General features: G+C 68.0%; 56 protein-coding genes and 1 pseudogene (1 of these 57 running past the window's edge). 29 read left to right on the plus strand and 28 right to left on the minus strand.

The genetic code is table 11. The features are described 5' to 3' along the window. Positions 1-208 precede the first annotated feature (208 nt). The 3 genes from QH276_RS25955 (at position 209) to QH276_RS25965 (ending at position 3286) form a co-directional block, all read left to right on the plus strand. Positions 209-1564 (plus strand): TerD family protein, encoded by a 1356-nt coding sequence (locus tag QH276_RS25955; RefSeq protein WP_280398743.1) that lies wholly within the window; start codon positions 209-211, stop codon positions 1562-1564. Positions 1565-1687: 123 nt separating this feature from the next. Further along, positions 1688-2236 carry a DUF1990 family protein gene (locus QH276_RS25960; RefSeq protein ID WP_280398742.1) on the plus strand — a complete coding sequence of 183 codons (549 nt, stop codon included), beginning with the start codon at positions 1688-1690 and terminating at the stop codon, positions 2234-2236. Between the two features lie 243 nt (positions 2237-2479). Beyond that, on the plus strand, positions 2480-3286 hold the full coding sequence (locus QH276_RS25965; protein WP_280398741.1) for a FadR/GntR family transcriptional regulator: 807 nt from the start codon (positions 2480-2482) through the stop codon (positions 3284-3286). A 1-nt stretch (position 3287) separates the two neighbouring features. Here QH276_RS25965 and QH276_RS25970 read toward each other — a convergent pair whose 3' ends face one another. The 15 genes from QH276_RS25970 to QH276_RS26040 all read right to left on the minus strand — a co-directional run bounded on the left by QH276_RS25970 (position 3288) and on the right by QH276_RS26040 (position 20552). Next, complete coding sequence (locus tag QH276_RS25970; protein ID WP_280398740.1) at positions 3288-4181, minus strand: acyl-CoA thioesterase; 894 nt, start codon at positions 4179-4181, stop codon at positions 3288-3290. A gap of 71 nt (positions 4182-4252) precedes the next feature. Next, a complete protein-coding gene (locus QH276_RS25975; protein WP_280398739.1) occupies positions 4253-4654 on the minus strand; it encodes a DUF427 domain-containing protein in 402 nt (133 codons plus the stop codon). Positions 4655-4760: 106 nt separating this feature from the next. Continuing rightward, a complete protein-coding gene (locus QH276_RS25980) occupies positions 4761-6197 on the minus strand; it encodes an aldehyde dehydrogenase family protein (RefSeq protein WP_280398738.1) in 1437 nt (478 codons plus the stop codon). Then, positions 6197-7903 carry a thiamine pyrophosphate-binding protein gene (locus QH276_RS25985; protein WP_280398737.1) on the minus strand — a complete coding sequence of 569 codons (1707 nt, stop codon included), beginning with the start codon at positions 7901-7903 and terminating at the stop codon, positions 6197-6199. Before QH276_RS25985 ends, QH276_RS25980 begins: the two co-directional genes overlap by 1 nt. A gap of 2 nt (positions 7904-7905) precedes the next feature. After that, positions 7906-8820: an SDR family NAD(P)-dependent oxidoreductase gene (locus QH276_RS25990; RefSeq protein ID WP_280398736.1), complete on the minus strand. Its 915-nt coding sequence runs from the start codon at positions 8818-8820 to the stop codon at positions 7906-7908. Positions 8821-8849: 29 nt separating this feature from the next. After that, the gene (locus QH276_RS25995; RefSeq protein WP_280398735.1) at positions 8850-10673 is read right to left on the minus strand and encodes a flavin-containing monooxygenase; all 1824 of its coding nucleotides are present in this window, start codon (positions 10671-10673) and stop codon (positions 8850-8852) included. A gap of 40 nt (positions 10674-10713) precedes the next feature. Continuing rightward, a complete protein-coding gene (locus tag QH276_RS26000; protein WP_280398734.1) occupies positions 10714-12084 on the minus strand; it encodes an aromatic ring-hydroxylating oxygenase subunit alpha in 1371 nt (456 codons plus the stop codon). A 127-nt stretch (positions 12085-12211) separates the two neighbouring features. Next, complete coding sequence (locus tag QH276_RS26005; protein WP_280398733.1) at positions 12212-13057, minus strand: SDR family NAD(P)-dependent oxidoreductase; 846 nt, start codon at positions 13055-13057, stop codon at positions 12212-12214. 6 nt (positions 13058-13063) lie between these two features. Beyond that, positions 13064-14671, minus strand: coding sequence for an SMP-30/gluconolactonase/LRE family protein (locus QH276_RS26010; protein WP_280398732.1), 1608 nt, complete (start codon positions 14669-14671; stop codon positions 13064-13066). 446 nt (positions 14672-15117) lie between these two features. Further along, positions 15118-16311, minus strand: a complete 1194-nt coding sequence (locus tag QH276_RS26015) for a GNAT family N-acetyltransferase (protein ID WP_280398731.1) — start codon at positions 16309-16311, stop codon at positions 15118-15120. Between the two features lie 379 nt (positions 16312-16690). Then, a complete protein-coding gene (locus QH276_RS26020; protein ID WP_280398730.1) occupies positions 16691-18052 on the minus strand; it encodes an NtaA/DmoA family FMN-dependent monooxygenase in 1362 nt (453 codons plus the stop codon). Positions 18053-18138: 86 nt separating this feature from the next. Beyond that, positions 18139-18918, minus strand: a complete 780-nt coding sequence (locus tag QH276_RS26025) for an ABC transporter permease (protein ID WP_280406931.1) — start codon at positions 18916-18918, stop codon at positions 18139-18141. Beyond that, the gene (locus QH276_RS26030; RefSeq protein WP_280398728.1) at positions 18915-19628 is read right to left on the minus strand and encodes an ABC transporter ATP-binding protein; all 714 of its coding nucleotides are present in this window, start codon (positions 19626-19628) and stop codon (positions 18915-18917) included. The genes QH276_RS26025 and QH276_RS26030 overlap by 4 nt, the downstream gene beginning before the upstream one ends. Then, on the minus strand, positions 19597-20028 hold the full coding sequence (locus QH276_RS26035) for a chromate resistance protein ChrB domain-containing protein (protein WP_280398727.1): 432 nt from the start codon (positions 20026-20028) through the stop codon (positions 19597-19599). Before QH276_RS26035 ends, QH276_RS26030 begins: the two co-directional genes overlap by 32 nt. Continuing rightward, on the minus strand, positions 20025-20552 hold the full coding sequence (locus QH276_RS26040; RefSeq protein WP_280398726.1) for a Chromate resistance protein ChrB: 528 nt from the start codon (positions 20550-20552) through the stop codon (positions 20025-20027). Before QH276_RS26040 ends, QH276_RS26035 begins: the two co-directional genes overlap by 4 nt. Positions 20553-20629: 77 nt before the next feature. Between QH276_RS26040 and chrA the strand changes: the two genes are divergently transcribed. From chrA to QH276_RS26070, 6 genes are all read left to right on the plus strand, one after another. After that, positions 20630-22015, plus strand: coding sequence for a chromate efflux transporter (chrA, locus tag QH276_RS26045; RefSeq protein WP_280398725.1), 1386 nt, complete (start codon positions 20630-20632; stop codon positions 22013-22015). Between the two features lie 191 nt (positions 22016-22206). Further along, positions 22207-23151, plus strand: a complete 945-nt coding sequence (locus QH276_RS26050; RefSeq protein WP_280398724.1) for a TIGR03564 family F420-dependent LLM class oxidoreductase — start codon at positions 22207-22209, stop codon at positions 23149-23151. Positions 23152-23738: 587 nt separating this feature from the next. Next, positions 23739-24614, plus strand: a complete 876-nt coding sequence (locus tag QH276_RS26055) for an ABC transporter permease (RefSeq protein WP_280406932.1) — start codon at positions 23739-23741, stop codon at positions 24612-24614. Next, positions 24611-25654 carry a taurine ABC transporter substrate-binding protein gene (locus QH276_RS26060; RefSeq protein WP_280398722.1) on the plus strand — a complete coding sequence of 348 codons (1044 nt, stop codon included), beginning with the start codon at positions 24611-24613 and terminating at the stop codon, positions 25652-25654. The genes QH276_RS26055 and QH276_RS26060 overlap by 4 nt, the downstream gene beginning before the upstream one ends. After that, positions 25651-26442 carry an ABC transporter ATP-binding protein gene (locus QH276_RS26065; RefSeq protein ID WP_280398721.1) on the plus strand — a complete coding sequence of 264 codons (792 nt, stop codon included), beginning with the start codon at positions 25651-25653 and terminating at the stop codon, positions 26440-26442. The genes QH276_RS26060 and QH276_RS26065 overlap by 4 nt, the downstream gene beginning before the upstream one ends. 47 nt (positions 26443-26489) lie before the next feature. Then, on the plus strand, positions 26490-26648 hold the full coding sequence (locus QH276_RS26070; protein ID WP_280398720.1) for a hypothetical protein: 159 nt from the start codon (positions 26490-26492) through the stop codon (positions 26646-26648). A 143-nt stretch (positions 26649-26791) separates the two neighbouring features. Here the strand turns inward: QH276_RS26070 and QH276_RS26075 are convergent, their stop codons facing one another. Beyond that, a complete protein-coding gene (locus QH276_RS26075; protein WP_280398719.1) occupies positions 26792-27337 on the minus strand; it encodes a YceI family protein in 546 nt (181 codons plus the stop codon). A gap of 100 nt (positions 27338-27437) precedes the next feature. Here QH276_RS26075 and QH276_RS26080 point away from each other — a divergent pair, with 100 nt between their 5' ends. The 4 genes from QH276_RS26080 (at position 27438) to QH276_RS26095 (ending at position 31170) form a co-directional block, all read left to right on the plus strand. Continuing rightward, complete coding sequence (locus QH276_RS26080) at positions 27438-28274, plus strand: helix-turn-helix domain-containing protein (RefSeq protein WP_280398718.1); 837 nt, start codon at positions 27438-27440, stop codon at positions 28272-28274. 353 nt (positions 28275-28627) lie between these two features. Continuing rightward, complete coding sequence (locus tag QH276_RS26085; protein ID WP_280398717.1) at positions 28628-29494, plus strand: MetQ/NlpA family ABC transporter substrate-binding protein; 867 nt, start codon at positions 28628-28630, stop codon at positions 29492-29494. Continuing rightward, a complete protein-coding gene (locus QH276_RS26090; protein WP_280398716.1) occupies positions 29491-30495 on the plus strand; it encodes a methionine ABC transporter ATP-binding protein in 1005 nt (334 codons plus the stop codon). Before QH276_RS26085 ends, QH276_RS26090 begins: the two co-directional genes overlap by 4 nt. A 12-nt stretch (positions 30496-30507) precedes the next feature. Then, a complete protein-coding gene (locus QH276_RS26095; RefSeq protein ID WP_280398715.1) occupies positions 30508-31170 on the plus strand; it encodes a methionine ABC transporter permease in 663 nt (220 codons plus the stop codon). A gap of 56 nt (positions 31171-31226) precedes the next feature. Here QH276_RS26095 and QH276_RS26100 read toward each other — a convergent pair whose 3' ends face one another. After that, positions 31227-31694: an RDD family protein gene (locus QH276_RS26100; RefSeq protein WP_280398714.1), complete on the minus strand. Its 468-nt coding sequence runs from the start codon at positions 31692-31694 to the stop codon at positions 31227-31229. 45 nt (positions 31695-31739) lie between these two features. Then, positions 31740-32315 (minus strand): TerD family protein, encoded by a 576-nt coding sequence (locus QH276_RS26105; RefSeq protein WP_280398713.1) that lies wholly within the window; start codon positions 32313-32315, stop codon positions 31740-31742. Positions 32316-32528: 213 nt separating this feature from the next. On the opposite strand from QH276_RS26105, the gene QH276_RS26110 reads away from it, so the two are divergent. From QH276_RS26110 to QH276_RS35610, 3 genes and pseudogenes are all read left to right on the plus strand, one after another. Next, entirely contained in the window at positions 32529-33203 is a 675-nt protein-coding gene (locus QH276_RS26110; protein WP_280398747.1) for a response regulator transcription factor, read from the plus strand. Then, a complete protein-coding gene (locus tag QH276_RS26115) occupies positions 33196-34536 on the plus strand; it encodes a sensor histidine kinase (protein ID WP_280398712.1) in 1341 nt (446 codons plus the stop codon). The genes QH276_RS26110 and QH276_RS26115 overlap by 8 nt, the downstream gene beginning before the upstream one ends. Positions 34537-35052: 516 nt before the next feature. Further along, positions 35053-35115, plus strand: a pseudogene (locus tag QH276_RS35610) (hypothetical protein); the annotation flags it as partial. Between the two features lie 147 nt (positions 35116-35262). Here QH276_RS35610 and sodC read toward each other — a convergent pair. Further along, entirely contained in the window at positions 35263-35937 is a 675-nt protein-coding gene (sodC, locus tag QH276_RS26120; protein WP_280398711.1) for a superoxide dismutase[Cu-Zn], read from the minus strand. 369 nt (positions 35938-36306) lie between these two features. Here sodC and QH276_RS26125 point away from each other — a divergent pair, with 369 nt between their 5' ends. Next, positions 36307-37704, plus strand: coding sequence for an acyltransferase family protein (locus tag QH276_RS26125; RefSeq protein WP_280398710.1), 1398 nt, complete (start codon positions 36307-36309; stop codon positions 37702-37704). 245 nt (positions 37705-37949) lie between these two features. Here QH276_RS26125 and QH276_RS26130 read toward each other — a convergent pair whose 3' ends face one another. The 4 genes from QH276_RS26130 to QH276_RS26145 form a co-directional block, all read right to left on the minus strand. Beyond that, positions 37950-38747, minus strand: coding sequence for an SDR family NAD(P)-dependent oxidoreductase (locus tag QH276_RS26130; RefSeq protein WP_280398709.1), 798 nt, complete (start codon positions 38745-38747; stop codon positions 37950-37952). A 164-nt stretch (positions 38748-38911) separates the two neighbouring features. Next, on the minus strand, positions 38912-39775 hold the full coding sequence (vph, locus tag QH276_RS26135) for a viomycin phosphotransferase (RefSeq protein WP_280398708.1): 864 nt from the start codon (positions 39773-39775) through the stop codon (positions 38912-38914). A 25-nt stretch (positions 39776-39800) separates the two neighbouring features. Further along, complete coding sequence (locus QH276_RS26140) at positions 39801-40694, minus strand: phosphotransferase family protein (protein ID WP_280398707.1); 894 nt, start codon at positions 40692-40694, stop codon at positions 39801-39803. A gap of 3 nt (positions 40695-40697) precedes the next feature. After that, positions 40698-41822 (minus strand): XRE family transcriptional regulator, encoded by a 1125-nt coding sequence (locus QH276_RS26145; RefSeq protein WP_280398706.1) that lies wholly within the window; start codon positions 41820-41822, stop codon positions 40698-40700. Between the two features lie 142 nt (positions 41823-41964). Between QH276_RS26145 and QH276_RS26150 the strand changes: the two genes are divergently transcribed. The 5 genes from QH276_RS26150 (at position 41965) to QH276_RS26170 (ending at position 44883) form a co-directional block, all read left to right on the plus strand. Beyond that, positions 41965-42510, plus strand: a complete 546-nt coding sequence (locus tag QH276_RS26150) for an Imm15 family immunity protein (protein WP_280398705.1) — start codon at positions 41965-41967, stop codon at positions 42508-42510. Further along, the gene (locus QH276_RS26155) at positions 42507-42641 is read left to right on the plus strand and encodes a hypothetical protein (RefSeq protein ID WP_280398704.1); all 135 of its coding nucleotides are present in this window, start codon (positions 42507-42509) and stop codon (positions 42639-42641) included. The genes QH276_RS26150 and QH276_RS26155 overlap by 4 nt, the downstream gene beginning before the upstream one ends. A gap of 72 nt (positions 42642-42713) precedes the next feature. Next, positions 42714-42974, plus strand: a complete 261-nt coding sequence (locus QH276_RS26160) for a hypothetical protein (protein ID WP_280398703.1) — start codon at positions 42714-42716, stop codon at positions 42972-42974. Positions 42975-43013: 39 nt separating this feature from the next. Beyond that, on the plus strand, positions 43014-43820 hold the full coding sequence (locus tag QH276_RS26165; protein ID WP_280398702.1) for a DUF1684 domain-containing protein: 807 nt from the start codon (positions 43014-43016) through the stop codon (positions 43818-43820). Between the two features lie 4 nt (positions 43821-43824). Next, complete coding sequence (locus tag QH276_RS26170; protein ID WP_280398701.1) at positions 43825-44883, plus strand: LLM class flavin-dependent oxidoreductase; 1059 nt, start codon at positions 43825-43827, stop codon at positions 44881-44883. An 8-nt stretch (positions 44884-44891) separates the two neighbouring features. Here QH276_RS26170 and QH276_RS26175 read toward each other — a convergent pair whose 3' ends face one another. After that, positions 44892-45233: a hypothetical protein gene (locus QH276_RS26175; protein WP_280398700.1), complete on the minus strand. Its 342-nt coding sequence runs from the start codon at positions 45231-45233 to the stop codon at positions 44892-44894. A 345-nt stretch (positions 45234-45578) separates the two neighbouring features. On the opposite strand from QH276_RS26175, the gene QH276_RS26180 reads away from it, so the two are divergent. Further along, positions 45579-46220 (plus strand): pentapeptide repeat-containing protein, encoded by a 642-nt coding sequence (locus QH276_RS26180; protein WP_280398699.1) that lies wholly within the window; start codon positions 45579-45581, stop codon positions 46218-46220. A 52-nt stretch (positions 46221-46272) separates the two neighbouring features. Here QH276_RS26180 and bla read toward each other — a convergent pair whose 3' ends face one another. Next, a complete protein-coding gene (gene bla / locus QH276_RS26185) occupies positions 46273-47217 on the minus strand; it encodes a class A beta-lactamase (protein WP_280398698.1) in 945 nt (314 codons plus the stop codon). A 163-nt stretch (positions 47218-47380) separates the two neighbouring features. Between bla and QH276_RS26190 the strand changes: the two genes are divergently transcribed. Both QH276_RS26190 and QH276_RS26195 read left to right on the plus strand, forming a co-directional pair. Continuing rightward, complete coding sequence (locus QH276_RS26190) at positions 47381-48256, plus strand: LysR family transcriptional regulator (protein ID WP_280398697.1); 876 nt, start codon at positions 47381-47383, stop codon at positions 48254-48256. After that, a complete protein-coding gene (locus QH276_RS26195) occupies positions 48253-49149 on the plus strand; it encodes a class A beta-lactamase-related serine hydrolase (RefSeq protein WP_280398696.1) in 897 nt (298 codons plus the stop codon). Before QH276_RS26190 ends, QH276_RS26195 begins: the two co-directional genes overlap by 4 nt. A 107-nt stretch (positions 49150-49256) precedes the next feature. Here the strand turns inward: QH276_RS26195 and QH276_RS26200 are convergent, their stop codons facing one another. Next, positions 49257-50093: a mycofactocin-coupled SDR family oxidoreductase gene (locus QH276_RS26200; RefSeq protein ID WP_280398695.1), complete on the minus strand. Its 837-nt coding sequence runs from the start codon at positions 50091-50093 to the stop codon at positions 49257-49259. A gap of 60 nt (positions 50094-50153) precedes the next feature. Beyond that, on the minus strand, positions 50154-51422 hold the full coding sequence (locus tag QH276_RS26205; RefSeq protein ID WP_280398694.1) for a cytochrome P450: 1269 nt from the start codon (positions 51420-51422) through the stop codon (positions 50154-50156). Positions 51423-51844: 422 nt separating this feature from the next. On the opposite strand from QH276_RS26205, the gene QH276_RS26210 reads away from it, so the two are divergent. After that, complete coding sequence (locus QH276_RS26210) at positions 51845-52429, plus strand: TetR/AcrR family transcriptional regulator (RefSeq protein ID WP_280398693.1); 585 nt, start codon at positions 51845-51847, stop codon at positions 52427-52429. 143 nt (positions 52430-52572) lie between these two features. Here QH276_RS26210 and QH276_RS26215 read toward each other — a convergent pair whose 3' ends face one another. Beyond that, the gene (locus tag QH276_RS26215) at positions 52573-53289 is read right to left on the minus strand and encodes an enoyl-CoA hydratase/isomerase family protein (RefSeq protein WP_280398692.1); all 717 of its coding nucleotides are present in this window, start codon (positions 53287-53289) and stop codon (positions 52573-52575) included. A gap of 165 nt (positions 53290-53454) precedes the next feature. Between QH276_RS26215 and QH276_RS26220 the strand changes: the two genes are divergently transcribed. The 3 genes in view from QH276_RS26220 to QH276_RS26230 are tightly spaced (at most 35 nt apart) and all read left to right on the plus strand, a layout consistent with a single transcriptional unit that may run on beyond the window. Next, positions 53455-55038 (plus strand): AMP-binding protein, encoded by a 1584-nt coding sequence (locus QH276_RS26220; RefSeq protein WP_280398746.1) that lies wholly within the window; start codon positions 53455-53457, stop codon positions 55036-55038. Positions 55039-55073: 35 nt separating this feature from the next. Continuing rightward, positions 55074-56270 (plus strand): amidohydrolase family protein, encoded by a 1197-nt coding sequence (locus tag QH276_RS26225; protein ID WP_280398691.1) that lies wholly within the window; start codon positions 55074-55076, stop codon positions 56268-56270. Positions 56271-56280: 10 nt separating this feature from the next. Next, positions 56281-57671, plus strand: partial view of a FadD3 family acyl-CoA ligase gene (locus tag QH276_RS26230; RefSeq protein ID WP_280398690.1) — the 5' portion only. It continues 37 nt past the right edge of the window; only the first 1391 of its 1428 coding nucleotides appear in the window; it begins with the start codon at positions 56281-56283; the stop codon falls past the right edge of the window.

The following is a 57671-nucleotide window of genomic DNA, read 5'->3' on the forward strand; positions in this document are numbered from 1 at the left end:
CCCCGCCCCGAGGCCCCCCCCCACCCCCGGGGGGCTCCCCCCTCCCCGCCCCCGGGCCCCTTACGCCGCGTCCCCGGGGGGGCGCCCCCGCCCGCCGGGCCCCCCCCCGCGCCGTGAGCCGGACCTACCCGAGCCACACTCGGTACACCTGCCCGCGCGCCGCGCCGGCCCTACGCTGGTGGCGACGCGACGAACGACAGGGGAGCGGATGTCCGAGACCATCGGCAAAGGCGCGAATACCGCACTGCGCGGGGGCAGGGTGCGAATATCGGCCACCCCGGCCGGAATCGACCTCACCGTCCTGTGCCTGCGGGAGAACGGCAAGGTGGGCAGCGACGACGATTTCGTCTTCTACAACCAGCCGGTCTCCCCGGATTCCGCGGTGCGGCTGGTGGACGGCGCTTTGTCGATGGATCTGTCCGTGGTCGCGGCCGGCACGCACCGGTTGGTGGTCGCCGCATCCGTGGACACGGGGTCGTTCGGCGCGATCCCGCTCGCCGTACGGGTCACCGAGGAGGGCGGCGGCAGCTACGAGCTGCCCATCACCGGCCTGACCTCGGAAACCACGGTGCAGCTCGCGGAGGTGTACCGGCGGGGCGGTGGCTGGAAACTGCGCAATATCGGTCAGGGGTACGCCACCGGTCTGGCCGGCCTGGCCACCGATTTCGGTATCACCGTCGACGATCCGGGCACACCGGCAGCGACGCCGCCCACGCCTGCTCCGGCCGCGGCCGGGTGCCCGTCCGTGCCGGGAGATACGGCCCTTCCTGTCGCCGGCTACCCACCTCCGCCCGGTCCGCCGGGATATCCACCGCCGGGTGGTCTTCCACCGGCAACGGCCGAATATCCCCCGGCCTACCGCCCCGTGCCCGCGGCGGGTGGTAGCGCCGCGGGGGGAGCGTCCGCGCCGGCGGCCCCGCGCGCTGCTTCCGCGCCCGGCGTGAACTTCAGTAAGGGCGCAGTCACGCTCACGAAGGGCGCATCGGCCGTTCTGCTGGAGAAGGCAACGATGGTGCGGCTGCGGGTGGCGTGGGCCAGCGGTACCGATTACGAGGCCTACGCGCTGGTGGTTCTCGGCAGCGGCGAAGTCGTGCACGTGGCCACCTTTCCGGCTGCGGGGATTCCGGCGAACCCCCGGTTCCGCGACCTCGTGCGCCATCTCGGCGACCGCGGCCGCGGCGATGTGCGGCGCGGCGGCGGCCAGACCGAGGAGATCATCGAGGTGCGGTTGGCGCCCGAGATCGTCGCGGTGGTGCCGGTGGCATATTCGGCGATCAACAACGGAACCGGGTCGTTCCACAAATACCGCGTCACCCTGTCGATCGAGAGCGGTGCGGATACCGTCACGATTCCTGCCGACCAGGCCAAGAAATCGAGCTGGATCTTCACTTGTGTGCCGGGCATCGTCTACAACCGGCCCGAGGGTGTGCTCGTCGAACGCCTCGAGCTCTACAGTCGCCGTTTCTCCGAACACCGCCCGGCGGTGACCCTCCAGCCCGACGGCCGGGTGGACATACGGATGGACAAGGGGCCGGTGAACCAGTTCAAGGCCGACCGGACCTGAGCGAGGCGGGCCGTGGCCCCGGGACATCGGGCACGGCCGGAACCGAGTGGTGCGCCGAGGATCAACCGCTTCTTGTAGCACCCTGCGCGCTGTCACGCCGGATAGCGCGGGAAAATCGGGGGCGTGACGAGTTCCGCGGAGCAACCACCCTTCACCTATGCGGAGGTCGGCGCCACCCGCGGTGCGCTGCCGGCCGGCTATCACCACATCCGGGTGCGGCGGCGGCTGGGGCACGGGCGCGCTGAGTTCCAGCGCCTCGGCGATGCCGTCCTCGCCTACCGGATGCAGCGCGGCCTGCACCTGCTGGCCGAGGCGCGGCCGCCCCGGGCCGAGCCGGGAGCGCGAGTCACGGTCCGGCTCGGATTCGGGCCGCTCGGCGTGCTCGCGCCGTGCCGGGTGGTGTACGTCGTGGACGAGGAGAATCGCCGCGGATTCGCCTACGGCACGCTGCCGGGCCATCCCGCGTCGGGTGAGGAACTGTTCGTGGTCGAATACGACCCCGCCACCTCGGCCGTGTACGGCGTGGTCACCGCGTTCTCGCGGCCTGCCGCCTGGTACACCCGCCTCGGCGGACCGATCGCCCGCGGCTTTCAGCGCCTCGCCGCGGAAGGCTATCTGGCGGTTCTGCGCCGCACGCCCCGCAGCCCGGCCCACCCCCCGACAGATTCCTGAGACCCCGGAGAACCGGCAGAGCCGTCGTCGGACCGTGTCTGCCGCCCACCCGGAGCGCGCCCGATGGAGCGACCGGACCAGATGTGCAGGCAGCGATGACGGCCCGACAGCCGAGGCCGCCCCTGAGGCCGGGCGTTGACGAAGTAAAGCCCTGTTCTCTCAAATATTGCAATCATTGATGAATTAGTGGTTTCGCTATAAACTCGCGGGTATGGTGCACTTTTCCGGCCGGAAGCGGCTGTCGTGACGGCCCCGCGGCGGGGGCGGGTCACCCAGCATCGGGTGGCGCAGACGGTCGCGGCGGAACTGCGCACACGAATCCTCAACAGCACCGACGATTACCGCCTCCCCACCCAGGATCAGCTGGTACAGGAATTCGGGGTGTCCTACCCGTCGATCCGCGAGGCCATCCGCATCCTGGAAACCGAGGGCCTCGTCACCGTGCGCCGCGGTAATGTCGGCGGCGCCGAGGTGCACCGGCCCGACGAGACCTCGGCCGCCTACCACCTCGGGCTCGCCCTACAGGGCGGGCGGGTGACCTTGCGGGATCTGGCCTCCGGCCTGCAGATGCTCGAACCGATGTGCGCAGCCGAATGCGCCCGGCGCGAGGATCGTCTCGACGTCGTGGTCCCGGTGCTCACCGAGAACATCGAGAAATCGCGGGATCTGGTGGACGACGGGGTCGCCTTCACCCAGACCGCGCGCGAATTCCACGATCTGGTGGTCTCGTTCACCCCCAATGCGACGGTCCGCTATGTGGTGAGCAGTCTGGTCGCGCTGTGGTCGGCGCAGGAGGAGGCCTGGGCCGAAGCATTGACCGGCCGAGGCGAATACCCCTCGCGGGAGCAGGCACAGGCCGCGGTGCGTACCCACCAGAAGATCGTCGACGATATCGCCTCCGGTCAGGCCTCGGCGGCCGAACATATCGCCTGCGCGCATCTCGCGGCCACCCAGGCGCTGCTGCTGGACCGGTTCGACGACGGCATCGTGAACGCGTCGTCGACCATGTCCCGGCAGGCGATCCGCGGCGCCCAGGGCATCCGCCGCTGACCTACAGCCGCGCCTCGCTCGGAATATCGGTGACCGATCCGCGTTCGAAGGCGCGAATCATCGCCTCCTGCGTGAACGAGGCGATGAGCCGTCCGCTTTCGGTGCTGATCTGACCGCGGATATGCGCGGAACCCGCACCCACGAAGGTCGCCTCATGGTGATAACGCAGCCAGCCGTCCCATTTCACCGGATCGTGGAAGGTGACCGAAATACCCATCGGCGCGGTCGACAAGGAGTGATGCGCCTGCGCCGTGCCCAGCCCCGCATGCGGGCGCAGCGCGGTGGAGATGCCGAGATGCCCGGTGAAATGGGCCAGCACGGCGCGGTGCAGCTCGTCCCGGGCCGGCACCTCGTCGTAACGCAGCCACGCGTCCACCACGGGTGGGCCCACTTCGCCGGGATCATCGATATCGATGCAGCCGACGATCCGGACCTCCCGTCCCGGCAGCGGCAAGCTCTCGGCGAGGATCGCCGAAGCCGGGCCCGGAACCGGCAGACCGGCGAGTTCGTCGCGGCGGACGAGATCGGGTTGCGGAATGTCCAGCAGCACGGTGCAACTCGTCCGGACCTTCAGTTCCTGGCGGGCGGTGATGGTGGCACTGGCGAAACTGCGGCCCGCTTTGATGGTGGTGACCGTGAAATCCAGCGGAATATCCGGATCGGCGGCGGAAACGAACAGGGCGTGCGCGGTACGGACGGTCCGGCCGGGCAGGGCCTTGCTCGCGGCGACGATGCTCTGCCCCAGGATCTGGCTGCCGTCGACAACCCGCCGGCCGCCGCCGTCGCTGTCACCGACATAGCGGGCGGGGACCACCGGATGGGGCCGGACATCGAAAATATCCAGCATCCGCGCCATCGAGGATTCAGCGCCGTCCTCCGGGCCTGACCCGCTCATGCTGTGTCCATGGGGCATGAGCGGGAGCCCTGCGTGGTCACGCTTCGCTACCTCCTCCGGGCCTGACCCGCTCATGCCCGGACCCCCGTGTACCGGCCGGTGCCGATCGTCACCCGGACGGCGGACTGGTCGAAGGCGATATATCCGGCCAGCCGCGCTACCTGTGGATGGGGCCGCGGGTAGGTCCAGGCGATCCAGGGACGGTCGCTGCCGGGGAGGGTCCAATACGATGCCCGGCCCTTGAACGGGCACACCGTGTGCAGGTCCACCGATTCCAGCAGGGACAGGTTCACCGCGTTCGGCGGGAAGTACACGACCAGGCCGTGATCCTGTTCGTCCACCAGCAGGGTTTCGTCGCTGGTGGCCAGCACCGTGCCGTCGACGGCCGCGGTCATCGTATTGGTGCGGGCGAGCAGGTCGACCCGGTAGTCGGGGCGTTGCCGATACCCGGAGGGTACGGTCTCGTCGTTCATCGTAGCTCCGAATCCCGGTCTCGTTGGGCGCGCAGGCGCCGATTGTACTGTGGCGTAGGCAGATACGGATGCGGATCGAGACCCGGCCGGGCCTTCCCGCGGGCGGCTAGGTCTCGGCCGCATCGGGGGCGTAGCCGAGGATGCCCTTGACCTCCAGATATTCCTCGAAACCCGCCTCGCCCCATTCACGGCCGTTTCCGCTCTTCTTGTATCCGCCGAACGGTGCCGCGAAATCGAAACCGCCGTTGATACCGATCGAGCCGGCCCGCAGGCGCCGCGCGACGGCACGAGCCCGGTCCAGATCGCGGCCGGCGACGAACCCGGCCAAGCCGTATTCGGTGTCATTGGCGATCGCGATCGCGTCGTCGATACCGTCGTATCCGATGATCACCAGGACGGGGCCGAAGATTTCCTCCCGGGCGATGGTCATATCGTTGGTGACCTTCGCGAAGACGGTCGGTTTGACGAAGTATCCCTTCTCCAGCCCGTCCGGCCGGCCGGTGCCGCCGGCGACGAGGGTGGCACCTTCGTCGATGCCCTTCTGGATGAGTGCCTGGATCTTCTCGAACTGCGAGGCGGCGACTACGGGTCCGACGGCGACCTCGCCGGTGGGATCACCGACCGTGATACCTTCCACGGCCGCCCGGGCGGCCTCGATCGCCTCGTCCATGCGCGCGCTGGGCACCAGCATCCGGGACGGCGCACTACAGGTCTGACCCGAATTACCCATCATATTGCCGACACCGGCACCGACATTGGTGGCGAAATCCTCGTCGTCGAGGATGATGTTCGGTCCCTTACCGCCCAGTTCCTGGGTCACCCGCTTCACGGTGGGCGCCGCGTTCCGGGCGATCTCGACGCCGGCGCGAGTGGACCCGGTGAACGAGATCATATCCACGTCGGGATGCGACGACAGGGGTACACCGACACCCGGGCCGTCACCCTGCACCAGGTTGAACACACCGGCCGGGACACCGGCGGCCGCGAGGATCTCGGTGAAGATCTGCCCCGTGAACGGTGACCGTTCCGACGGTTTCAGCACCATTGTGCAACCGGTGCCCAAGGCCGGGAAAACCTTCACCGCGATCTGGTTCATCGGCCAGTTCCACGGTGTGATGAGCCCACAGACCCCGATCGGTTCCTTGACGATCAAGGTGGCGCCGCGCTGCTCTTCGAACCGGAAGTTCTCCAGGATCTCGATCGCCTCCTGCAGATGTCCGGCGGCCAGATCCACCTGGAATCCGTTCGCCAGTCCCGACGGTGCACCCATCTCCTCGGTGAGCGCGGCCGCCAGATCGCCGGTGCGTTTCTGATATTCCGCGCCGATGGCACGGAACAGGTCCAGGCGCTCGGCGACGGTACTGGCCGACCATGCGGGAAACGCAGCGCGCGCCGCGGCGACGGCCGCGTCCACATCGGCAGCGGATCCGGCCGCGACCTTCCCGCACACCTCCTCGGTCGCGGGGTTGACCACGTCGAAGGTCTCGTGTCCGGCCGGCTCGACCCAGGAGCCGTCGATATAGAACTTCAGGTATTCGCGCATCACTGCATTCCTTCCGCGTACCAGGTGCGGAACTCGTCGTAGCTCGGCATTTCCTCGGAGTTCGCCTTCGGATCCACCGCGACATGGATAACGCCGGGCTTCCCGCTGGCGAAGGCGCGTTTGATGGCGGGGGCGATTTCGGCGTCGGTGTCGACGTATTCGCCGTAGCAGCCGAACCCCTCGCCCACCTTGTCCAGGCGGGTCTGCTTGCTCCAGTGCACGGCGGTTTCGCGGGAGCCGTGCCCGAAGGTGCGCTTGTACACACCGACCTCGAGCCCCCAGGCGTAGTCCACGGCGACCACGCAGACCAGCGGAAGGTTCAGCCGCGCGGCGGTTTCCAGTTCCGCGATCTGGAACTGGAACGAGGAGTCACCCGTGATCATCAGGACCGGGCGTTTCCCACCGTCGGCCACCGAGGCACCCACCGCGTACGGGAGACCGGTGCCCAGATGCCCGAAGTTCTGGTTCCAGATCACATCGTGCGGTTTGCACTGGGTGTAGGTCCAGCCGAAGATCGTGGTGGCGCCGCCGTCACGGACGAGGATGCCGTCGGCCGGGAAATCCTTGGTGGCCTCCACGACCAGCCGGGCCGGATGGACCGGTGACCGGCCGGATGGCGCGGATTCGGCCAACTCGGCCAGCCGGGTGGCGTCCTGCTCGATCCATCGGGCCAGTTCCGGGGTCGCGGTGCGCGGGGTGTCCTGCAGCGCCGCAGTGAGCTGGGGCACGACGGCCCGCAGATCACCGACCAGTGGTACGTCGATGGGACGGTTGACGCCGATGGCGGTGGGATCTTGTTCGATCAGCACCCACTTGCGGATCGCTTCGTTCTCCAGCCAGTGCCGGCCGCGGCCGTAGTGAACGGGTTCGCCGAGTTCGGTGCCAATGGCCAGGCACAGATCCGAGTGCACGACCGCCTCCACCGCGGACGGTGAGAAGCCGTACGGGAAGGTGCGGTCTTCCAGGCCTTCGATGAAGGAGGTGCCGCCGGAGGTCTGGACGACCGGGCAGGCCATGAGGTCGGCGAGCGCTTTCACCGACGCCCCGGCACGGGAGGTGTGTACCCCGTGCCCCACCAGCAGCACGGGCTGCTTCGCCTGACGGATGAGTTCGGCGGCCTCCTCGATCTTGTCCTGGCCGGCCGTCTGGCCGACCAGCCGGTACCGGTGCGGCGGCAGCGGCGGCGGGACGTCGAGTTCCTCCTGGATCACATGGGAGGGGTACTCGATATACACCGGGCCGGGTACACCGGACAGCGCCTTACGCAGGCCTTCGCGAATGATCTCGTCGGTCTGGTCGGCGTATTCGATACTCGCCGCGTATTTCACCGAGGGTTCCAGCAGGCCGGACTGTTTCACGAACTGGATCCGCCCGCGCCGCACCCGCTGTTCGGTGATCCGCGCGCGCTGCCCGCCCAGGAAGATCACCGGCGAATTCTCCACCTTGGCGCACATCATGGCGCCGGCCATATTCGCCATACCGGGACCCAGGGTGCCGATGCACACCGCGGCCTTACCGGTCATCCGGGAGACGGCCTCGGCCATGAACCCCGCGGATTCCTCGTGGTGCGGGGCGACCACGTTCCAGCCGCGTTCGTCCGCGAGATGGAACAGGTGCACGAAGTTCGGATCGGGGATGCCGAAGATCGTATTGATTCCCTCGGCTTCGAACAGATCCAGGATCCGTTCGTAGACTTTGACCGCCATACTCAGTTTCCTCCCATGGCCATTGCGAAACTCCGGCCGATATGGTCGCTGTGGGCCGACGGAACGACCGGCAGCAGCCAGGAATCCTTGCTGTCACGTATTTCGCCGATCCGGGCGCCGACGTCCTCGATCGACCATTCCGGCTGATACACGCCGGGGGTTTCCGCGATATACGCCCGCGCCACCCGGCCCGCGAGCGCCACCAGCATTTCCCCGCTGACCGAACACGATTCGTGCGCCAGCCAACCCACTGCGGGGGCCACCAGTTCCGGCTCCATCGGCGGATAGTTCGAGGTGTCCAGCCCGTCGGCGAGCCGGGTGACCGCCGCGGGCACGATCACATTGGATTTCACTCCGAATTCGGCGCCCTCCAGCGCCACCACATTCGACAGTCCGATCACACCGGCCTTGGCGACGGCGTAATTCGCGACATTCCGGTTGCCGTAGAGGCCACCGATGGAGGAGGTGAGCACCACCCGCCCGTACCCGGCGTCCTTCATCGCCGGAAAAGCGGCGCGCACCACGTGGAATGCGCCACGCAGATGTACATCGAGGACCGAATCGAAATCGGCGTAGCTCATTTCGGTGAGCGGGGCGTACCGCACATTGCCCGCGTTGTGGATCAGTACATCGATCCGGCCGTAGGCATCGAGCGCCTGCGCCACGATCGCCTGTCCCCCGTCGGGGGTGGCCACCGAATCGGCACTGGCCACCGCCTGCCCGCCGGCCGCGATGATCTCCTCGACCACCGACCCGGCCACACCGATATCACTGTCACCGCCCGGAATACTGCCGCCCACATCGTTGACGACGACCTTCGCGCCCCGGGCCGCCAGCAGCAGGGCATAGGCCCGCCCCAGGCCGCGGCCGGCCCCGGTGATCACCGCGACCCGTTCGTCGAACCGCATCTCGGACAACGCTTCTCCTAACCCTTCGCCGCGGGGCGTCATCCGCCGAGCGCCAAACCCTCCAGGCGGCCGCTGTCCCGCCAGTTCTGCAGTAGCTCCTCGAGGGCGTAGAAACCCGGCCAATACGGTTCGCCGAGATGCGAACGGATGTTCTGCTCGCCCTCGTTGTTGTAGTAACCGGGTGTGCATTCCCGCTGGAAATTGCTGTTGTCCACCGCGGTTTCCTTGATGGTGGTGCACCACTGGTCGACGGCCTCGGGCGTCGGTTCCACCGTCTGCGCGCCCCGGTTCAGCGCCTCGCCGATGATGTAGGCGGCGTGGGTGGCCTGCTGATCGAACATATCGGTGGTACTCGCGGTGACCCCGCCCTGGATGAACCCGGTGAAGAAGATATTCGGGAACTCGTTGCTGGTCAGCCCGTGCAGGGTGCGGTAGCCGTTCTTCCAGTGCTCGTAGAGGGAGAGACCGCCGCGGCCGGCGAAGGGATGGATACCGTAACGGCGGTCCAGCTCGGTGGTGATCTCGAATCCGCTGGCGAAGATGATGCAGTCGACTTCGTGTTCCACCCCGTCGGCGACTATGCCCTTCGCCGTGATGCGTTCGACGCCTTTGGTCGCCGATACGTCCACCAGGGTTACGTTGTCGCGGTTGTAGGTGGGCAGATACTCATCGTTGAAACACGGCCGTTTGCAGAGGAACCGGTAATACGGTTTCAGCGCCGCGGCGGTCACCGGATCCTTCACGATCGCGTCCACCCGCTGCCGGACCCGTTCCATCGCCCGGTAGTCCTGGATCTCCCGGATCTCGACGAACTTCTCCGGCGTTACCTCGGCCCAGAGATTGTTCTCGTCCAGATAGGCCTGGGTGTTGCGGCTGACCTCGGTCCACCCGTCGCACACCAGATCCGGCTGGCCGGGTGCGAATGCCTCGAAGGCCGCGGTGTGGAAATTGCGGCGCCGCTCGAGCTGCCAGCCCGGTTGCAGGGTTTTCACCCATTCCGGATCGGTGGGCACGTTACCGCGCTCGTTGATATAGGACGGCGTGCGCTGGAAGACGTACAGATGCTCGGCCGAGCGGGCGATATGCGGAATGATCTGGATCCCGCTCGCGCCGGTGCCGATCACCGCGACCTTCTTGTCCTCCAGCCCGGTGAGCCCACCCCGCAGATCACCGCCGGTGTACTCGTAATCCCAGCGGGCCGAATGGAAGGTGTGGCCGGTGAAATCGTTGAGACCGGGGATCCCGGGCAGCTTCGGTTTGTTGAACGGCCCCTGTGCCATCACCACGAACCGGGCGCGGATATCGTCGTCGCGGTTGGTGCCGATCCGCCACCGCCGGATGGATTCGTCCCATTCCAGCGATTTCACCATGGTGGAGAAGATCGCCTTCTCGTACAACCCGAAATGTTTGCCGATCCGCTGCGCGTGCTCGAAACATTCGTCGCCGTAGGCGTATTTCTGGGTCGGGATGTAGCCGGTTTCCTCGAGCAGCGGCAGGTAGCAGTAGGCGTCGGAATCGCATTGGATTCCCGGGTACCGGTTCCAGTACCAGGCGCCGCCGAAATCTCCGGCCAGTTCGATGATCCGGAAATCCTCGACCCCCGCCTGGGTGAGGCGCGCGCCCGCGGTGAGACCGGCCCAGCCACCGCCGAGGACCGCGACATCGATATCCTCGTGCAGCGGTTCCCGCGGCGTGAACGGCGTGTAGGGATCACCTTCGAAGAAGTCGGTGAAGCCGTCCTCGGTCACCACATACTGCTGCTGCCCCTCCGGTCGCAGCCGCTTATCGCGTTCGGCCAGATACTTGGCGCGCAGGGCGATATGGTCGACTTCGGGGGTCTGCGTGGGTGCGCAGTTGTTCATTGAAGATTCCTCGGTGGTGATAGGGCCGGCGGCGCCGGGGTCAGGTGAGGTCACGCGGTGCGCCGGTGCCCATGTATTTCGCGAGATTGTGATGCAGATTGACGACGCTGCGCTCGCGGTACGGATTCGGTTTCGGGCCGCTGAATCCCGCGGTTTTCATACCCTGCTGGACGGCCGCCATATTGTCGAAATCCTGTGGCAGCACGGTGCGCCAGCCCGGATCGTCCTGCGGGGTGTGGACCCATTCCGTGTCCGGCGCTTCACCTTCGGGGAACAGTTCGTAGACCGCGGCCTCGAAAATGCATTTGTCCGGGTCGTAGCCGTAGGGTCGCGCGCTGTAGCAGAGCATATTGTTCACCGCGTGCCCGATCTGGAAGTTCGGGAAGATCTGCCACGCGGTACCGGCGGCCGCCACCTGCGCCGGCGATACGGTCGGCCAGATGACCCCGCGCTTCTCGTCGGCGGCCCGTGCCGAGGCCAGCCAGTGCGCCATGACCTCCGGGGCCGGGGTGCCCTCCGGTAGTTCCTCGGTGAGCCGCCGCGCCGCCTCCACCATGGTCCAGGTGGTGTTGGTGTTGGCGTTCTCCCAGGTGAAGTTCTGCAGTTCGATGGTGGATTTACGGGCGTCCGGGCCGTGGCCGAGGCGGATCTTGCCCTGGCTCTCCTCCTGACCCTTCGGCGCGTCATAGCCGATATTGCTGTGTTTGCCCTGCGCCCGCGCCCAGCCCAGGAACATGCCGAAGTTCATGAACTCCGGATGGGTGTAGGGCACGTGGTAGGTCTCCATGAAGGCCTCCAGCGCGACCTTCCAGTTGCAGTCGAACACCAGCCAGCGCCGCCACCGGTAGCGCATGTTCTGCAGCTGGAACGGCTCCAGCAGGGTCGCGGCCGGCTCCAGGTATTCCCGCAGCGTCTCCGCCGGATTCGGATCGAGATTGATGAAGATCCAGCCGCCCCAGGTATCGACGTGTACATCGACCAGGCCGTCGTTGCGTTCGGTGAGCCCGCACGGCCAGTCCTCGCGTTCGGGGACGAAGGTATTGCGGCCCTCGAGGTTGTACCGCCAGCCGTGGAAACCACAGACGAACTGCTTCTTCTGCCCCTTGGCATTCCGCTCGCCCGGCGGCGTGTCGATCAGTTTGCGGCCGCGATGCGCACACACATTGTGGTACGCCCGGATCTTGTCCTCGGCGGTGCGCACGATGATGATCGAATCGTCGAGGATCTCGTAGGTGAGGTAATCGCCGACCCGCGGGATCTCCTCGACCCGTCCCACCTGCTGCCACACCTTGCGCCACAGCTTGTCACGTTCGGCCTTCACGTATTCGGGACTGAGGTAGGCCTCCACCCCGATCGTCATCGGCGTGGACAGCGGTTCGGTGTTCGTGGCGATATCGACGGTCTCGCTCATGCCTGCGCTTCGCTCCGGCACGAGCGAGGGCTCGGCTGTGTTGATTGATCGCTCGCTGCGCTCGCTCATGGCGTTCTCCCACCCCGGGTCCGGGGATAGTCGGTGTCGGTGCAATACATTTCGGTGGTCAGCTGGTGATGGCGGCCCGGAAGCCCTCGTCCTTCAGGAACAGTGAGGTGTTGTCCGCGCCCAGATGGGTCCATTTCAGGTTGAGCCCGCCGTCCACCAGGATCGTCTGGCCGGTGATGTACGACGACAGCTGCGAGAGCAGGAACAGTACGGCGCCCGCCTGCTCCTCGGGCCGGCCGCGGCGGCCCATGGCGATCGCGGTTCGGTCGCGTACGGGATCTTCGTCGACATAGGTTCCCGAGGCCGGGGTTTCGGTGACCCCGGGCGCGATCGCGTTCACCCGGATATCGCTGAGCGCCAGCTCGACCGCCAGCGTGCGGGTCGCCGCGACCAGAGCGGCTTTCGCGGTGCCGTAGGCGATATGGAACGGCGCGGTGTTCATCCCGCTGATCGAGGACAGCGAGACGATTGACCCCGGACGGCCGGCGGCCTTGATTTCCGCGGCCACGGCCTGGCTCATGAAGAACATCGATTCGAGGTTCTGCGCGAACAGGGACTGCCAGTCCGCGCGGGTCACCCGGGTTGCCGGCATCCAGGTGGCGGGTGCGGCCCCGCCGGCGATATTCACCAGACCGTAGAGGTCGCCGTCGGCTTTGCGGGCCGCCTCCAGCACGGTGGCGATACCTTCGTCGGTGGCCGCATCGGCCTGGACGGGAACAACCTTCAGCCCCTCGCCCGCAAGTGGTTCGACATGTTTCGCCAGATTCTCCGCGCCCCGGCCGACCCCGAGCACGGTCGCCCCCGCCCGCGCGACCAGCCGCGTCACCGCGGTGCCGATACCGCCGCCACCCGCGCCGGACACGATCACCACGCGCCCGTCGAGTCCGAAGAATTCACCTGTCATGGTTTGTCACCCGTCCTTCCGGAACGCGAGCACACTGCCCTCGGCGTCGGCGGCGATATACAGGGTTCCGTCCGGCCCGGCGGTGATTCCCGCGAACGGCCCCTGCGGGCCGGAGAACGGCGGCATACCCAGCAGCGGTTTCGGCGTCACTCCGGGCGGCGCGCCCACCGGCAGGTTCCAGGCGAGTACCTCGCGCGCCTTGGTTTCCAGATCGACCGCGACCAGGTTCTTGGCACCGGCATCGACGATCAGCAGCTGCGATCCGCGCACGAGGATGCCCTGTGGTGTGTCCAGGCCATCGACCACGGTGTCGACCGCCCCGGCCCGCACCGAGACGATCCGTCCCGCACCCGATTCGGCGACCAGGCAGGTCCCGTCTCCGGTGAACGCGACGCCGATCGGCTTGTCCAGTCCGGCGGCGAGCACCTCGACCCCGCCGTCACCGCGGACGCCCAGCACCCGGCCGGTACCGAACTCCGTGGTGACGATACGACCGCCCGGCCCGGCCTCGATCCCGTACAGCTGATCCAGTGGTTCTTCGGCACCGGCCAGGAATTCGCTTTCCCCACTCGCGGGCCGCCATCGCGCGACCTGCCCACCGGCTGTCGCGACGAGGAATTCCCCGGGCACGGTCGCCGTGACACCGCGGGCGAAACCGGGATAGCCCGGGCTGAACAGCATCCCCAGGGTTTCCAGTCCGTCGGGCCCGGCAGCGTAGAAGTAGGTGCCGTCGGCGACGAAGAGGGTGCCGTCGGGGCCGACGGTGAGGTCGAGCGGCCAGTTCAGGCCGCCCGGCAGGGTGGTACGCGTGGTGCCGTCGGACAGGATTTCGGTGATCTCACCGGTGAAGTTCGAGACGAACAACCGGCCGTTCACCAGGGTGCAGTTGTCCAGGCCCGGGTTCAGTTGGGCGAGGACGGTTTTCTCGCCGTTGCGCGGATTGATCCGCAGCACCTGACCGGAGGCGACCTGCGTGGAGACGATATTGCCGTCCGGATCGAATTTCACCGAATCGGGCACCCCCAGATCCCCGGCGACCCGCTGCGGTTCGCCGCCGTCGGGATGGACCCGCCAGATCTCGTTGAGACCCATCACCGGGTAGTAGAGCAACCCGTCGGGCCCGACCTCCATCGCGTTGGGTTGTTCGAGGTTTTCCAGCAGGATGCGCGGCGTACCGCCGTCCAGCGGCAGTTCCATGAGCCGGCCGCCCGGCCGGCATTCGTTGACGAACAACCGGCCCTGATACACCGTGATGCCGTTGGCGCTGGGCAGATCCGCGCGCAGCAACCGGGTGGTGCCGTCGGCATTGCGGGCGCTGACCCGGCCGTCCATCACCTCGGTGGCGTACAGGTTGCCGTCGGGATCGAAGGCGCAATCGTCGGGCGCGATGATGTCCCCGCCCTTGGCGCTGATGGTTTCGATCGCGCCGGTCTCGATATCGAGGGCGCTGATCTGGCTACCGGTCACCTGGGCGATATAGATCCGCCCGTCCGGCCCGGTCCGCAGCCCGTTGGCCCCGAACAGCCGGCTCGGTGGCGTGACCCGCCGCTGACTCCAGCCGGCCGCGAGTCCGATCGATCGGCCGCCTTGATAGCGAGCCTCTTGCTGCAACATTCCGACTCCCAACCGACCCGGCCGCTAGCGCTCATCCGCCTCGATGTCGAGGACTTTGTAAGGAATCTAACGCCCCATCCAGGCAAGCGCAATAAGTATTGCAATCTTTGTAAGGATAGACTTGAGCATGGGGTATCCGCATGTCCGCGAGCACTTTCGACGCGACGGCGAGGCACCATGGGCGACTCCTCGCGACCCATGGAGAATATCATTCTCCATTTGGGAAATGACGAACTCTGCGGAGATCGGCGCACGGGAGCGGCTCGTAAAACAGCAGGCACCCGGGCTCCGAGCCGATGCTTTTCGATACTGATTCGGCTCTCGGCGCAGGGACGCGCCGTAGGCGCCAACGGGACCGCGTTGCTACCCGGAACCGGCCTTCGTACCCGATCGAAGCGACAACGGCCGAGCGGACGGCCCCGGTACGACGTATCGAATGCGCGCGATCAGAAGTACGTTCCGCTGAACGGGTGGTCGTCCACCGCGAACAGCGCGTCCGCGGCGGACGCGGCACCGGGCCGATGTTCCACCGCCCGGCCCGCAAGCGCCAGATGACGCCATGGTGTGCCGCCCAGATAGGCGGCACCGAGGGTGGCGATATCGGCGGTGAGATCCGCGGGCGCGGCGGTGGCGGCGGCACCGTCCCCGGCGATCCGGAAGGTCGTATTGTTCGCCGGCACGAGCGGGTCCGTCACCGTGAGCACCACCGGCGGCCCCGCTGTGTAGGTGCGCCGGCGCAGCGCCGCGGCCACATCGACCACCCGCAACCAGGTCTCGTCACGGATATCGGTCACGGTGACCGCACGCTCATCGGTCAGCAGATGCCGCAGCGGAGCATCCGGCGCCGCCATCGGGATCACCACGGAATCGACGATATCCACGGCCAGCAGATGCCGGAGGAGACCCAGGTAGGCCGCCGGGGTGGTCGCGACAAGGTCGTCGACCACCACCGTCCGCTCGGTGCTGCGCGCCCACCCGGTCGATTCGGCGCCGTGATAGCGGACGAAACCGTCCTCCGCGCCGCGTTCCCCGTGCACCGCGACATGTCCGCGGTCGCCCTTCAGCTGCAGCAACCGCCACCAGTGCGGCGGCCGGTCGATCGCACCGACCCACGCCACCCCGGCGGTGGCGTAGATCTTCGCGGGCACCTCCCACGCGTCGGCGGGCGCCAGTAAGCGCACCGGTCCCGATTCCGGCACGGTATCGCGGAACCGGGCCCGCCGCCGGTCGATCTCCAGCCGGGCGGCCGAGCCGGCGATTCCGTATCCGAACCGCTCGTAGATCCCGCCCTGGGTGGCCCGCAGCGAGGCGAGGACCTCGCCCCGCTCCGCGATATCGGCGAGCTGGCGCCGGAGCAGCGCGGCAGCGATCCCCCGCCGGGTATGCGTCGGTAGTACGCCGACATGGGTGACCGCCGCATGCGATACCCGCTGCCCGCCCGGCACCACCAACCAGCTCGTGTACGAGTTGACCGTCCCCACGAGTTCGCCGCCGTCCCGGACGCCCAGGGTCCGGCCGGGTTCGTGGAGTTCCCCGGCAGCGGATTCCAGCAGCGGCACCCCGGTCATCGCGGTCCGGAACACCTGCTGGGCGGCCCACAGGTCCGCGGGATCGGTGAGGGTCTCGATGTCGACGGACATGGTCGGCGCTCCGTTTCTTCTCTGATCGGTACCGTTCGCCGGCGCGAACCGGCGGCGGGCCACCCAGAGGGCGATCCGGCCGCCGCACGCCCAGGTGGGCCCGCGCCCGGACGGGGTCCCGAAACACAGTCATACCCGGTGGCCCGCGGCACACGTTCGGCGGCTGGATGCGCCACATGGCATACGGCGCGTCGCGGACCGGTCCACGCGGACGGCCCAGGTCGCCGGAGAGGCGGCGGCCACCAACGGCCATCGGCAGGACCGCCCCGGGTTACCCAGTACGTCCGGGTTCGGCGGGTTTCCGAGCGGCGTCCGGGTTCAGCCGGTCACCGAGCCGCGCCCGGATTCAGCCGGTCACCGAGCGGCCCGGTTCGGTGGGTTACGACACCGCGACCCGTTCGGCCGCGGGCGCGGGCAGCGGGGATAGTTCGAGATTGTCGCGGAAGGTCGCGCCGAGGTAATCGCTGCCGACGATATCCCGGCGGCGCAGCTCCGGAAGCAGTCCGTTGGTGACGAAATCCCGGGTGCGTGGGTCGTCCAGACTGCCGACGGTCACCATATCGAGAACCCCGGCGCGATAGCGTTCTTCGATGGCGTCGGCCAGTTGCTCCGGGGTTCCGGCCGCCGACCAGTGGCCGGTGTGCCGGGCTTCCAGGATGAGTTCGCGCAGCGTATGCCCAGCGGCGGCGCGGCGGGCGAAGATCTCCACGCGGCCGCGGCGGCGCCGGACCGAATGCAGTTCCGGCAACAGGCTTTCCGGTAGCGGCCGGTCCAGCGGAAGGCCGGACAGGTCCACATCGCCGCCGAGCATATCCGCGAGCAGCCGCCGCCCCGCCTCCAGATCGAAGGATTCCTCCTGTTCCCGTACCAGCCGCGCGGCCTCGGCCTGGGTCGCGCCGTAGGTGGCGTGCAGCGAACTGAAGATGTAGGGCAGTCCCGGCGCGCGTCCCAGTTCCCGGGCACGCGCCCGGATCCGGTGCGTGTAGGCGAGCGCGTCGTCGAAGGTGGCGAGCGAGGTGAAGACGACTTCGGCGAACCGGGCTCCGAGCTCCACACCACCGGCCGACTGACCGGCCTGGAACTGGACGGGCCGGCGCTGCGGCAGCGGTGGGATATTGAGTGGTCCGCGCACGGTGAAATAGCGGCCGCGATGGTCGATCGGCCGGACCCGGACGGGATCAAGTACAGCGCCGCCCCGGCCGTCCGGTGTGAGCGCACCCTCCCGCCAGGAATCGAAGAGCGCGTGCACCACCTCCAGCGATTCCGCCGCGCGCGCGTACCGATCCTCCGGGCCGGGCAACTCCAGATCGCTGTAGTTCTCCTCCCCCAGCGACGAGGTCACCGCGTTCCAGGCGGCGCGGCCGTTGCTCACATGGTCGAGGGTGCCGAACAGGCGCGCGAGGTTGTACGGGTGGTGGAAGGTGGTGGTGACGGTCGCGATCAGTCCGATCCGCGAGGTCACCGCGCTGAGCGCCGAGAGGTAGATCAGCGGTTCCTGCGCCCCGATCGCGCCCTGCGCGCCGAAAGCCAGCAGGTCGGCGGCGAAGAGCGCGTCGATCTTGTGCTCTTCGGCGACCTTCGCGACGGTGAGCGCGTTCGCCAGAGTCGAGCGCGCCGGGTCCACGGCGGCCGCGTAGATATCGGTCCCTCCGCTCACTCCCGTAACCGTCTTCAGATGCCGCCGAGATCCGTCACGCGATACCACTGCCCGACCGTAGGACGGCGCCGCCGGACGGGACATCCTTGCGCTCAGCGTGATTCCTGCGCCGCGCGTACCCGGGTCCTCGTCTGCTGAACCGGTACACGGCCCGGCCTGGCGAAGCCCCGTCAGGCTTGCTCGGGAACGCGGAGCCGGTGGGCGGTGGTGTCGAACAGCGCGTGGTGGGCGAGGTAGGCGCCGGTGGTCGCCGCCAGCGTCGCGGCAGCCAGCAACATGTACATGACGACGATCTGATACCGGATCGCGGTCAGCGGGTCGACACCGGCGATGATGAGCCCGGTCATCGCCCCCGGGAGGCTCACCAGCCCGACCACTTTCGTCGAGTCGACGGCCGGGAGCAGGGCGGTGCGCACCGCGGAACGCCGGTGCGGGGCGAACGCGGTGGTGGCGGGCATGCCGAGGGCGAGCCGGGTTTCGATCGCGGGCCGGTGATGGCCGATATCCTCGCCGACCCGCAACAAGGTCACCCCGGTGGCCTGCATGGCGGTGGCGATGACCATGCCCGAGATCGGGATCATCACCTCGGCTCGCGCCGCCAGCACACCGAACACGATCAACGCGACCAGCACCGGAAGCGACCCGACGGCGATCGCGACCGTGGCCAGAACCCGGGCCCGGGGCACAACGCGGCCGCGGCGGCCGGCGACCTGCCCGGCGATCAGCAGCATCAGCGCGACCCAGCCGATCGTCCCTGCCGTCGCGGCGTGCGCGAACAGCAGCAGCAGCAACACCGCCCCGACCGCCGCGAGCTGCACGGCGGCCCGGACTGCCGCGGTCACCAGATCGCGGGTCAGGCCCAGCCGCTGATACGCCGCGGCGGCCACCGCGGCGCCCACCAGCGGCACCGCGGCCGCCACCTGCCACCAGGTCATCGCGGTGGCGTTCACGAGTGCTCACCCGTGGTACGGCGGCCGTGGTCGAGCGTGATCACCTGGCCGGCCAGACGACCGATCTGAGCGGAGTCATGGCTCACCAGCACCAATGTTCCACCGCCGGTGGTGAACTCGCTGAGCGTGTGTTCCAGCGCCCGGGTGGAGGTGTCGTCGAGGGCGGCGGTGGGTTCGTCGGCCAGCAGCACCTGCGGATTCGTAGCCAATGCCCGGGCCACACACAACCGAGCCGCTTCCCCACCCGACAGTCCGCGGGTAGAGCGAGCGAGGAAGCGCGCGGGCAGGCCGGCCCGCACGAGCAGCGTCTCGACCTGGGTCTCGGTGAGGTCGGGCCGCGCGATACGCACTTCGCTGAGCACCGAACCGGTCAGCAGAACCGGCCGCTGGGCCACCAACTGGACCCGCCGCCGCAGCGCGAGCACATCGTGGGCGGTCAGGTCCATACCGTCGAAAGTGATACGGCCGATATCGGGGTCGTCGAGCCGGATCAGCAGCCGCAGCAGGGCGGATTTACCCGCGCCGCTGGGACCGGTGAGTACCGTGCAGGCCCCACCCGGGATATCCGCGGCCAACCCATCGAGGACCGTGGTCCCGCCGCGGCGCAACCGCACACCACGGATCTCGTACCCCGGCGCCCGCGGCGGGCTGTGCCGCGCGGTTTCGGCGGCCGGGCGTTCAGGCCGGTTCGCGGCCGAGAAGGGTTTCACGGCGGTAATACTCGTAGAGACCGTCGAAGATCGGCCCGGACACGGACAGGGTGTGGGTGTCGTCGCCGATCATCGAGAGCCCGCGCAGCACGGCGTCCAGGCCGGGCGCTTCGGGGGCGTCGAAACGTTCGTCGTCGATATCGGCCTCGTGCACGATCTCGGCCATCCGCCACAACACGGGATCGGTGAGATCGTGGCGGCGCAGGATCGTTTCGAAGCTGCAGTCCCCGCCGTGGTGGCCGAGGTCGGCACCGCGCATATCGAACGGTGTCGCCTCCGCCGGGACCTCGGCCGGGTCGGTGACGAAGACGAACTCCGCCGCGGAGTCGATCTCGCGGCGGATCAACCAGGCACAGGCGGCGCGGTCGATATGGATACCGGCGCGGGTGGCCCATTTCATGCGGACTCCTCGGTGACGTGGTCGGAATGCAGGGACTGCACCGCCCGCTGGGCGGCGGTGCGCGCGGGCGGGGGGAAGAAGTCCCGGCGCTGGATCCGGCGCAGTTCCCCACGCAGCCGCCGTAACGCGCGGCGGCGTTCCTCCTCGGGCAGGGTGAGGGCCTGGTCGGCTTCGGCGATCACCGCGGTGTACTCCGCAGTGCGGGCCTGGGCCATGGTCCGGGCGAGACGGCGCTCCTGGGCGGCGGTAGTGGGCCGGGCCAGCCACACCATCGCCTCTCCCCCGCCCTCGACGATCTCCTCGGCGATCCAATCCAGCTGTTCACGGGTCCGGGCGTCCGCGGGCAGGGTCACCACCCCGTCTCCGAGCTGAGCGACACCGAGGCGTTTGAGTTTGCGCCACACCGTGATCCGCGCCGTCGACGGATTGCGTGGCATCCGGTACGACAGCAACACCCATTGCCCCGCGGCACGGGCCGACGCGGCGGAACTCGCCGTCGGCGCCTCTCGCTCGTCAGCGACCACGCGCTCACCTTACCGCAACCGTGGTTGCAATATTTCTCACGTTCCGAAACACTGCAACCACGGTTACATTTCCCGGCATGGATTCGGCCGGAGAAGGGGAACGCCCCGTGTTACGACGCGACACCGCCACAGACCTCATCCCGTTACGCACCGCGACCAAGGCGTGGTTCCTCATCTCGCTGCAAACCTTCGGCGGACCGGCCGGGCAGATCGCGGTCATGCAGCGCACCCTGGTCGAGGAGAAACGCTGGATCGGCCAGCAACGCTTCCTGCACGCCCTCAACTACTGCATGCTGCTCCCCGGCCCCGAAGCCCAGCAGCTGGCCATCTACATCGGCTGGCTGCTCAACGGCCGCCGCGGTGGCCTCATCGCCGGTACCCTGTTCGTCCTCCCCGGCATGCTCGCGCTGCTGGCCCTCTCGGCGATCTACGTCGGATTCGGCGACACCACCCTGCTGGCCGGGCTCGCCCCCGCCGTCGTGGTCATCGTCGCCCAAGCCGTCCTGCGCGTCGGCCGCCGCGCCCTCACCCGCCCCGGGCTCGTCGCGATCGCCGTCGCCGCCTTCGCCGCGCTCACCCTGTTCGCGGTCCCCTTCCCGGTCGTCATCGCGGTAGCCGCGGTAGCCGGATGGGTGCTCGGGCGCACGAACAGGTCGGCACCGGCCGATCACGATGAACCCGGCACCGCGGAATCCGTGCCGCTGATCGCCGACGACGCGCTGCACCACGAAACCCCTTCGGCCCGGCGCGGCCTGGTCACCCTCGGTATCGGACTGCTCATCTGGGCCGCCCCGGTCGCCGCAGCCGCCGTATTCCTCGGCAGCACCCACACACTCACCACCCAGGGCGTGTTCTTCTCCGGCACCGCGGTGGTCACCTTCGGCGGCGCCTACGCCGTACTCGCCTTCGTCGCACAACGCGCGGCCGAGGTCTACGGCTGGCTATCCCCCACCGATATGGTCCGCGGCCTCGCCCTCGCCGAATCCACCCCCGGCCCCCTGATCATGGTCGTACAATTCGTCGCCTTCCTCGGCGCCTACCACAACCCCGGCACCCTCGACCCCTGGATCGCGGGCGTACTCGGCTCCCTGCTCACCACCTGGGTCACCTTCGTGCCCTGCTTCCTGTTCATCCTGCTCGGCGCGCCCTACGTCGAACGACTGCGCCACAACCACACCCTGTCCGCGGCCCTGACCGGGATCACCGCCGCCGTCGTCGGCGTCATCGCCAACCTCGGCCTCTACTTCACGCTCCACACCCTGTTCACCGAGACGAACACGGTCACCACCGGGCCCCTGCACCTCCAAATCCCCGACCCCACCAGCATTCAGCCCGTCGCCCTCGCGATCACCACTGTCGCGGCGGTCCTCGCATTCGCACTCAACTGGACCATGCTGCGCATCCTCGGCGTCAGCGTGGCCCTCGGCCTCGCCGCGACCTTGGCCGGACTGCCCCTCACCTGACCGCCGCGCCGGCCCTTCGTGGGTGTTCCCGTACGGTCCGATTCCGGTGATCTTCGGCGCTCGGCCATGATCACCGGAATCCGAGCACACTCGTCAGCCGAGACCGGCACGGTTCGTCAGCGTTGAATTCGTCGTGAATTCAACTACCCCCGTAGGGAATACGCATCGCCCGGCGCGCGGTTGCGGCGCATATGGCACTCACCGCACCGATCGGCATCGCGCTCAATCCCGACCCCGCCGCGCCGAATACTGTCGACGATCTGCTCGAACGTGCGCGCACCGTGCAGCGCGCCGGGATCGACCGGGCCTGGTTCGCACAGCGTTTCGATTTCGATTCGCTCTCCGTCGCCGCCGTCGTCGGCGCCGCGGTTCCGGGACTGCACGTCGGCACCTCGGTGGTGCCGATCAATCCGCGGCATCCGCTGGTGGTCGCGAGTCAGGCGCAGACCGCGCACGCCGCCAGCCATCGCCGCTTCACCCTCGGGCTGGGGCTCGGGGCGCGGGATCTGGAAGAGCCCGCGTTCGGCGTGCCCACCGACCGCCCGATCCGCCGGTTGCGGGAGTACCTGACGGTTCTGCGCGCGGTCCTCAGCACGGGCACGGTCGATTTCACCGGCGAAACCCTCACCGCTGCCCCGCGGTTGTCCGCCGCCGTCGCCGGCGGCGACAATCCCCAGATCGTGGTCGCCGCCATGGGGCCGCAGGCGCTCGCGGTCTCCGGGGAACTCGCGGACGGGATCGTGCCGTTCCTGGCCGGCCCACGCGCCCTCGGCGACGATATCGTGCCCCGCGTCGAAAGGGCCGCCCGCGCCGCCGGACGTCCGCGGCCCCGGGTGATCGCAGGGGTCGCGGTGGTGGTCACCGACGAACCGGACCGGGTCCGCGCGGTGGCGGCCGAGCGGATGGCGTTCTACGACGCGATCCCGTCCTATCGGTCGGTACTGGACCGGGAAGGTGTCGCGAGCGCCGCCGAGCTGGTGGTGATCGGCACCGAAGCCGAGGTCGAGGCGCAACTGCGCCGCTACGTGGATGCGGGCGCCACCGAACTCCTGGTCACGCAAACCGACCTGGGCGGCGCCGAGGACGAGCGCGCCACCTGGCGTTTCCTGGGTTCGATCAGCGGTAGGCGGGCCTGAAACCGGACATCGGTGATGCAGGCGGCGGCCGCCGCCTGCCACGGGTCCCAGGGATCTCCTCGGTGAGTTCCGTGCCGTCGACACGGGCCCGCAGTCGGCGACGATCACCGCGATCTCGCCGTCGGCCGGGATGCCAAAGGATGGTATGCGGTGGCCGGAGTGTGGGATGACGACGCGGCTCCGGCACTCGGGCGGGCGCGGCCCGATTACCGGCGCCCGGCGGTCAGGTTGGGGTCGATCGGCACAAACGCGGTGCCCGCCTTCGCGGCGGCCCAGATGGTGACGACCGCCGCGAGGGACCGCGGCAGGGCGGCGGCGAGAACGGTGCCGGGGCGCAGCAGAACCCGGGCGAGCTAACGCGAAGCCTCGCACCTCACCACCGCAGGCGCCGGTCCGCACCGGCCACGTGCCGGTCGGCAACGACCGGGTGAATTTCGCTCACGGCGCGTTCAATTCTTCCCGCGACCGGCCCGTCTCGGTACTGTCGCGCCTCGTGCCGATCTGCGGTGATCGGCTCGACAGCCCTGGTCGGGCGGAAGTATGGAGAACGAAGTGGCCGACTCGGGGCGAACCGTGTGGTGCGGACGATGACCGCCACCGCAACGCCGGCGCCGACCGCGACCGAGCCGGCGCAGAAGCCGGCCCGCAGTGGTTACCGCACACTGCTGCAGCCCGCCCTGACCCGGCTCGCCGCCCTCGCCCTGGTCCTCGGACTGTGGGTGCTGGTGACGGCGACCCGGCTGGTGGACCCGCTGTACCTGCCGTCACCCGGAGCCGTGTGGGATGCGTTCGTGCGGGCCAGCACCCGGCATCCGATCGCGCCGGGCGTCGACCGGATGGTGATCGGCGCGCAGGACTACTACCTGTGGGAGCATCTGGTCGCCAGTTTGCAGCGGATCGGCGCCGGGGTGGGGCTGGCGGTACTCGCCGGCCCGCTGATCGGGTTCGTGATGGGGATGGTGACGCCGGTCCGGTTGATCACCGAACCGATCCTGAACTTCCTGCGTGCCCTTCCGCCGCTGGGCTACATCGGGTTGCTGATCGTCTGGTTCGGTATCGGTGATGTGTCGAAGATCTGGCTGCTGTTCCTGGCGGCGTTCCCGCCCATAGCGATCGCCACGCTCAACGGTGTCGCGGGAGTGCGGCAGGATTATCTCGACGCCGCCCGTTCGCTGGGCGCCGGTCGCGGGCAGGTGGTCGTCCGGGTGGTACTTCCCGCGACTCTGCCCGAAGTGATCAGCGGTATCCGGATCGCCACCGCGTTCGCCTGGACCACCGTCGTCGCGGCCGAACTGAACAACGGGATCCCCGGTATCGGCGGGCTCGCCTATATCTCCGGAACCCAGCTGGACACCCCGCTGACCATCGCCTGCATCATCGTGATCGGCTGCGCCGCACTGGTTCTCGATTCCGTCATCAAATTCGCCGGTGACGCGGCAGTTCCCTGGAAGGGCAAGGTATGACACGCATCCTGCGTACTGTTCTGGCGCTGGCACTGGCTTTCGCGGTGGCCGGTTGCGTGGAATCCGGTCGCGGCGACACCGGCGCGCAGAGCGCCGCGGCCTGCCCGTTCGAGCCGGATCCCGGGATCACCGCCACCGCGCGCCTCGGTTTCCAGGCGATCCCGAATGCCGACCTGTACGTCAAGGACCGGGGCCTGCTCGAGGCCTGTCTGCCGAACGCGACGATCACCTGGAGCCGGTTCGCCTCCGGCGCCGATGTGGTGCAGGCCTTCGGCGCGGGCAGTATCGATATCGCGACGCTCGGGTCCAGCCCGGCCACGAAAGCGGTGTCGGCACCGCTGAATCTGCCGGTGCGGGTGCTGTGGATCCACGATGTGATCGGGGAATCCGAATCGCTGGTGGCCAAGGCGCCGATCACCGAGGTGGCGGGCCTGCGCGGGAAACGGGTCGCGACCCCGTTCGGTAGCACCGCGCACTACAGCCTGCTGGCCGCGCTCGACGAGGCGAGGCTCACCGGCCAGGTCGAGCTGGTGAACCTGCAGCCCGAAGCCATCCCCGGCGCCTGGACCGGCAACCAGATCGACGCCGCCTGGGTCTGGGCACCGACCCTGCCGAAGCTCATCGAAGCGGGCGGCACCGCCATCGCCTCCAGCGCCGATACCGCCGCCGCGGGGTCGGCCACCTTCGATGTCGCCGCCGCCACCACGGCATTCCTGGAGCAGCACAGCGATTTCGCGGCGGTCTGGGCGAAGGTGCAGAACTACGCGGTCGGCCGGTTGCGCGACAACCCGCAGGAGGCGGCGGTCTCGGTGGGTGCACAGCTGGGGATCGACCCGCAGCAGGCGTTACCACAGCTCGCGGGCTACACCTACCCCACCGCGGCCGAACAGGCCGGACCGCGGTACCTGGGCGGCGACTTCGCCGGGAACCTGCGCAATACCGCGCAGTTCCTGCTGAACCAGGGCGGTGTCGAGGCCGTCGGCAGCGAACAGGACTACCGGGCCGCCCTGTATCCCGATGCGGCGCGGTCCGCGCAATGAGCGGCGACGTCCACCGGGTCACCTTCACGGGAGTGGCCAAGAGCTATCCGGGCGGTGACGGGCCCACCCAGGTACTGGCCCCGACGGATCTCACCATCGACAGCGGCGAATTCGTCTGTGTCGTCGGCCCATCCGGTTGCGGGAAGACCACGCTGCTGAAACTACTGGCCGGTTTCCTCGAGCCCACCCAGGGCACGGTGCGGGTCGGGGATCGGCCGATCACCGGACCCGATCCGGATCGCGGTGTGGTTTTCCAGCAGCCCGCCCTGTACCCGTGGCTGACGGTGCGGCAGAACGTCGAGTTCGGGCCGAAGGTCCGCGGAATCGCCCGCGCCGCACGCGCGGCCGAGGCGGGCCGCCTGCTCACCATGGTCGGCCTCGACCATCTCGGCGGCCGGCGCCCCTACGAACTCTCCGGCGGCCAGCAGCAACGCGCCCAGATCGCCCGCGTCCTGATCAACGACCCGCGGATCATCCTGATGGACGAACCTTTCGGCGCCCTCGACGCCCTGACGAGGGAGAACCTTCAGGGCGAACTCCTCACCCTGTGGCGGGAGCGGCGCAAGACCGTCCTGTTCGTCACCCACAGCATCGACGAGGCGCTGCTCCTGGGCACCCGAGTGCTGGTGATGGGCACCCGGCCGGGTCGCATCATCTACGACCGCCCCACGGCCTTCAAGGCCGAGCTCGCCGACGCCCCGTTCCCCGCACTACGCGCCGATCCGAGGTTCACCACCATGCGCGACGAGGTGGCCCAGCACATCTACACCGCCCACGCGACCCCGTGAGCCGGATCCCCGAAGCATTCGCCGCCCGGGCTTACAAGTAGGCCGGTGTGCTGATCGAAGCGCAGGTCACCGGTGGTACGCCGCGGATCATCGCGATTACCGAGCTCGCCGATTGCTGGGCACCGGAGCTTCCGCGGACGAAGTACTCGCCACCGCGGTGGACGGCCCGCACCGGGTCCGGTTGGTCGGCGCCGAACTCCCGGTGATCAAGGCCGTGCGCTCGATTCGCTGTCCCGGCTGGTTTTCGACCGCCGGTGACCCGCCGGCGCGGGACCGCCGTCTCCGTGGCGCCGGGGCAGATCGGTCCGGCGCCGATACGGCGGGCCCCGCAGTCGGGGACGCCGGCCGGTCAGCGCGGTTCGATCAGCTGGATCTCCAGTTCGATGCGGACCGTATCGCTCAGCAGCCCGGGCAGTGCGGCGCCCACGGCGAAATCGGAGCGTTTGATGGTTCCGGTCGCCGAGAATCCGGCGTGCCGTTCGCCGGCGGGACCGAAATCGCCGATACCGCCCCATTCGACGTCCAGGGTGACCGGCGCGGTGCGCGTACCCAGCGTGGCCTCCCCCGCGACCGTGAACTGCTCGGCGATCCGCACCGGTTCGTTGGCGCGGAACGACAGGACCGGGCGGTTGGCGACGTCCAGGAAGTCGGCGGTGCGGATATGCGCGTCGCGGTCGGGGTTGCCGGTATCGAACGAATCGAGGTCGATGGTCGCGCCGATCGTGGCGGCGCCGGTGTCGTCGACGTCGAAGCGGGTGCCGAAACGGGTGAACCCGCCGCGGACCTTGGATATGCCCAAGTGGCGGATGACGAACGCGACGGAGGAGTGCGCGGGATCGAGAGCCCACGACCCGGCGCGCAGGGTCGTACTGGTGGTTTCCGGTGTTGTTGTCATGTCACCACGATCTCCGCGCCGCTGCGCACCGGCCAGACCCTGGTTATCCCCGCACTGACAGGGCGCGGATAACGCGGCCGCCGCACGGCACCATGGTGGAATGACCCGCAACGCCTTCGCCGAATACCTGGTCAGGCGGCGCGCCGAACTGCGGCCCGCCGACCTCGGCCTGCCCGCGGGCGGCCGGCGCCGGACACCCGGCCTGCGCCGCGAGGAGGTGGCTGTGCGGGCCGGAGTGAGCGCCGACTATCTGGCCCGGCTGGAACAGGGTCGCGATACCAACCCCTCGATCGCGGTCATCGAAGCGCTGGCCGAGGCGCTGCTGCTCGACGAGGGCGAACGCGGTGTGTTCGGCTGGCTGGCGATGACCAGCGGCCACGAGGCCCGCTGCCCGGAACCCCACCCGGCCCAGGAGCAGATTTCGGAAACGATGCAGGCCGTACTCCGGTCGCTGGCGCCGACCCCGGCATTCGTCCTCGGCCTGCGACTTGATGTGCTGGGCTGGAACTCCGCATGGGAAGAGTTCGCCGCTCCGCTGGGACTGCTGGATCAGCGGGAGAATGTGAACTTGGCCCGGTACGTCTACTCGCATCCGCAGGCCCGGCGGATGCTGCGCAACTGGGCCGACGCCGCCGATACCTTCGCCGAACTGCTACGCCGCGCCACCCTGCGCCGGCCCGGTGACGAACTCCTGCGCGATATCGTCACCACGCTGCGCCGGAACCCCGATTTCGCGGCCCGCTGGCGGCCGCAGGGCGCGGGCCTGCCCGTATCGAAGGTGCTGCGGTTCGCTCATCCGGACTCGGGTGAGGTCGACGTTCCGGTCGAAATACTGGAAAACGACGCCGATCAAGGTCTGGTGATCTGGCTCGTCGACCGATCCGCCGCGGCAGGCCCCGGCCTGCGTCTCGTACCGCCGCACGCCGCCGGGGAGTAAGCACGCCGGTTACGGGCCTCGGCTGGGGCGGCCCCGTACCCCGGAGCCGGTCCGCAGAGCCGGCCTCGGCAACGGGCGCGCGGCGAACGGCGCCTCGCGGGGGCGGAGGAGAGCGCGGTGCGGGTATCGCGTATGGGGAGGCGGGGCTGTTCCCCGAGGGCATCGCGGGGCGGTCACGCTGTTACGACCGACCGTCCGGGATATCGGCAGCGCACCGCCGATGGTGCGCAACCTAGTGGCAGGAACGGGTTCGGCACAGGGTTTGGTTCAGCACTATCCGAATGATTGCCGGAGCGGGGGACGGCGACTGGGATTACCGAGTCGATATCGGCACGAGCATTCGGGAGCACGGAGTGAAATTCCCTCGATCGGTGACGGTGCTGCTGCTGGCCGCCGCGCTCGGCCTCACGGCGTGCGGTGGTGATTCCGGGGCCGAGGGTGATGCGGTGCGGATCGGGACCACCGAGAACAGCCCGGAATGGGATGTTTTCGAGCGTAAGGCCCAGGAGCAGGGCATCACGCTGGAGATCGCCACCTACTCCGACTACTCGCAGCCCAATATTGCGCTGTCGCAGGGGCAGATCGATGTGAACCTCTTCCAGCACCTGCAGTTCCTCGGCGAATACAACGTCGCCAACAATGCCGATCTCACCCCGATCGGTGCCACGCAGATCGTGCCGCTGGGTCTGTATTCGAAGAAGCACGAGTCCGTGGCCGATATCCCGCCCGGAGGGGAGATCGCGATCCCGAACGATCCGTCGAACCAAGCGCGGGCATTGTTCGTCCTCGAAGCGGCGGGCCTGGTGAAGCTGTCCTCGGACACCCGCGCGCCGTCGCCGGCCGATATCGACCGGAATGCGTCCAAGGTGAAAGTGACACCGGTCGATGCCGCACAGACCGCACTGTCGCTGGAATCGGTGGACGGGTCGATCATCAACAACACCTTCCTGGAACGGTCGGGTGTCGACCCGCTCTCCGCGCTCTACAAGGACGACCCGTCGAGCCCCGGCGCCGAACCGTATATCAACGCCTTCGTCACCCGCGCCGAGGACAAGGACAACGCGACCTATCAGCGTCTCGTGGAGATCTGGCACGACCCCGAGGTCCAGCAGGCGGTCGCCGATTCCTCCAAGGGCACCGCGGTGCAGGTGCGGCGCACCGGAGCGGAACTCGCCCCGATCCTGCAGCGGGTTCAGCAGACCATCCGTGACGGGCGGTGAGCTCCACCCCTGCCGTCGAATTCCGGTCGGTGACCAAGGTTTTCCGCACGGGCAAACAAGAGCAGACCGCGCTGGCGGATATCGATCTGCGGATCGAACAGGGCGAGATCTTCGGCGTGATCGGCTATTCCGGTGCCGGTAAGAGCACCCTCGTGCGATTGATCAATGCCTTGGAGAAGCCGACGAGCGGCACCATCGAGATCGCCGGCTCGCCGATCACCGGGGTTTCCGAGGCGCGGGTGCGCCGGTTACGCCGCGATATCGGCATGGTGTTCCAGCAGTTCAACCTCTTCCGCTCGCGCACCGCCGCCGGCAATATCGAGTACCCGCTGAAGGTGGCCGGCTGGCCGCGGGCGAAGCGAAAGGAGCGGCTGGCCGAACTGCTGGAATTCGTCGGCCTGTCCGATAAGGCGCGTAGCTACCCCGACCAGTTGTCCGGCGGTCAGAAGCAGCGGGTGGGGATCGCCCGCGCGCTGGCCACCTCCCCCTCGCTGCTCCTGGCCGACGAGGCCACCTCGGCGCTCGACCCCGAGACCACCGGCGAGGTGCTGCGCCTGCTGCGCAAAATCAATACCGAACTCGGTGTCACCATCGTGGTCATCACCCACGAAATGGATGTGATCCGCGCGGTCGCGGACCGGGTCGCGGTGCTGGCCGAGGGCCGGATCGTGGAGCTGGCAAAGACGTTCGACGTCTTCGCGGCCCCGCAGTCCGCCCCCACCCGATCGTTCGTCGATACCGTCCTGCACAACCGGCCGGCGCCGGACGAACTACGCCGGCTCGAGGAACTGCACCGGGGCCGGCTGGTGACCGTCGATATCGACGACGCCCGCGGTATCGGCCCCGCGCTCACCACCGCGGCGCAGTCCGGGGTTCGGTTCGAAGTGGTCTACGGCGGAGTGAGCACATTGCAGGACAAGACATTCGGCAGTGTCACGCTCGCCCTCGACGGCCCGGACGACGCCGTCGAAAAGGTCATCACCCAGCTGGGGCAACGGTAGCGAGGACACCGGATGGACACCGACTGGGACAAACTGCGCCCGCTGCTCACCGAGGCGATCGGCACCACCGTCTACCTCGTCCTGCTCACCTTCGTGGTGGGCGGCATCATCGGCCTGTTCCTGGGCACCGCGCTCTACACCACCCGCAAGGGTGGTCTGCTCGCCAACGCCCCGATCAATTGGCTGCTGAACGTGACCGTCAATATCGTGCGGCCGATCCCGTTCATCATCCTGCTCGCCGCCCTGGGTCCGGTGACACTGGAGGTGGTCGGCACCACCATCGGCACCGAGGCCGCCGCCTTCGTGATGATCGTGGCCGCCTCGTTCGCCATCGCCCGGATCGTCGAACAGAACCTGGTCACCGTGGACCCCGGGGTGATCGAAGCGGCCCGCGCCATGGGCGCCGGACCGCTGCGGATCATCATCACCCTGCTCATCCCGGAAGCCCTGGGCCCCTTGATCCTCGGATACACCTTCATCGTCATCGCCATCGTGGACATGTCCGCGATGGCGGGCACGGTCGGCGGCGGCGGCCTCGGCGATTTCGCCCTCGTCTACGGCTACCAGCGCTTCGACTGGGAGGTCACCCTGGACGCCACCCTGCTCATCATCGCCGGTGTGCAGGGCATCCAGTTCCTCGGCAACTGGCTGGCCCGCAAGGTCCTGCGCCGCTGAACCCGATTACCGAAGAACGGAGGCGTCCGTGAAAGCATCCGCCGAATGCGGGATACCTACGGCGTTTCGACGACCTGGGTGCCGTCGGCGAAACGGTCGTGCCAGCCCTGTTTGGTGGAACTGGAACTCACGGTGACGGCGATGCCGAGGGCAGCGGCGAACCAGAGCACACCGCCGAGGCAGGGAATCAGGTTCAGCAACATATAGGCGTTGCGGAACGCGGATTGCCTCAGGCTGGGCTTGGGCGCCCCGCCCGCACCGTTGACGTGCAGGCCCAGCAGTTTCTTACCGGGCGTGGAACCGGTGGTGACCTCGAATCCGAGGAAGTACAGGAAGCCGAAACCGGCACCGGGGAGGATGGAAACCCATCCCGGAACGTGGGCGGATCTGTTCAACAGCCAGAACAGGATCGCCCCGACGACAGCGGCGACGATCCAGTCGACGAAGCGGGCCGCGGCGCGTTTACCCAGGCCGCCCGGGGTTACCGTGGTTCCGGAATAGGGATCGAATCCGGCCGTACTCATCGTGCTCCTGTTCGTAACGGGGATGGCGCAGGTATCTCGGCGACCTCACAGGTTCACGCCGTAGTCGCGGGCGATTCCGGCCAGCCCGGAGGCGTACCCCTGGCCGATCGCGCGGAACTTCCATTCCGCACCGTGGCGGTAGAGCTCACCGAAAACCATGGCGGTCTCGGTCGAGGCGTCTTCGCTCAGGTCGTAACGGGCCAGTTCCGAACCCGTCGTCCGGTCCACGACCCGGATGAACGCATTGCGCACCTGCCCGAACGACTGCTGCCGGGCGTTCGCGTCATGGATCGAGACGGGGAAGAAGATGCTGGTGATCGTGGGCGGCGTGGCAGCCAGATCGACATTGATCACCTCGTCGTCGCCCTCGCCTTCACCGGTGAGGTTGTCGCCGGTGTGCTCGATACTGCCCTCGGGGGAACGCAGATTGTTGTAGAACACGAAATGCCGGTCCGAGACGACCTTGTGATCCGGTCCGGTCGCCAGGGCGCTGGCATCCAGGTCGAACTCGGCCCCCGTGGTGGACCGCACATCCCAGCCCAGACCGACCGCCACCGCGGTCAGATTCGGGGCCTGTTTCGACAGCGATACATTGCCGCCCTTGGCGAGGGTCACGCCCATCCCGCAATACTCCTTCTCTCCTGCTGTTTCCCGGCGCCCGGAAACGCGTGCGCCCGAGCCGGCCCGGCGCCACGGCGATCCCGGGTCGCGGCCATGGTGCCCGACGCAGGCTTAAGCCAGCATTAACGACGGTTCGGCCCGCAGCCGCCGCGAGGGCGGTACGAGCGGACAGCAGTCACGGTCGCGGTGGTGGCCGTATTCATACTGGGTGGCGTGCGCATATTGGTGGTCGATGACGAGATCCGTTTCGCCGACGGGCTCCGGCGCGGCTTGCAGGCCGAGGGCTTCGCCGTCGATCTGGCATACAACGCGACCGACGGCTTGTGGCGGGCGCGGGAGGTCCGCTACGACGCGCTGGTGCTGGACGTGATGATGCCGGGTATGAGCGGATACGCCGTGTGCCGGACCTTGCGGGACGAGCGGAACTGGACACCGATCCTCATGCTCACCGCCAAGGACGGTGAATGGGACCAGGTGGAAGGTCTCGACACCGGCGCCGACGACTATGTGATCAAACCCGCCGATTTCCCGGTACTCGTGGCCCGGCTGCGGGCCCTGATCCGGCGCGGACGTCCGGAACGCCCGACCGCCCTGCAAGTGGGTAGTCTGCGTCTCGACCCGGCCACCCGCGAGGTTCGGCGCGGCGATACTCCGGTGCGGCTGACGGCCCGGGAATTCGCGATCCTGGCGTTCTTCGCCCGCGAACCGGGCGTGATCCGGTCCAAAAGCGAGATTCTGGCCGGAGTCTGGCACGGCGAGTTCGACGGCGATTCGAATATCGTCGAGGTGTACATCGCGCATCTGCGAGCCAAGATCGACAAACCGTTCGGCGTCGACACCATCCGCACGATCCGCGGCGCGGGATACCGGCTGATGCCCGATGCCTAGTCTCGGTCTGCCCTCGCTACGGGTACGGATCACGGTGACGACCACGGCTGTCGTCCTGGCGGTCCTGGCGGTCGGCGCGGTGAGTTTCCTGCTGCTGTTCCGCCATACGCTGGTCACGGCGCATTCGAACGCGGCCGATATCCAGGCCGACCAGATCGCCGCGGACGCCCAGCACCGGCTCGGCGCCGGCGCGGACACGGCGTTGCTACCGGTGTCGGAGGTCGACAACGTGATCGTCCAGCTCCAGCAGGACGGTCGCGTGATCACCACGGCCGAGGGTGACTCCGCGACCGGCCCGGTACTGCCGGTGCCGTCCGCGGAACGCTTCGCCCTCGACGGCACCGACTATGTCGTGCATTCGGCGCCGATCACACTCGCGTCGGGCGCGGTGCAGTCCGTTGTGGTCGCGCGCTCCCTCGCGGACGCCGATGACGCGGTGCGCTCGGCGGCCCTCTTGCTGGCCGTCGCGGTGCCCGCTGTCAGCGCATTCGTCGCGGGGTTGATGTGGGCGGTGGTCGGCCGCTCGCTGCGGCCGGTGGAGCGCATCCGTCTCGATGTCGAGTCCCTCGGCGAGGACCTCTCCCGGCGTGTGGCTCCGCCCGCCGGGAACGACGAGGTCGCCCGGCTGGCCGCGACCATGAATCGGATGCTCGACCGCCTCGAGGCCGCACACCGGGCCCAGCAGCGGTTCGTCTCCGACGCCTCGCACGAACTGCGCTCACCGGTGGCCGCCATCCGGCAGCACGCACAGGTCGCGCGGCACCACCCCGGCGCGACCGATCTCGCGTCGCTGGCCGAGGTCGTGGACAGCGAGGCGGCCCGGCTACACGATTTGGTGGACGATCTCCTGCTGCTGGCCCGGCTGGGTGAAGGCACCGGCCACCACTGCGGCGAAGTCGATCTCGACGATATCGTGCTCGCCGAAGCGGCCCGGCTGCGCCGGCTCGGCGTCACCACCGACACCGCGGCCGTGGGGCCGGCCCGGGTTTTCGCCGACGAACGGCTCCTCGCCCGGGCCGTGCGCAACGCCACCGACAACGCGCGCCGCCACGCGCGCAGTCGCGTCGACTTCACGCTGCGCTGCACGAACGGACAGGTGGTGCTGTGGGTCGACGACGATGGCGACGGTATCCCCGAACACGACCGTGACCGGCTGTTCCGCCGATTCGAACGCCGCGACGACAACCGCAGCCGCACCCACGGCGGCGCCGGACTGGGCCTGGCCATCATCGCCGAAGCCGCCCGCAACACCGCCGGCAGCGCGCGGCTGTCGAGTTCGCCCCGCGGTGGCGCCCGGCTCGAGATCAACCTGCCGGAGCACGCCGACAACTGATCGGTCTGGATCGCACCGCGCCCGCGGGCATGAAAACACTCGACGTCAGCCGGTTCGGCCACTCCCCTCGGCACGTCGGCCCGGTGCTCGGCGATCGTGTCGCATGTGGCCGCACCGAGCGGTCTGTGGCCAGTTCTTCGCCCGGCGGACACGGGCCGACGAGGGTGCGGCGGCATGTGCACAGATGAGCCGTGGTCTGGTAGGTCTGTCACCGACGAGGCGCAGGTCCCGCCGCGGTCGACCGGGCGGTAGCAACCTATGGGCCGCTTGACATGGCCTTCAACTGCGTCGGCGCGCAGCCCGCCGATGCCGCCGGGGAGACGGCCGCCGACTTCGATCAGGTCGAACACAGTCGATCTGCGCGGGGTCTGGGCCGCGAGGAAGCAGAGCCGCGCCATATGCGCGCCCAGGGCTCGGGGGCGATCGTGAACTGTTCCTCTCGCGGTTGGCCTGGTCGGTCTGCCCGAGCGCAACGCGGTGTGCCCGGGCGTGGTCGAGACTCCGATGGTCGCCGGGATGCTGGCGGGTCAGGCCGAGGCGATGGCCGCGATCATCGAGCAGCAGCCCGTCGGCCGCCTGGGCCGCGCCGAGGAGGTCGCCGCGGCGGCGTTATGGCTGTGCAGCCCGGCGGCGAGTTTCGGCTCGGCACGGCGCTACCCGTCTACGGCGGGACGTGCCGGGTTCCCGAGCTGCGCCGGGCTGAAATCTCAGCGTTCGAAGCTGGAGCTACCCGATGACTCCACAGGCGATCCGCGGCCCCGAGTCCCCGGTGCTCAGGGTTTCCGCGTCTGGGCCGGGTACGCCCCCGGCCTGGTACCGATTGGGGATGTTGGCGAAGTTGTCCGGGCCGGCATGCAGGATCACGGCTTTGCCCGTGATCTGGTCCACTGTGATCGAGTCGGTGGTGGTGACCAGCCGCCCGGTGCCGTCCTTGCCGACTTGTAAAGCGGTCATGTCTCCGGCGGCCGGATGATGTTCCGGCCCGTCGAGGTGCAGGTGTCCACCGGCGGAGAGGAAGTGACCGGGCGGACCCCCTGAGGGGGCGATGGAGTTGGGCTCGCATTTGCCGTACTGATGGATGTGCAGGCCGTGGAAGCCCGGGGTCAGGCCCTGCGCGTCGACAGTGAGCCGTACCTTGCCCCCGACAGTGGCGAAATGGGCGGTGCCGACCTGCCTCCCGGTGGGATCTCTCAACTCGACCTGTTCCGAGCCCTCGCGGTGCTGCCTTGGGGTCTCGGTGGTGGCCGAGTTGGTATTCCCCGCCGTCCAGACCGGTGGAGTTGTTCCCGGGACTTCGCTGGATTCTTGACTGTTGTTACAGGCGGCCACACCGAAAGCTGTGACCGCGAGCAGCGGGGCAATAGTCCGCTGCACAGGGCGATACGTCGCGCGGAGCGCCATCGAAGAGCTTCCTTGTCGAGTTGATTGCACGTGCTGCCGGTGTCGCTCGAGCAGTAGTCACAGAAGCTGAGATGGAAAACGTTGCGTTGATGATAGTCGACTCTTCCGGAAGCCCCGTGACCTTTACGGCTCAGCGTGGCACGTCCTGTTGAGCTCGCAGCTCCTGCAGGGTTCTCCAGACCGCGCCCGGCCTGGGCAATCACCGTCATCTCGTCCCGCTTGGATCGGCGACAAGGATTCTGGCTGCCGATAGTAGGCGGATCGGTGTGCAACAAGATTTGTCAGGGATCCGATCCCACCCGCCGTTGTCGGGGCGTAGTCGGGCGCAATGTCTCCGGCGCAGGACGTGCACGGTGGTACCTTTCCCGCATGGCGCCGATGAGGCAGCTCCGGCGGATGGTCGAGAAGACCCCTGCCTCCCGAGAACGATACATCGACCTGCTCCGCGCGATATCGATCATCGCCGTGGTGCTCGGGCACTGGCTGGTGGTCGTGGTCGAGTACCGAAACGGGGAGCTGACCGGCCGCTCGGCCCTGCCTTACCTGCAATGGGCGCATCCGGTCACGTGGCTGGTTCAGGTCGTGCCGATCTTCTTCCTCGTCGGCGGGTACGCCAACGCCGCCTCACTGGCCGCCAACCAGCGGGCGGGCGGGAGTGCGGGCGATTGGCTGGTCCATCGGGCGGCCCGGCTGGTACGCCCCTGCACCGCCTTTATCCTCGTGTTCGCGGCCGGCTCTTGGGGGGCGCGACTGCTGGGCGAGGACCCGCAGCGCATACGGCTGGTGGTGTGGACCGCGGCGATCTCTCTGTGGTTCCTGGCGGCCTACCTCATCATCGTCACCCTTGCCCCGGTGATGTCGACGCTGCATCGCCGATTCGGTATCGCGGTGCCCGTGGTTCTAGTTGTGCTGGTCGCCGCGGGAGATTGGGCCAGGCTCTACGGCGACGAGGCCTGGGGCAATGGGAGCTTCGTGTTCGGGTGGATGGTGATGCACCAGATCGGCTACTTCTGGCGGGAGAACCGGCTACCCACCAGCCCGCGCACGCTGTGGGCGCTCGTCGTCGGCGGGCTGGCTGTCGTGCTGGTGCTCACCGTGCCGGGCCCCTATCCGGTGAGTATGATCAACGTGCCGGGAGAGCGGCTGCACAACATGTCGCCGCCGAGTCTGGCGCTGGTAGCGTTGTTCGTCGCTCAGCTCGGGCTCGCCCGGCTCGTACAACCGCCCGCTGAGCGATGGCTGCAACGTCGCCGGCCGTGGATGGCGGTTATCGCGGTCAATGCGGTCGCCCTCACCGTGCTGTTGTGGCATATGACAGCCGCACTGCTGATCGTGCTGGTTCTGCACCTCGCCGGGATACTGCCGACCGAGACCGCCGGGACCACGGCGTGGTGGGCTTGGCGGCTGCCGTGGCTGTTCATGCTCACAGCGGCCCTCGCTGTACTGTTGGCGATCTTCGGGCGTGTCGAGTTCGCCGCCGCCCGACACCTACAACGGCGTCCTCGATGGATGCCCGAGCCGGTGGCCGCGGTACTGGCCCGCCCGACGCTGCGGCTGATCCTGGCCTCTACCGGAATGGGCGCCGTCGCTGTCGGACTGCTGAACAACCAGCTGTACCCCGCCACCGAGCCGGCTCCTTTCGGCATTCCGACGTTCGGGTTGGTCTGTTACCTCGCCGGTGCACTCCTGCTACGGGTCCTGTACGCCGCATCTCCCATCACCCCCACTGCTTCGCCCACTCCGGACCCAACACCGGGCACGAGATAGCTTCCGCGTAGGACACCGCCGGACCATCACGCCATCTCAGTCACAACCTCTCACCCGAATAACAGATTACGGCCCTCACCTCGAGGGCTCATAGTATTCGGGCCAGCGGCGGCGGTGGCCGATTTGGCTGGTGGATACGGGGGTCGTGGCTTTGATCCCGCACCGTAGCGACCGGCGGTGATATCGAGCGGGCCGCCGGCACCCGGGGGTCGCCGCGACCCTGTTCATGGGCGTGCCCGGGCCGGTCAGTAGTAGACCGGTCCGGGCACACCGCCACCGGCCGCGATGGCATCGCCGGTGATGGCGATACTGCGCGGTGAGGCGAGGAAGGTCACCACATCGGCGAGTTCCCGCGCGTCGATGAGCCGGGCCACGGTGTTCGTGACGAGAGCCGACTCGAGTTCGGCGACCGTGGAACCGGTTTCGGCGGCTTGGTCGGTCAGCCGCTGGGCGAGTCGTTCGGTGCGCGTGAGTCCGGGATGGACGACGGTGACATTCACGCCGTGCGGCCCGAGTTCGTCCGCCAGATTCTTGGTCACGGCGGACACACTGATATTACGCACCGTCTGTGCGATCGAATTCGCCTGCCGGGCACCGAGCCCGCTGATATTGATGATCCGCCCCCACCCCTGCGCCACCAGATGCGGCGCTACCGCGCGCGCTGTCCGCAGATAGCCCAGCACTTTGATCTCGACCTCCCGCCGCACCACCTCATCGGTGGTGTCGGCGAGCCCGGTGGGGGACCCGGCGCTCCACGGTGTCGCCGCGGCATTGACCAGGATGTCCACCCCGCCCAGTTCGCTCACGGTCCGCCACACCAGCTCCCGGACCTGCTCGTCGTCACCGGTATCGGTGGGCACGGCCAGTACCCGCCGGCCGGTGTCCCCCGCCACCGCGCGCGCCGCACTGTCCAACGCTTCAGCCGAACGTGCCGCCAGCACCACATCCACCCCCTCGGCGGCCAGCCCCCGGGCCACAGCCAGCCCGATCCCCTTGCTGCCGCCGGTGACAATGGCGCGTTTACCGTCCAATCCCAGGTCCATTCGCACCACGCTAACAACGGTCGCCTACCCGGTCGCGGATCTCGCTCCACGCGATCCGAACCCGAGAAGCTCCCGCCCACAGCGCGGCACATCGAGACCATGATGAGCGCGCCGCGCCCTCGGGCCGCCCGTGTCACGTGCGGTCCGGCACTGCAGCGACCGCTTCAGCGGTAGAGCGCCAGACCGTCCGCCAGTTCCTCCTCATCACCGTCCCGATAGGCGGCGATAGCCTGCTGCAGAGCGAAAGTGCCGGCGATCGCGGCGATGCGGGCGGTTGTCTCCTGATCCGCCCAGCCACCCAGCGCAAGCACGCGTCGCAACAGTGATACGCCGTAGCCGGCGCCGATCGCCGCAAGGTCTTCGGCGGGGTCACCGAGACCGACTTCGTCCCAGTCGACCACTCCACTCAGGCGTGGGAGCCCGTTGATGCTCTCCCACAACACGTTCTCCGGTCCGAGGTCACCATGCACCACCGCCGCCGTCAGGTGGGGAAGGCTCTCGACGGCGGCGAGTTCCTGTTCGGCACGCCGACGCCCACCGGCAGACATGAGCCCGAACAACTCGGCGCGGACGTCCGCTGCGAATCGCTGCCACCGGTCCGCCGGGGCCGGCAGGGCCGCCCGCACTCCCTCGTCGGCGCCGACCTCGGCAAGACCGGCCAGCAGTCCGACGTACTGGCCTGCGACCACATCGGCCACCTGCGGTTCGTCGAGAACCTCGGCGGGCAACGGAGCTCCGGGAACCCGGCTCAACACCAGGAACGGCTGCTCATCGGTGCCATCCGCGTAGCGCTCCGCCAGTAGAGCCGGGGTCCGGAAGCCGAGGTCGATTCCGGCGAGGATACGTAGAACAGCCGCTCGCCGCGGCAGCCGGGCCGCCGCGGCCTCGGTGCGAGGCACGCATACCACCAGGTCGGGGCCGACCAGCACCAGATGGAACTGTCCCTCGTGGACGGCGAACTCCTCCGGTTCGGCCTCCGGCAGCAAGCGGCTCAACAGAACCCGATGCCGTCCGATCGTCCTCTCCACACCACAGCCCTCTCGCGCCACCGTTTCAGCCGATCGCTTGCCAGACGATATCGCGGTTACCGGTCCGCAAGGATTCGATGCGGCGGCCGAGTTCGTGCGCGGCCCCGGGAGTGTCGGCGGCGAGCCGGATATACGCGCCGAGCGAGTGATACTCGGTGATATCGCGAAGTAGTGTCCACTCCGGCCACTCGATCAGGTCATAGCCGTACGCCCGGACGAATTCGGCGCGGTCGGCCCGTGGAGCGTGGAAGTGGTCGGGCAGTGTGCCGACCAGGTCGAGTTCGCGGGGACCGTAGCAGGCGTTGTCCCAGTCGATGAACAGCCAGTCCTTGTCGGCCTGCACGACGTTCTCCTCATGCGCGTCGGCATGGATCAAGCCGTGCCCGAGTGGGAATCGGGTCGCTTCGAAGGTCGCGATCAGATCTGCGGCTCGATTGTGCAGCCATTGCCGGTCCAGATCGCTCAGTACCGGGCATATTCGCGCGGCGTCGACCTCGAGAGCTTCCCACAGCCGATGCAATGGACGATACTCCGGCAACCGGAACGGCGGCGCCGGCTGCTGATGGAGCAGGCGCACGAGCTTTCCGACATCACCGGCAGTGGGGTAGCCGGTGACGGATCGATACGGCCAGAACGTCGCCACCGCGCTACCGGTCGATACCGGCTGTTCGCCGGGCAAAGGGTCGAGCGCGATGGGCACAGTCACCGTGGATGCGAGCCATCGGGTGACCGCGATACTCGTGGCGGCACGAGCGCGGCGCAGTGGCGTATCCGGGGCGAGGCGGACGACCACATCGCCGACCCGCCAGACGGCATTGGACCTTCGATGCAGGAGCTGTGCGCCTTCGCAACCCAGACCGAATGCGCCGCAAACCGTTTCGAGATCGGATTGCCCCGGTAGTGAGTCGTCTCCGGACACGGCTCACACCGCCAGCGCCGCGGCGAGGTCAGCGCGCAGATCCGGCACGCCTGGCGCGGAGTGGTACCGGGCGGCAACGGTGTCCAGGTCCCGCAAACGTGCGTAGCAGCGCTGCGAGGACAACGCGGTGACGGCGCTGAGGGCATCCTGACCGATCCGCACTGCGGAGTCGATGTCGTCGGCCCCGAAATGCGCGATGGCCAGTGTCGGCAGCATCATGGCACGGCTGCGTTCGTACTCGGCCGGATGCCCTTGTGCCGCCGTGGCCAGCTGGACGGCAGAGGATTCGGCGAATTCCGGGTGGTTCAGCGACAGCAAGTACAACGCATGTCCCTGCTGGGCAGCGATTTCAGCCTCGGTGACAACCCACGACCAGGGTGGCGCCGTCTCCGGGCTTGCCGCCGCGTACCCCGCTCGGGATTCGGCCAGCGCTCTCCGCGTCGGCTCGGGTTCGCCGAGCGCGGCCCAGCACCACGCGGTCACCGTGTGGATGTAACCGGCAGTGATGTGCGAGACCGGATGGCGGCGGCTTGCCGAGGTTGCTGCGGCCAGCCGGCAGAAGGCGAGTGCGTTCTTCGGTTGGCGCAAGTGCAGGGCCTGGTGGGCCATGTCGAGCAGGATGACGACCATGAGGTCGGTGGAGCGAGGGTTGTCGTCGGCGCGCTGGGCGGTGTGGAGGGCGTAGGTCCACAGGCGGCGCGCGGCATTGTGGTCCTCGATATCGTAGGCGAGCCAGCCGGCCATGCTGGCCAGCTCAGCGGTCGCGACCTGCAGGCGCGCCCGGACATACGGTGTGCATACGACATCGTCGAGCGCAGCGACCTGGTGGAGCTGGCCCAGTGCGGCACTGCGGCACAACCCACCGCCGTGGGCCAGATCCCAGCGGCGGAAGCCATCGCCGATGGCTTCGATCGCATCGATATCGGCGTTGCCGATACGTGGCCTGGTCACGTGGTCGAGCCGATTCGGCAGGACCTCGGTCAGTCGTTCGAGCTCCGGATGCAGATGGGAACCGAGCGCGGCGGCGGTTGCCAGGGTGACGAAGTCCCTGCGGTTCACCCAGTCCACCTCCTCGCACGCCAGGTTACCGGCTTCCGGATCGGTGGTGTCCACATGGAAGCCGAGCAATGTGTGGTATCAACTCCTCGGGTGATCGGTGATCCGCGACGGTTTACAGTGCGCAGTGGCCAGGTACACCCGCGACCCGCCGCTCTCGCGTCCGGTCCGCGTGAACCTGGTCGACGCAATCACGACGATGCGGGGAGACACCGTGACAGTTGAAGTCGATCCCCGATTCGGAGATGCCTTCGGGAGGCTACTGGCGGCGGCAGACTTACTGGACTTCGACGCGTTGATGACGTGTGACGGGTATTTCGACGAGCTCCCCCTCTTCACAACGTATTCCCAAATCGCCTTTCTGGACGATCTACCGCTTCTCGAACGTAACCGCGTGCTGGTTCGGGCGGCGGTCGCTCATCTCGGCCGAATCCTCGAACACGCCGAACGCTACTTTGCTGGAAGAGAGTTCGATTTCTTCTGCGCGGTCACGGTCACCGGCTGGGACTTCTTCCCGGAAGGAGACCCGCTGACACCGCGCTTCTGGCGAGCGAACACCAGCAAGGGAGTTTTCGACTACCTGAAACTCCGGCCGCCGACCAGTGAGGGCAGCAACACGGTCGCGTACTTACTCGATCACGACCCCGATTATCTGATCAACGACGACATCGTGGACGAGTCCGGCGATAAACGCCTGGAACGTGTTTTCGTCCAGCACGTCGACTGCCCGGTACCGAGGGGCATCATCGAAGCGGTATGAGGGCGGAACGAGATCATTTCACGTGTAGATCCAGCGACCTGGGCGAACTGCTCACCCCCAGCGAGCGGGTCGTGGTGCTCTGCACCGGGGTGGTCACCGGCGAACTCGACGCGGTTACGGCCGCTCCGTAGTCGATCGGGATCCTCGGTGGCCTGGCCGGCGCCGAACTGACGCTGGGAGCCGTCGCGCTGTTCACCGAGAACATGTCCGCGGGCCGCGGCTGGATCATCGTGCTCGCCCTGCTGCTCACCTCCGGCCGGGCGGGGCCACTGCTGCTCGCCCTCGTCTGCTACGCCTACACCCAGGCCCTCGGCTTCCGCCTGCAAACCGTGGGCCTGCCGATGCAGATCTCGGACGCGGCACCGTATCCGGCGACGCTGGTGCTCATGGTGTGGCTCGGTGCCCGGCGGCCACAGAATCACCCCGAGCGGAAACGTTTCGCCTCCGGCGCCCGCGGCGGATGATCGCCGCACGGTCTCGCTCCCGATCCGGAGGGAATATCCATGACGACAACCTCAGCCGATACCTTCACCGCCGAATGGGAAGACTGGCACCGGCGGCACGAAGACAACCTCGCCGACCCGCACGGTTTCCTGGCCGTCACCGGTCTGCACTGGCTCACCGCGACACCGCAACGTTTCCCCGACGCGCCCGGCGCCTGGTCCACCGGGCCCGGCGGTGTCGTGGTCGTTCTCGACGAGGGCGAGCAGCTGGTGATCGACGGTGCTCCGGTACAGGGCACCCACCGGTTCGGCGTCATCCCGGAGCGGAGCGGGATCAACGCGGTGTGGGGTGCGGCCGTGATCGAGGTCGCCAAACGCGGCGGGCACGATATCGTCCGCCCCAGACAACCAGACAACCCCCTGCGCACCGCATTCCGGGGCACACCCGCGTACTCACCCGATCCGAGATGGGTGGTCACCGGCCGGTACACCGCGTTCGACCGGCCGCGGCCGACGACGGTGGGCGCGGCCGTGGAAGGACTCGAGCACGTCTACGATGCACCCGGGCAGATCGAATTCGACCTCGAAGGTCGCGCATTGCGGCTCACCGCGTTCCCCGGAAAGGCTCCGGGGCATCTGTCGGTGCTGTTCACCGACGCGACCTCCGGGGTCACGACCTACGCCGCCAACCGCGTGCTCCAACTACCACCACCCGGACCCGACGGCACGGTGACCCTCGACTTCAACCGCGCCGTCAACCTCCCCTGCGCCTACACCGATCTCGCGACCTGCCCGCTGCCGCCGGCCGAGAACCGGCTGCCGGTCGCGATCGAAGCGGGCGAGAAGATCCCCTACGAGCGCGCCTGAACCGATGCGCACGCCGTCGATCACGAAACTCTCGCTGCTCACCCCCGGCAACTATCCCAACGGCGATCCCGCCGCCGGACTCGAGGACACCCTGCGCCTGTTCGAGTTCGGCGAACAGCTCGGTCTCGACGGCGCCTGGATCCGGCAGCGCCATCTCGAACACGGTGTGGGCTCGGCGGCGGTGTTCCTGGCCGCCGCCGCTCAGCGCACCCGCCGGGTCGAACTGGGCACCGCCGTGATCCCCATCGGCTACGAGAGCCCGTTCCGGCTGGCCGAGGACCTGTCGATGGCCGACGTCCTGTCCGGTGGGCGGCTACAACCCGGATTCAGCGCGGGCACACCCCCGCACGCCGACCTGCTCGGCGACCTCGTCTTCGACGGCGACTGGCGCAGCTACGACCTGTCCTACGGCCGGATCGCCCGGCTCATGGACAACCTGCGCGGCAACTATCTGGGCGGCCCGGATACGGTGATCCACTCCCCCGGCAATATCCAGCGCCCCCGCCTCCAACCGCACAGCCCCGGGTTGATCGACCGGCTCTGGTATGGCGGCGGCAGTATCCGCTCCGTGCGCTGGGCCGGGGAAAACGGCCTCAACCTGCTCACCGGAAATATCGTCTTCGGCGAGCACAGCGACGATTTCGCCACCACCCAGCTGAGTTTGCTCGACGAGTACCGCCGACGTATCGGTCCGTCGCGCCCGGCCCGGGTCGCGGTGGGCCGGGTGCTCGTCCCCTTCGACAGCGCCGACCGCACGACCCGTGAACGCTACCGGCAATACGCGGCCGCCCGACACGACCGTACCCTGGCCCCGCAGGGCGAACGCCGCATCCTGTTCGCCCCGGACCTGGCCGGCCCCGCCGAGCAGATCGTGGAAAAGCTGCGCGCCGACCCGGTATTCGCCCACACCACCGAACTACGCCTCGAACTGCCTTACGAATTCCACCGCGGCGACTACGAGCAGATCCTGCACGACACCGTCGAACTCATCGCCCCCGCCCTCGGCTGGAAACCGGCGGTCGCGGCCGCACCGAGTTCTCCTCCGCATGAACGACTTCCGTGATGACCACCTCAGTGCGCGGGTACCGAAACGCAGACCATCGTGGTGTCCTCGAGCGCCTCGACGACCCCCGGTGCCTGCTCCGGAACATGCACGAACTCACCAGCGCGGACCGTCACGGCGGCGCTGCCGTCGCCCACCCGCAGCGCTCCGCCCAGCACCACCCAGACCTCCGCGTAGGGGGCCGGCAGGTCGGCACGCGCCCCCGCGTGGAAGAACGCCGTGTAGGCACTCATCGACCCGCCGGCGGCCGCGTCGAGGCCGGGCGCAATGCGGATACGGTCGTCGAAGCGGATAGCGTCGTCTCCGATCGAGGAGCTGAACTTCCGGACCCGCGGTGGTGGGACAGCCATGGTAGGAACCTTTTTCTGCACCGCGTTTCGGTCGAACGTCGAGTTCGGTCGCGGCGCGTGTCGGTACGGGCGGAGCCCGAATTCTCGTGCGGTGGCGGGACCACGAGCAATCCGTCGTAGCCCGGGCCGTTTCTGCCGGCCGGCCACGATCCTAGGATCTCAACCATAGTTGAGGTCAATGCCCTGGCAGGGCCGCCACCGGCCGACAGCGTCGGCCACAGCCGGTACAAGGAACGCGTCTCCGGCCTCCCGGTCTGCCCGCCCACCGGGCGAGTACCGCGACTACGCCCGTCTACAGTGAGACCGTCCAGGCATGAACACGGCGGCTATCGGTTGAGGAGCGCAATGCCACGGGAACTGGCCGATCTACCGTTCGCGCAGTGGCTTCGGCCGGTCGATTCCCTGGACGTCGAGCGCGAATACGATTGCGCCCGGTTCGACGACACCGTGCTGACCGAACCCGACCTGCGCAACACCGTGTTCGGTGAATGCGCCTTCCGGTCGGTGCAGATCGACCGCGGCGTGGTGGGTGGCGCGCGGTTCGCCGATGTCTGGCTGCACGGCGTGCGGTTCACCGGGACGGATATGCCGGACGCCGCCTGGCTGGACGCCGAGGTGATCGAAGGGGCCTGGTCGGGTGTGGAGGCCAGCGGCGCCGAGCTGCGGCGGGTGGAATTCCACGATTGCAAACTGGATTCGGTGAATTTCCGCAACGCCCGGCTGACGAAGGTCCGGTTCGTCGATTGCGTACTGCGCCATGTCGATTTCGGCAGTGCGAAGCTGTCGGAAGTGAGCTTTCCGGGTTCCGAGATATCGGCGTTGACGGTGCGGAACGCGCAGTTGACAAAGGTCGACTTCCGGCAGGCGCAGAGTATCGGGATCGCCGAGGGCGTGGAGTCGTTGCGTGGCGCCCTCGTGACTCCCGGACAATTGTTCGATCTCGCACCGACACTGGCGGCCGCGGTCGGGCTGATCGTGCAGCCCTGACAGCAGGTGACACGAAATGCAATTTTCGTGGTTGCCCTTCGTATTTCCGGGGTCAGCTCGTCACGGCCCGCAGAATTGCCTTCGTGGCGTCGGCGATCGCCTGGTTGCTGGGGGCGGCCATGGGGTAGCCGGTGGTGGAGCGGCTGAATATCGACAGGACGATCGAAGTTCCGGTGGGACTCCACACCACCCCGGCGTCGTTCACGGTGCCGTAGGCGCCGGCGCCGGATTTATCGGCCGCCGCCCAGCCGATGGGCAACCCCTGCCGCATCCGGTCGCCGGAGGTGACGCTGGCGCGCATCCAGCCGGTGAGCATCCGCCGGTGTTCGGGGATCAGCGCGTTACCGAGGATCAGCCGGTTCAAACCGCCGGCGAACGCGGCGGGGGTGGTGGTGTCGCGGGTGTCGCCGGGCAGCGCCTCGTTCAACGCGGGTTCCCAGCGGTCCAGCCGGGTTTCGGTATCACCGACCATCCGGGCCAGTGCGGTGACGGCGGGTGGACCGCCGATCCGGCGCAGGATGAGGTTGGCGGCCGTGTTGTCGCTGCGGACGAGTGCGGCCTGGGCGAGGTCGTACCAGGTGAGCGTCTCGCCCCGATGGTAGTGGGTGACCGGTGAGGCGAGGACGAGCTCCTCGGGGCGGATCGGTACGCGCTCGGCGAGGTCCACTTCGCCGCGTTCGGCCATCCGGAGAAGGGCGGCGACCGCGTACACCTTGAAGGTCGCGGCCAGGGCGAACCGATCGCCGGCGTTCCATTCGAAGGTCCGGGCGCCTGTCGGGCTGTAGGCGGCGATACCGAACATCACGTTGTGCCGCGCTTCGAGCACCATCAGGGTGTTACTGAGATCGACGAGAGGCGGTGGGCTCATCGGCGTCGCCGGCGTGGTGGTCTCCGGATCGGCCCCGCATGCGGCGGCGGCGAGCGCGGTCACCGCCAGGACGGCCGCCAGCGACCGGCGACCGGCCGGGATACGGAATACGGATCGGTTCGGCTTCACATCGGCAGCACACACCGGCGCGGCGGTGCCCGCCAATATCCGACACTCCCGCGCACGATTCATATTAGATATAACACGTGGTGAAGGCGATTTTCTGTCCGGGTATCCCGCGTCGGAACCCCGGTGGGACGGCGGCCGGCCGGGCCGCTGGTTCAATATGGCTATGGACCTGATCCGCCACCTGGGCTATTTCGTCGCCATCGCGGACGAGGGCCATTTCGGGCGGGCGGCCACGGTTCTCGATATGACCCAGCCGCCGCTCTCGCAGGGATTACGGCGGCTGGAATCCCAGCTGGGAGTCGAACTCATCCACCGCACCCGGCAGGGCGCGGTACTCACCGCGGCCGGCCGGCAACTGCTCCCGCGGGCGCGGCTGCTGGTCGACGATGCGCAGCGGCTGCTGGCCGAGGCCGAGCGCATCGCGCGGACCCGCGGCACCGTGCACTGGGGTGCCACCACCGCGCTTCCCGACCGGATTCTCACCGCCTGTGTGACGGCGCTGCGCACCGAGAAGAACAGCGGCGACGCGGTGTCCACCACGGTGGCCGCGACGGTCGACCTGGTTTCGGCCGTGCGGTCGGGGTTGTGCGATGTGGCGGTGATCGAACATCCGGCGCTGGTCGAGGGGGTGCAGGCGCGGCCGGTGGTGAAACTGCCGCGCTGGATCGTCGTACCGGCCGAGCATCGCAGCACCGCCACCGAGCGCCCGGTGTTCCCGATGCTCGCCGACCTGACGTACGCGGCCTTCCCGCGGGCCGCCAATCCCCCCGCCTCCGATACGGTCCGCGACCTGCTGCGCGAACGCGGCCTGGACGCACCGACCGTCACCGTCCACGACGATCGGTCGGTGCTGGCGGCGGTGGCCGCCGGCACCAGCTTCGGTCTCACCACGACCCCGCCGTCCGACCTTCCCGGCGTCGCCTGGTTACGAATGGCGCCGCAGGCGGTGGCGTTGCGCTGCCGGGTGATCCACCGCGCCGGGGCGGAGGAGCAGGCGAACGCCTTGGACGGTGTGCTCTACCGGGAACGCCTGCGGTGACCGTCACGGACCGGATTCGCGCGGTGTTCGCCGACGCGGGCTGCACCGGCCGGCTGCATGCCCGGCGGTGTGACGGCAGCGGCGACGAGGTCTCGATCGGTGGCACCGAGCGGGTGGTGACGGCGTCGGTATACAAATTTCCGCTGCTGCTCGCCTACTGCCGTGCGGTGGACGCGGGCCGGGTCGATCCGCTCGAACGGCTGACCCTCGTTCCGGCCGACTGTACGCCCGGGCCCACCGGGGTCTCCGCCCTGCACGACCCGGTCACCATGAGCCGCCGTGACCTGGCGACCTCGATGATGACGGTGTCGGACAACGCCGCAGCCGATCTGCTGCTGGGCGAGATCGGTCTGGCCGCGGTGCACGAACTGCTGATATCGCACGGCCTCACCCGGACCCGGCTGGTCGGCGGCACAGCGGATATCCAGCGCAGTCTCGTCGAGGACACCGACACCCACAGCACAGTGGAGGCGTTCGCGGCGCTGGCCGACAACGACGAGGCGTGGACGGTCTCGGCCTACGATCCCGCCTACACCAGCGCGACCACGCCGGAGGAGATGACCCGGCTGCTGTCGGCACTGTGGCGCGGCGAGGTCGTGTCGGCGGAGCAAACGGAATTCGCGCGGTCGGTGATGCGGCGCCAGGTCTGGCCGCATCGGGTCGCCGCCGGTTTCCCGCATCGCGCGGTCTCGGTGGCCGGTAAGACGGGAACCATCGGCATCATCCGCAACGAGGTCGCGGTGGTGGAATTCCCCGGCGAATATCCGGTCGCGGTCGCGGTTTTCACCCGCGCCGCCCGCGCCGACCCGGCCCTGCCCGCCGTGGACGCCGCCATCGCCGAAGCGGCCCGGATAGCGGTCACCGAACTCCGTCGCGCCCTCCCCCACGACTGATCACCCGAGTGCCGGCCGCCGGACCCGAGTCACCCCGCCGGCGGGCGTCCGCGGTGCCGCTCCGGTGTGACCGGCCGGAGCAGGCCGGCCACACCGGAGCAGTGCTGTTACTTGAGCATGGACCCGCAGTCCACCGGCAGCGTGACGCCGGTGAGGTAGCGGGCTTCGTCGGAGGCCAGGTAGAGCACCGCGTTGCTGATATCGATCGGGTCCACCCACGGCACGGGCAGGGTGTGGAACATCTGGCAGATCGGCGCCATATCGTCGGCGGTCGGGTTCTCCAGATCGGGGCGGAACATCCGGAACGTTTTCTCGTTCATGATCATGGCGGTGCTCACGTGCGTGGGATGCACCGAGTTGACCCGGATCATGTGCTGGCCCAGTTCCACCGCGAAGGCGCGCATGAGGCCGACGACGCCGTGTTTGGCGGAAACGTAGTGACCCGTCTGCGGATAGGCCTTCAGGCCACCGACCGAACTGGTGAGCACGATGGAGCCGCCGCGGCCGCCTTCGAGAATATGCGGCACACCGGCTTTCACCGATTTCCACACACCGCTGAGGTTGATATCGATCGTTTCCTGCCAGACTTTCTCGTCGGTCTCGGCGAGGGTGTCGCCGCCGCTGGCGATGCCGGCGTTCGCGACGATGATGTCGAGACGCCCGAGTTTCCCGACACCCTCGGCGAGGGATTCCTTCAGCCCGTCGGCGTCGCGGACGTCCACCTCGGCGGTGACGATCTTACGACCGGTGGCCTTGACGAGTTCCGCGGTTTCGGCGAGATCGTCCGGCGTCGCCGGGGGGATCTCGGCGGTATCGATCGGTTTGCAGATATCGATGGCGATGATGTCGGCGCCTTCTTCGGCCAGCCGCACCGCATGGCTGCGGCCCTGGCCGCGGGCCGCACCGGTGATGAAGGCGACCTTGCCCTCGACCCGTCCGGTCATGACTTCCTCTTTTCCTCGTTCGGCAGCGCGCTGCCGTATTCCATTGCTGGATAAGCTTTTTCAGGAGTTCGGCGTATAGGTGATGTGCAGTTCGGTGAGACCGCGCAGGATGAAGGTCGGCTCGAAGGTGAACACGGGATTGTCGAGGGATCCGTGCTTGTCCGGGTCGATCCGGATATCGAGCATCCGGTCGAGGATGCGCTCCAGCGATACCCGGCCCTCCACCCGCGCCAGCGGGCTACCGGGACAGGTGTGCACACCGCGGCCGAAGGCCATATGTTCGCGGAAGTTCGGGCGGTTCAGGTCGAATTCGTGCGGGTTCTCGAAACGCCGGGGGTCGCGGTTGGCCGCGCCGGGGCAGACCATCACCAGATCGCCGGCGGCCAACGGCACATCCCCGATCTCCACCGGTTTCTTCGCCAGCCGGAAACCGCTTTTCACCGGCGCCTGCATCCGCAGGGTCTCCTCGATGAACACGGGGATCTTGCTGCGATCCGCGCGCAGCGCATCCTGCAGGTGCGGGCGGGTGACCAGGAACTGCATCGCGCTGCCGAGCAGTTTGGCGGTGGTTTCCTGGCCCGCACCGAAGAGGAAGGTCGCGGTGCGCACCACCTCGATGACCTCCGGCGTGGACCCGTCCGGATATTTCGCCTCGGCCAGCGAGGTCAGCACATCGTCCTGCGGGTTGCGCCGCCGGTCGGAGATCAGTTCGCTGAACAGGCTGTCCAGCCATTCCAGCGGGTTGACGGGGACGATCTCCTTGTCGATGGAGCCCACCGTCGGCCCGCCGGCCAGGTTGATGCGCAGTTCCTCGTGGTATTCCTCCGGCACACCCAGCAGGTCGGCGATCACCAGCAGCGTGAAAACCTTGGCGTACGCACCCAGGAACTCGCATTTGCCGTCGTCGATGAACTCGTCGAGCTGTTTATCGGCCAGCTTCCACATGAACTCCTCGTTCTCCTTCAGCCGGGAGGGTACGAGGAGTTTGTTGAGCAGCGAGCGCGCGTCGGTGTGCTCGGGCGGATCCATGGTGACCATATGCTCGTACATCGGCAGTTCCGTGCGATGCGCGGCGATCTGTGCGGTGATGTCGTCGCCCTCGGGGGTGAACGGCAGCGGCGGGAACGGTCCGCCCACCGCGATACACGAGGAGAAGGTATCCGAATCCCGGAGTACCTCATTGGCTTCCGCATAACCGGTGACTGCGTAGACCCCGTAGTTGGGTTCTCTGGTCACCGGGCATTTGGCCCGTAGATGGTCGTAGTAGGGGTGCGGGTCGGGTACCAGCGCGGGATCGGTGAAGTAGTCGACCGTATCGAAATCGGTCACGGGAACCTCCTGATATCAGCAGAGTCTTGGCACCGGCCGGGGATCACCGGTTGATACGGCTCGCTTTTCCGCGGCGGACCCGGGCTGCCACCGCACAACGCCGTTCGTGACGCGCGGAGGATTTTCCGGGTTTCCCACGGCGTCCTCCTTGTTCATCGGATATGAGCGGGACCCCTTCGGGGCACTCGTTCGCTACCACCGGGCGACCCATATCCCTTGTGCCGCAACGCATCCACCCACGCGGGCGCTGTTGCCCGGAGTCGAACCGGAACGCCGTTGCTGAGCGACTGCTCAGGTGTGATGCTGAGCACATGCTTAGCATGTGCGGCACGCGGCCGTCAACAGGCGCCGGCCGGGCGATACCATCCCCGGTGGTCACGAGACCACCACGGCCGCGCGGATATCCAGGAGGAGACACGACCATGTCAGCACCCCGCCGGCTCGGCGCACCCGATGCCAAGAACCGCGGTGTCCTGATGGACGCCGCCGAACAGCTGATGCTCGAACAGGGCTGGGCGGCCGTGACCTCTCGCCGCGTCGCCGAACACGCCGGCCTCAAGCCGCAGCTGGTGCACTACTACTTCCGCTCGATGGACGAGCTTTTCCTCGAGATGTTCCGCCGCCGCGCCGACCAGGGGCTCGAGACCCTGGCGCAGGTGCTGAAATCCGACCGCCCGCTGCACGCCCTGTGGGCTTTCGGCACCGATGCCACCGCCGCCCGGTTCACCATGGAGTTCGTCGCCCTGGCCAACCACAAACCGGCCATCCGCGCCGAGGTGGTGCGGTACTCCGAACAGTTCCGCGCGGCCCAGACCGAGGCGCTGGGCCGGATGCTCGAGGGGTACGGGGTCGATACGAGCCGCTTCCCCGCCGAGGTGCTCTCGGTACTGATGACCAGCGCGGCCCGCATGGTTGTCCTCGAACAGGCCCTCGGGATGACCGCCGGGCACGCCGAAACCTTCGCGTTCGCCGAACGCGAGATCGACCTGCTCGAACCCGAACAGTAGGCGCACCGCGGCCGCCGCCCGCGGCGGGCGACGGCTACGGCCGTGGCCACCGACCCACCGCGCCCACCGAGCCTTCCCCCACCTCCCCTCCGGCGAGGCGTCCGCCACGCGCCGCGGTACGCATCGGATGCCGCGCGGCCGGTTCATTTGCCGCGGTTCATGACCCGGTCCGCCGCGACCCAATGCTCGTCGGACACCCAGAGCTCGGCGAAGGCATCCACCGCTTCCTGCGGGGTCGCACCGTCGACAACCCGCTTGATCGCACTCGCCGACGGGTTGGCGATTGCCCGGGCCACCGACCGCCAGCCGGCGTCGAATTCCGCCCGGGGCAGCACCCGGTCCACCAGACCGAGCCCTTCCGCGGCGGGCGCGGTGAGAATCTCCCCCGTCCCCGCCAGCAGCAGCGCCCGGCTACGCCCGACCAGTCTCGTCAGCCGTTCCGCACCACCCCAGGCGGGCATGATCGCGAGCGCGACCTGATTGAACCCGATCTTGATATCGTCCGCCGCGATCCGGATATCGGCCGCCACTGCGACCTCGGCGCCGCCCCCCAGCGCATGCCCATTGAGCGCGGCGATCACCGGACCCGGGAAGCCTGCGAGCTTATCGCAGACCTGCCGCATCCGGTTCGCCATCGCGGCCGCCTGCTCATGGGTCCGTAATGCGGCGAGTTCCTTGAGGTCGCCGCCGGAGACGAACGCCTTGTCACCCGCGCCGGTGATCACCAGCGCCCGCGCCCCGGCCGCGCCGTCGATCGCCTTGTCCAGCTCGTCCATCGTGTCGAGCGCGATGGCATTACGAGCGTGCGGGCGGTTGATGGTGACGACGGCCAGGCCGTCCGCAAGTTCGAGCTCGATCACGACTTGTTCTCCTCGACGGAAATATGATTCTCTTACTTAGAGAACCATATACTTTTCGCTGGTTTCCGGCGCGCGGATCGGGAGTCGACAATGCCGAATACATGGCGCACGAGCGAGGGCCCTGCGCGGTCGCGCTCCGCTACCATCTCCGGGCCCCACTCGCCGCTGCGCGCGGTTCCCCCCGAGCTGGCCCGTCGCTATCGCGAGGCGGGCTGGTGGGCCGACGAGACCCTCGGCGAACTCCTGGCCCGGAGCCTGGCCACGGCACCGGACGCGCTGTTCCGGGTGCACTCCCGGACCCGCCCGTACACCGGCACGTTCGCCGAGGTGGAACTGATCGCCCGGCGACTGGCGGCCGGGTTGCGCCGGCGCGGCGTGGGCCCCGGCGATATCGTCGCCTTCCAGCTCCCGAACTGGATGGAGGCGGCCGCCACCTACTGGGCGTCCGCACTCCTGGGCACCACCGTCGTACCCGTCGCGCATTTCTACGGCCGCAAGGAGCTCGGCTACATCCTGGGCGCGGTCACACCGAAGGCGTTCATCACCTGCGAACGCTTCGGCCACCACGAATTCGACCCACAGCTGTGCGCCGAGGTTCCGGTGGTAGGCGTGGTCGGCCGGGATTTCGAGGAATTGCTCGAGCCCGAACCGTTCGCCGGCGTGCTGACCACCGACCCCGACGCCCCGGCCTGTATCGCGTTCACCTCCGGCACCACCCGGGCGCCCAAGGGGGTGGTGCACAGCCACAACACACTGGGCTACGAGGTCCGCCAGCTGGCCGGGATGTACCCACCCGATCGCGGCGATCAACTCACTTCGGCGCCGGTGGGTCATTTCATCGGCATGCTCAACGCCCTGCTCATCCCCGTCCTCGACGGCGCGCCGATCCATCTGCTCGATGCATGGGATCCGGGCTGGGTGCTCGAGCTGATGGAAACCGAGAACATCTGCGTCGGCGGCGGTGTCAGCTATTTCGTCACCAGCCTGCTCGACCACCCCGATTACACACCCGCCCATCTGGCCCAGCTGCGCTACGCCGGGCTCGGCGGCGCGGCGGTCCCGGCCGCGGTGAGCACACGACTGGAAAGCCTGGGTATCACAGTTTTCCGTTCCTACGGCAGTACCGAACATCCGTCGGTCACGGGCTCACTGGCCACCGCACCCGCGGACAAGCGGATGTTCACCGACGGCAACGCACTGCCCGGTGTGGAATTCCGGCTGGCCGACGACGGCGAGATCATCAGCCGCGGCCCCGATCTGTGCCTGGGCTACACCGATCCCGGCCTCACCGCCCGCGCCTTCGATGCCGACGGCTGGTACCACACCGGCGATATCGGCGTTCTCGACGCCGACGGCTACCTGACCATCACCGACCGTAAATCCGACATCATCATCCGCGGCGGCGAGAACGTGAGCGCGCTCGAAGTCGAGGAGGTGCTGCTCACCCTGCCCGGCATGGCCGAGGCGGTGGCCGTCGCCGTCCCCGATCCACGACTCGGGGAGCGTACCGCCGCGGTCGTGCGGTGCCTGCCCGAATATCCCGAACCGGACCTCGAAGCACTGCGTGCCCATTTCGAACGCGCCGGGCTCGCCAAACAGAAATGGCCGGAAGAACTGCATATCGTCACCGACTTCCCGCGCACTCCCAGCGGAAAGATCCAGAAGTTCGCCATCCGGCGCGATCTCGCCGCGGCGCGCGACGCCACCACCGCGACCGGCAACGAGGCCGTTGCGGCCGAACCAATATGAGAATACGATTCTCATAAATAGCCAAGGAGGATTCCATGAGTAAGGTCGATCTGCCCTACCAGCTCTTCGACGCGGACAACCACCTCTACGAAACCAAGGAAGCGCTCACCCGGCACCTGCCGGAGAAGTACAGCGGCGCGATCCAGTACGTCGAGATCAACGGCCGCACCAAGATCGCGGTCCTCGGTCAGATCAGCGAGTACATCCCCAACCCGACCTTCGAGGTCGTGGCCCGGCCGGGCGCGATGGAGGAATACTTCAAGCACGGCAACCCCGAGGGCAAGAGCCGGCGCGAGATCTTCGGTAAGTCGATGAAGGCGATCGACGCCTTCCGCGACCCGGAGGCACGCCTGAAGGTCATGGACGATCTGCAGTTGCAGCGTGCCCTGATGTTCCCGACCCTGGCCAGCCTGGTCGAGGAGCGGATGCGCCACCACCCCGAACTGATCCACGCGGTGATCGAATCGCTGAACCGCTGGATGCTCGACGACTGGGGCCAGGACGGCAGCTTCGTGCACTCCGGCCGTATCTTCACCGTCCCGGTGATCACCCTGCCGATCGTCGAACGGGCGATCGACGAACTGAACTGGGCCGTCGTCGAACACGGTGCGAAGGCCATCCTGGTGCGCCCGGCCCCGGTTCCCGGCTACAAGGGCATGCGTTCGTTCGCGCTGCCGGAATTCGATCCGTTCTGGAAGCGGGTCCAGGAACTCGATGTGCTGGTCACCATGCACTCCTCGGACAGCGGCTATTCGCGTTTCGACGCCGAATGGGATGGTAGCGACAAGGAGATGCTGCCGTTCCAGACCAATACCTTCGCGATGACCAACCAGTGGCGTCCGGTCACCGACGCGGTCGCGTCGTGGGTATGCCATGGTGCGATGTACCGTTTCCCCGATCTGAAGATCGCCGTGATCGAGAACGGTTCGGCCTGGCTGGAACCGCTGCTGCAGCAGCTTTCCGATGTCTACAAGAAGGCCCCGGAGGGCTTCGGCTTCCAGGATCCGGTCGAGGCCATCAAACGGAGCCTGTATGTCAGCCCGTTCTGGGAAGAGGATCTGGAACGCCTGTCCCAGGTGATGGGCGAAGACCACGTGCTCTTCGGCTCCGACTGGCCGCATCCGGAGGGGCTGGCCGAACCGGCTCGCTATATCAACGAAATCAAGGATATGCCGCAGGAGAAACAGGCCAAGATCATGGGCGGCAACCTGGCGCGCCTGCTGAAGGTCTAGCGGTCCGCAGATGACCTGGGAGACGATCCCGCAGCTGGCCCTGTCCACCGCCGACCGCTTCGGTGACGCCGAAGCGGTGGTGGACGGGGACCTGCGGTTGACCTACACAGAACTCGTGGACCGGATCCGCCGGGCCGCGGGTGCCTTCGCCGAAGCCGGGATCGGCAAGGGTGATCGGGCGGCGCTCTGGGCGCCCAACTCCGCAGAATGGATTATCGCCGCCCTCGGGTTGCTCACCGCCGGTGGCGTACTGGTTCCGGTGAACACCCGGTTCAAAACCGAGGAGGCCGCCGATGTGATCCGGCGCAGCGGCGCCCGGATGCTGCTGGTGCAGAAGGGATTTCTCGGCGGAGAGTACCCGGCACCGCCCGGGATACCGGTTTTCGACCTGAAATCCGATTTCCTCGGCAGTGGCGCACCCTTCGAACGCAGGGTCGCCGGAACCGATATCGCCGACATCATCTACACCTCGGGCACCACCGGGCGTCCCAAGGGCGTGATGATGAACCATCAGCAGACGCTGCGGCTCTACGCGGAATGGTGCGATCTGGCCGATCTCCGGACGGGCGATCGCTACCTGATGGTGAACCCGTTCTTCCACACCTTCGGCCTGAAGGCGGGCATCGTCTCCTCGCTGATCCGCGGCGCGACCATGCTGCCGGTACCGGTTTTCGACGTGGACCGGGTGCTCGAGCTGGTGGAAACCGAACGGGTCACCATGCTGCCCGGCCCGCCGACGCTCTACCATTCCCTGCTCGAATACGACGGCACCCGCGATATCTCGTCGCTGCGGGCCGCGGTCACCGGAGCCGCCGATATCCCGGTCGACCTGATCCGGCGGATCCGCGAGGAACTGCCGTTCCAGTCGATCATGACCGGTTACGGCCTCACCGAAGCCGGTACGGCCACCGCGTCCAGGCCCGGCGATACCTTCGAACAGATCGCCACCACCGCCGGTACCGCCTGCGACGGGGTCGAACTGCGGATCGCCGACGACGGGGAAGTACTCATCCGCGGATACAGCGTGATGCAGGGCTACCTCGACGACCCCGAGGGCACCGCCGCCGCCATCGACGCCGACGGCTGGCTGCACACCGGCGATCTGGGCAGTCTCGACGAAGACGGCCGGTTGAAGGTGATCGGGCGCAAGAAGGATATGTACATCGTCGGCGGGTTCAACGCCTATCCGGCCGAGATCGAAGGGTTCCTGCTGGAACATCCGGCGGTATCCCAGGTCGCGGTGATCGGGGTGCCCGACGATCGGCTCGGCCAGGTCGGCAAGGCCTTCGTGGTGGCCCGCGGCGAGGTCGGCGCGGACGAGCTCATCGCGTGGAGCAAGGAACGGATGGCCGGGTACAAGGTGCCGCGTTCGGTGGTGTTCCTCGACGAACTACCGCTCAA

Origin of the sequence: Nocardia carnea (genome assembly GCF_029869215.1) — a bacterium.
Classification (GTDB): domain Bacteria; phylum Actinomycetota; class Actinomycetes; order Mycobacteriales; family Mycobacteriaceae; genus Nocardia; species Nocardia carnea_B.

Coding starts and splice junctions, on each gene's coding strand:
- QH276_RS25955 (WP_280398743.1), top strand. CDS start 209: ATGTCCGAGACCATCGGCAAAGGCGCGAATACCGCACTGCGCGGGGGC.
- QH276_RS25970 (WP_280398740.1), bottom strand. CDS start 4,181: ATGAGCGGGTCAGGCCCGGAGGACGGCGCTGAATCCTCGATGGCGCGG.
- QH276_RS25975 (WP_280398739.1), bottom strand. CDS start 4,654: ATGAACGACGAGACCGTACCCTCCGGGTATCGGCAACGCCCCGACTAC.
- QH276_RS25980 (WP_280398738.1), bottom strand. CDS start 6,197: ATGCGCGAATACCTGAAGTTCTATATCGACGGCTCCTGGGTCGAGCCG.
- QH276_RS25985 (WP_280398737.1), bottom strand. CDS start 7,903: ATGGCGGTCAAAGTCTACGAACGGATCCTGGATCTGTTCGAAGCCGAG.
- QH276_RS25995 (WP_280398735.1), bottom strand. CDS start 10,673: ATGAACAACTGCGCACCCACGCAGACCCCCGAAGTCGACCATATCGCC.
- QH276_RS26000 (WP_280398734.1), bottom strand. CDS start 12,084: ATGAGCGAGACCGTCGATATCGCCACGAACACCGAACCGCTGTCCACG.
- QH276_RS26005 (WP_280398733.1), bottom strand. CDS start 13,057: ATGACAGGTGAATTCTTCGGACTCGACGGGCGCGTGGTGATCGTGTCC.
- QH276_RS26010 (WP_280398732.1), bottom strand. CDS start 14,671: ATGTTGCAGCAAGAGGCTCGCTATCAAGGCGGCCGATCGATCGGACTC.
- QH276_RS26015 (WP_280398731.1), bottom strand. CDS start 16,311: ATGTCCGTCGACATCGAGACCCTCACCGATCCCGCGGACCTGTGGGCC.
- QH276_RS26020 (WP_280398730.1), bottom strand. CDS start 18,052: ATGTCCCGTCCGGCGGCGCCGTCCTACGGTCGGGCAGTGGTATCGCGT.
- QH276_RS26035 (WP_280398727.1), bottom strand. CDS start 20,028: ATGAAATGGGCCACCCGCGCCGGTATCCATATCGACCGCGCCGCCTGT.
- chrA (WP_280398725.1), top strand. CDS start 20,630: ATGGATTCGGCCGGAGAAGGGGAACGCCCCGTGTTACGACGCGACACC.
- QH276_RS26050 (WP_280398724.1), top strand. CDS start 22,207: ATGGCACTCACCGCACCGATCGGCATCGCGCTCAATCCCGACCCCGCC.
- QH276_RS26055 (WP_280406932.1), top strand. CDS start 23,739: ATGACCGCCACCGCAACGCCGGCGCCGACCGCGACCGAGCCGGCGCAG.
- QH276_RS26060 (WP_280398722.1), top strand. CDS start 24,611: ATGACACGCATCCTGCGTACTGTTCTGGCGCTGGCACTGGCTTTCGCG.
- QH276_RS26065 (WP_280398721.1), top strand. CDS start 25,651: ATGAGCGGCGACGTCCACCGGGTCACCTTCACGGGAGTGGCCAAGAGC.
- QH276_RS26075 (WP_280398719.1), bottom strand. CDS start 27,337: ATGACAACAACACCGGAAACCACCAGTACGACCCTGCGCGCCGGGTCG.
- QH276_RS26080 (WP_280398718.1), top strand. CDS start 27,438: ATGACCCGCAACGCCTTCGCCGAATACCTGGTCAGGCGGCGCGCCGAA.
- QH276_RS26095 (WP_280398715.1), top strand. CDS start 30,508: ATGGACACCGACTGGGACAAACTGCGCCCGCTGCTCACCGAGGCGATC.
- QH276_RS26100 (WP_280398714.1), bottom strand. CDS start 31,694: ATGAGTACGGCCGGATTCGATCCCTATTCCGGAACCACGGTAACCCCG.
- QH276_RS26105 (WP_280398713.1), bottom strand. CDS start 32,315: ATGGGCGTGACCCTCGCCAAGGGCGGCAATGTATCGCTGTCGAAACAG.
- QH276_RS26115 (WP_280398712.1), top strand. CDS start 33,196: ATGCCTAGTCTCGGTCTGCCCTCGCTACGGGTACGGATCACGGTGACG.
- sodC (WP_280398711.1), bottom strand. CDS start 35,937: ATGGCGCTCCGCGCGACGTATCGCCCTGTGCAGCGGACTATTGCCCCG.
- QH276_RS26125 (WP_280398710.1), top strand. CDS start 36,307: ATGGCGCCGATGAGGCAGCTCCGGCGGATGGTCGAGAAGACCCCTGCC.
- QH276_RS26130 (WP_280398709.1), bottom strand. CDS start 38,747: ATGGACCTGGGATTGGACGGTAAACGCGCCATTGTCACCGGCGGCAGC.
- QH276_RS26155 (WP_280398704.1), top strand. CDS start 42,507: ATGAGGGCGGAACGAGATCATTTCACGTGTAGATCCAGCGACCTGGGC.
- QH276_RS26160 (WP_280398703.1), top strand. CDS start 42,714: ATGTCCGCGGGCCGCGGCTGGATCATCGTGCTCGCCCTGCTGCTCACC.
- QH276_RS26165 (WP_280398702.1), top strand. CDS start 43,014: ATGACGACAACCTCAGCCGATACCTTCACCGCCGAATGGGAAGACTGG.
- QH276_RS26170 (WP_280398701.1), top strand. CDS start 43,825: ATGCGCACGCCGTCGATCACGAAACTCTCGCTGCTCACCCCCGGCAAC.
- QH276_RS26175 (WP_280398700.1), bottom strand. CDS start 45,233: ATGGCTGTCCCACCACCGCGGGTCCGGAAGTTCAGCTCCTCGATCGGA.
- QH276_RS26180 (WP_280398699.1), top strand. CDS start 45,579: ATGCCACGGGAACTGGCCGATCTACCGTTCGCGCAGTGGCTTCGGCCG.
- QH276_RS26190 (WP_280398697.1), top strand. CDS start 47,381: ATGGACCTGATCCGCCACCTGGGCTATTTCGTCGCCATCGCGGACGAG.
- QH276_RS26200 (WP_280398695.1), bottom strand. CDS start 50,093: ATGACCGGACGGGTCGAGGGCAAGGTCGCCTTCATCACCGGTGCGGCC.
- QH276_RS26210 (WP_280398693.1), top strand. CDS start 51,845: ATGTCAGCACCCCGCCGGCTCGGCGCACCCGATGCCAAGAACCGCGGT.
- QH276_RS26225 (WP_280398691.1), top strand. CDS start 55,074: ATGAGTAAGGTCGATCTGCCCTACCAGCTCTTCGACGCGGACAACCAC.